Source organism: Embleya sp. NPDC056575 (assembly GCF_042793325.1).
Lineage (GTDB): Bacteria > Actinomycetota > Actinomycetes > Streptomycetales > Streptomycetaceae > Embleya.
In genome coordinates this window covers 25,211-82,881 of the sequence record NZ_JBHTVA010000044.1, presented here as the reverse complement: position 1 = coordinate 82,881, position 57,671 = coordinate 25,211, and the positions used below count along the sequence as shown (strand labels likewise).

The window sequence follows — 57,671 nt, the reverse complement described above, 5'->3', positions numbered from 1 at the left end:
CGATCGGCGGATCGATCGTTCCGTCGCCGCCGGACGGCCCGGTTCCGAGCGGTTGCCACTGGCCGAGTGGGTGCGGGTGGTGTGGCCGATTCTGGTCGGTGACGAGGCGCGGGTGCTCGACCAGGCGATCGGGCTGGCGATGTACGACCCCGACCGCTACGCCGACCTCGGCCGCGGGGCGTCCCGGCAGTATCTGCCCACGCTGCTGGCCATCTGCCCCGAACACTGGTCCGAGCAGCGCAAGTTCGAGGTCGCCGAGATGATCCTCGCGGTGCTTCGGGGGTTTTTGGTGGATGCGCGGACCAGCGGCGACACGGCGGGGGTCGCCGCCGGCTTCGATGCGCTGATTCGGGCGCTGGAGCGGGAGGAGGCCGCCGAGGAGTGATGGCACGCCGGCGCCTCGGGGCTTCCCGCGGCTTCCCGTGGACAGTTTGCGAACCGCGTGGTTCACTTTTTGGAGGTGAACGGCGCACGGCGAACGCTGTGTGATGCCGGAGGGGGAGACCATGGCCCACAAGGAAGTTCGGCTGTCGGTAGGCACGATCGGGTACGAGGACACCGGTGGCGACGGTCCCACTGTCGTGCTGCTGCACGGGTTCCTGATGGATTCGTCGTTGTGGGACGAGGTGATCGCCGCGCTGGCCGTCGACCACCGCTGCGTGGCGCCCACCCTGCCGCTCGGTGCGCACCGGCATGCGATGTCCGCCGACGCCGACCTGTCGTTGCCCGGAGTGGCCGCGCTGGTGGGCGAGTTCCTGGACACGCTCGACCTGAGCGAGGTCACCCTGGTCGGCGTCGACACCGGCGGCGCGCTCGTGCAACTGCTGATCGCCGGCGGAAACACGGCCCGGGTGGGGCGGGTCGTGCTCGCCTCGTGTGATGCCTTCGACAACTTTCCGCCCGGGCTCACGGGCCGGACCCTCGTGCGCGCCGGTAAACTCCCGCCACGCCTGTTCGGGCTGTTCATGCAGCAGATGCGGCTGCGCCCGGTACGCCGACTCCCGCTCGCCTTCGGGTGGTTGACCAAGCGCGGCGACGCCGCCACCGCCCGCTGGGCGGCGCCGATCCTGTCCCGACCCGAGATCCGCCGCGACGCGGTGCGCATGTTGCGCGCGGCCGGCGCGGACACCGACCTCCTGCTCGCGGCGGCGCGGCGCCTGCCCGACTTCGACCGCCCGGCCCTCGTGGTCTGGGCGAGCGCCGACCGGGTCATGCCCCCGGAACACGGCCGCCGCCTCGCCGAACTCCTGCCCGGGGGACGGCTGGTCGAGATAGACGACAGCTACACCCTCATCCCCCTCGACCGCCCAGCGGAACTGGCCCGAGTCGTCCGGGAGTTCACCCTCGCGACCGACCCGGCCCGGTAGCCGGAACCGGAACCGGAACCGGTCCGCGCTACCGTCGGCCCGCCGCCGAATCCCCGTCGGCCCGCCGTCGATGGAAGGTGCGGCGATACGCGTCGGGCGGTACACCCACCGTGCGGTTGAAGTGGCGGCGCAGGGTGGCCGCGGTGCCCATGCCGGTGGCCTCGGCGACGGCGTCCACACTGTCGTCCGTGGTCTCCAGCAACTCCTGGGCCCGATGGATGCGTTGGATCAGCAGCCACTGCAACGGGGTGGTGCCCGTCACCGACCGGAAGTGCCGGCCCAGGTGGCGCGAGCTCATGTTGGCCCGGCGGGCCAGGTCCTCCACGGTCAAAGGCTGGTCCAGCCGGCCGGCCGCCCAGGCGAGCAGTTCGCCGAGCGGGTGGTCGGGCTGTTCGGGTACCGGGGTGGCGACGAACTGGGCCTGGCCGCCCGGTCGGTGGGGGGCCACCACCAGCCGGCGGGCGATCGCGTTGGCGACGGTCGAGCCGTGGTCGAGGCGGATCATGTGCAGGCTCAGATCCATCGCGGCGGCCTTGCCGGCCGAGGTGAGCACGCTGCCGTTGTCCACGTACAGCACGTCCGGGTCCACCTCGACCTCGGGATAGCGTTCGGCCAGGGCCTCGGTGTGGGCCCAGTGGGTGGTGGCGCGCCGCCCGTCGAGCAGCCCCGCGGCGGCCAGGACGAAGGCGCCCGTGCAGAGCGAGGCCACCCGCGCGCCGGCCTCGTGGGCCGCGCGTACCGCGTCGACGAGGTCAGCCGGCGGGTCGGTGTCCACATCGGCCCAGCCGGGGACGATCACCGTGTCGGCGCCGGCGAGCCGGTCGAGGCCGCCGTCCGGTTCGAGCAGGAAACGCCCGTCGACCCGCACCGGGCCGGCCCCGCAGACGACGACGTCGTACCAGTGCTCGACGCGGGCCGAGGGCACGGCCGGTGCCGGTGAGCCGAAGACCTCGTGGGCCAGGGCCAGTTCGAAATGCAGGATGCCGTCGGCGACGGCTATCGCGACTGTGCTCACGTCCGGAAGTGTAGGCATCACGTCGTTCCGGACGCTCGCCCGACGGGTCGGGTTGGGTGCGACCACCGCGTGGCAGGCCCTGGCCGATGTCGGGGAACCGCGCACCGGGCAGCGGAGATGCCGGTCGAGGCCGATCACGCGGCCATGCGGGAGATCGCGGCGTTGGTCGAGGCGGGTCGCCTGCGCCCCGAACCGGACTCGGTGCGGTGGGGTTACGGTCGCGGCTCGCTGTACCAGCGCCACGAGGTGCGGCGGGGGTGGCCGGGCAGGTCGCCTCGGCCGGTGGCCCACAGGAGGGTGGGCCAGGGGTCGGTGTCCTGCGGGACGTCCGGGAAGATCCGGGCGATCACTCGTGCGCACACGTCGGCGGGCGGGGTCCAGGGCAGGCCCAGGCCCTGGGTCAGGTCGTACGTGTGCACCACGGTCTCCACGATGCCCATCGCCGCGCTGCCCTCGGGGTCCGCGTCGCCGAAGGTGTGGTGGGCGCGCACGCTCGACGGCGTGGTCCGCACCATGGACACCAGCAGGGCGCCGGTCACCTCCAGGACCTGCAACAGCCCGCCGGGGCCGGCCGTGCGGTCCGCGTGGATCGCGTTCGCCGGGCCGCCCGGGCGGCGGCTCTCCCAGACGAAGGGCACGATGGCGGTCAACGGCGGGGTGCGCAGGCCCAGTTGGGCGGCGTACGCGAAGAGGTCGTCGTTCAGGTGCTCGACCGTCTCCCAGCGGGTCCACTCCAGCGAACCGGCCCGGTCGTCCCAGGCGGCGGCCGGCGCCTCGCGGAGCGCGGCCACTGCGAGCCGGACGGCCAGATCCAGGTCGTCCGCGGTCACCGGCCCGGGCGAGGCGGCCGAGGGCGGCGACGCCGCTTCGGGCGTGGGGTCGGAGGCGGCGGCTCGCGGCGAATCGTCCATGGCAGGACCGTACCGCCCACCGCCCACCGCCCACGCGCCCCCACCGCGGATATGTCCGGCGCTGTAGTCTCCATGCAGGTGTAGTACTACAGGTGGAGTGGTTCTTATGGTGCGCAGGAATGACGAGCGAAGGGCGGCGCTGGTCGATGCCGCCATCGAGGTGCTGGCCAAGGAGGGGGCCCGGGGGCTTACCTTCCGGGCGGTCGACGTCGAGGCGGGGGTGCCCACCGGTACCGCCTCCAACTACTTCACGAGCCGCGACGACCTGCTGACCCAGGCCGGCGCCCGGGTCTACGAGCGGCTGCAGCCCGGCGAGGAGATCATCGCGCGACACCGCGCGAGCACGCCGGACCGGGAGACGTACACCGTGTTGATGCGCGAGCTCGTCGACCGCGTCAGCGCCTTCCGCACCGGCTACCTCGCCCTGCTCGAACTGCGCCTGGAGGCCACCCGGCGGCCGGAGTTGCGCACGGTGCTGACCGAGCGGGTCCGGGTCGACCTGGCGGCCAACGTGAGCTACCACGAGCAATCCGGCCTGCCCGGCGACGCCACCGCGGTTCGCCTCCTGTACCTGGCGTTCAACTGGCTCATCGTCGAACAGCTCACCCTGCCGGACGTGTTCTCCCCGGCCGAACGCGACAGCCTCGTCGCGGCGGCGGTCGAACGCATCGTGGGAGCGTGAGGGCGCCGGCGGTGGTCCGGGCGTGACGTCCGTCCCGCACCGGTCGTTGGTCCGGGCACAGGAGCGTGTCGGAGCGCGGGTCGCCCCCGCCGGTCCGCCGCGCGCCGGCGCCGTCGCGCGCCCGGGGCGATCGCCCACAGGCGCCCGGAAGCACCCGGATCGACCATGGGGAGACCGACACGTGAGCGACCACCGCCACAACGCCATCGCCTACGCCGCCATCATCCTCGAACGCGCGGACGGGGCGGTGTTGTTCATGGAGCGCAAGGACACCGGCTTCGCCGACGGCCTGCTCGCGCTCCCGGGCGGCCTGGTCGACCCCGGCGAACTCCTCATCGAGGCCTGCGCCCGCGAGACCAGGGAGGAGATCGCCACCGACGTGGCCACGGCCGACCTGCGCACGGCCTACGTTTCGCAGGTGCTCGGCGACACCGGCGCACCGGTGATCGGCTGGTACTTCCACACCGCCGCCTGGACCGGCGATCCCACCAACGCCGAACCCGACCAGTGCGCCCGCCTGGCCTGGCTCGACCCCACCGACCTCCCGCCGGACGTGGAACCCACCGACGCCACGGCGGTGACCGCCTGGCACACCAAGGCCCACCCGACCGCCTGGGCCTGAGCGCCGCCGCCTCCCGCGTGTCCACCGCTCGGCGGCGCGAACGGACGCACCGGGACCGACCGGACCGGACTCGTAGGCGACGACCGAGAGTCGGGCCCGCTCACCGGCGCCGAGTTTCATCGGCGGGCGACCCACGTCGGTCATCACCGTGGACGCGCCCACGTGCGGGTACGCGGTAGCGACTGGGGCCTCGGCGTGGCACGTTGGGTGGTTCGCGACGGCGGTGTGACGGTGGTTGTTGTGTCGTGGTCGACGAGCGTCGCGGTGATCGTCGGCGCGACCCTCGCGGGGCTGGTCGTGGCGGTGCTCTCGGCCCGGTGTGTGGCCCGCCTGGACGTTCCGGTGGCGATCGGAGGTCAACTCGGGCCCAGGCCCGCGCGGAAGGCGGTGATCACCAGTTGTACGCGGTCGCGGGCCCCGAGCTTGGTGAGCAGGTGGCCCACGTGGGTCTTGGTGGTGCCCTCGGTGATGTGCAGGCGGCGGGCGATCTCGGGGTTGGTGTGGCCTTCGGCGATCAGGACCAGGACCTCGTGTTCGCGCGCGGTGATCCCGGGCAGCGTCGTGGGCCGGGGCGGCTCGGTACTCCCGCCCGGGTCCGGGCGACCGGCGAACTCGGCGATCAGGCGCCGGGTCACACTCGGCGCGAGCAGCGCCTCGCCTGCGGCGACCACCCGGATCGCGGCCAACAGGTCCTCCGGCGCGGTGTCCTTGAGCAGGAACCCGCTCGCGCCGCCGCGCAGCGCCTCGTAGATGTGCTCGTCGAGGTCGAACATGGTCAGGATCAACACCCGTACGCCCGGCACGCCCGCCGGACCGCCCGCGCCGGTGATCAGCCGGGTGGCCTCCAGGCCGTCCATGCCCGGCATCCGGATGTCCATCAGCACCACGTCCGGCCGCTCCCGCCGGGCGAGTTCGACCGCGGCCGTCCCGGTGCCCGCCTCGCCGACCACGGTGAAGCCCGGCGCCACCTCGACGATCCCGCGAAACCCCGCGCGCACCAGCGCCTGATCGTCGGCGACCAGCACCCGGACGCTCATGCGACACGCTCGCGCAGCGGCAACACCGCGCTCACCCGGAAGCCGCGCCCGGGCAGCGGACCGGCGGTGAACTCCCCGTCGTACAGCCCGACCCGCTCGCGCATCCCGGCCAGGCCGTGTCCGTACGGGAGTTCGTCCGGCCATCCGTGCCCCGGCCCGACGCCGTCGTCGGTGACCTCGATCACCAGCGCGTCCCCGCGATAGTCCACGGTCACCGAAGCGTTCGCGGTGCGCGCGTGCCGGGCGATGTTGGTCAGCGCCTCCTGGACGATCCGGTACGCGGACAACTCCACGCCGGGCGGCAACTCGCGCGGTTCGCCGAGCACGGCAGACTCCACCCGCAGACCCGCCTCGGCGCCGCGGTCGAGCAGCGCGGGCAGATCGGCCAACCCCGGCGCGGGCAGCCGGTCGGCCGGGCCGTCCGCGCGCAACACCCCGAGCAGGCCGCGCATTTCGCGGATCGTCTCGCCGCTGATCCGCCGGATCGCCGCCAACGCCTCCCGAGCCTGCTCCGGCCGTCGGTCGAGCACGAAACCGCCGTATCCGGCCTGCACGTTGACCACCCCCAGGCTGTGCGCGATCACATCGTGCAACTCCCGGGCCAGCCGCAGTCGTTCCTCGGCGAACTCGGACCGGGCCAGTTCCGCGTGATGTTCGCGCAGCGCGACGGCGTACGCGCGCTGCCGGCCGACCGCGTAGCCCACCGCGCCCGCGATGCCGACGAACAGCGGCGTCAACCACGCGTTGCGCCGCAGGTCGTCCGAACCGAACAACCACGGCACCGCGCCCGACAGGCCGAGCCCGAGCACGCCGATCGCCGCGCGCGGCGGGTACGTCACCGCCGCGCTGTAGACCACCGCCATCGAGACCAGCACCACGAACGGCCCGCCCACGTACAGTGCGATTGTGGTCTTGCCGGCCACGGCCACCACGACCGCCCAGGTCGCGACCACCACCGCCGTCGCGAGCGCGGGCCGGAACCGGCGCAGCACCAGCGCGCCGGCCAGTACGCCGACGCCGACCAGGGCGACGCACAACCGAACCCGGTTCGGCTCCGGATAGCCGCGTCCGTGCGGGTCGTGGTGGTGGTAGGCGTCCAGCACGCGCAGCACCGCGATCGACGCCCCGACCAGGGCCACGAGCACGTCGAGCGCGACCAGGTGCGCGGTTCGCGGCCGCCCGGTGAAGAACGGACGCGACGGCGCCGATCCCATGGCTTTCACGCCCGTGATGCCGGTCATGCCTGTCATGCCTGTCATGCCGTCGAGGGTAGGCACGCCGGCCGCCGCCGCCCATCGCCCGGCAGACCTATGACCACGGTCGTAGCCGAACCCCGATCCCGGCCGCGCGCTCCGGCCACGGTTCGATGACCGCCCACCGGCGACCCGACACGGTGGAGGACGTATCGCCGGCGGCACCGGGACGGGCCGGCCGGCCGACGCGGATCCGGGAGACGAGATGATCGAAGTGCGCGGGCTCACCAAGAGATACGGCGCACGCGTGGCCGTGGACGATGTCAGCTTCACCGTCGAACCGGGCCGGGTGACCGGCTTCCTCGGGCCGAACGGGGCGGGCAAGTCCACCATCATGCGGATGATCCTGGGCCTGGCCGCGCCCACCGCGGGCCATGCCCTGGTGGACGGGCGGCCCTACCGCGCGCTCGACCGGCCGCTGTGCCGGGTCGGGGCGCTGTTGGACGCGGACGCGGTACCGGCCGGACGCGGCGCGTACCACCACCTGGCGAGCATCGCCGCGAGCAACGACATCGCGCGCGGCAGGGTGCACGAGGTGTTGGACGTGGTCGGGTTGCGCGCCGCGGCCCGGCGTCGGGTGGGCGGGTTCTCGCTGGGCATGCGGCAGCGGCTGGGCATCGCGGTGGCGCTCCTCGGCGATCCGCCGGTGTTGTTGCTGGACGAGCCGGTGAACGGGCTCGACCCGGACGGGATCCGGTGGATCCGCACGCTGATGCGGGAGTTGGCGGCCGAGGGGCGCACGGTGTTCGTGGCCGGCCACCTGATGAGCGAGATGGCGCTGACCGCCGACCACGTGATCGTGCTGGGCCGGGGGCGGGTGATCGTGGACACCGAGATGGCCGAGTTCGTGCGCGACGGGGCGCGGGGGGATGTGCTGGTGCGGTCCCCGCACGGGCCGCGGTTGGCGGCGTTGCTGACGGCGCACGGCGCGACGGTGACGGTCGAGCCGGACGGGGCGTTCGCGGTCGAGGGGTTGGCGTACTCGCGGATCGGCGAACTGGCCGCGGGGGAGAGCCTGGTGATTCACGAACTGGCGGCCCGACAGGGCTCGTTGGAGGAGGCGTACCTGCGGATCACCGAGCCGGAAGCGGTGCACCGGGCGGCCGACGGGGTGCGGAACGGGGCGGGCGCGTGAGTCGGGTGCCGGTTCCGCGCGGGGTGTTGGCGGCCGAGTGGATCAAGCTGCGCACACTGCGGTCGACGTATTTCACCGTGCTGGTGTCCGCCGTCGCGGCGCTCGGACTCGGCGCGTTCGACCTGGGCAACCTGGTCGCGGACTGGGACGGGATGTCGGCGGAGCGGCGGGCCGCGTTCGACCCGGTCCGGTTCGGATTCAGCGGCGGCTACTACGTGGTGGTGCTCGCGGTGGGCACGCTCGGGGTGTTGACGGCGAGTGCGGAGTACGGGTCGGGGCTGATCCGGACCACGTTCACCGCGGTACCGAGGCGGCGGCGGGTCTTCGCGGCCAAGGTCGTGGTCGTCGGCGCGGCCACCCTCGTCCTGGGGGAGGTGATCGCCTTCGCCACCTACTTCGTGGGGCAGGCGATCCTGGCGGACAAGGACCTGGAGGTGGGGCTCGGCGCGCCACACGTGTTGCGGGCGGTGCTCGCGACGGGCGCGTTCGTGACGGTGTCGGCGCTGATCGGGCTGGCGCTCGGGGTGGTCGTGCGGCATACGGCGGGGGCGATCGCGGCGCTGTTCGGGCTGTTCTTCGTGGCGCCGATGGTCACCGGGGCGGCGGGGGACCGGGTGCGGAACGGCACCCTGCAACCGGCGTTCCAGGCGTTGAGCGCCACGACCGGGGCGGATGCCGCCGGGCGGCCGTCCACGGTGACGGCGGTGGTGGTGTGCCTGGTGTGGGTCGGCGTCGCGGTGGCGGTCGCGGCGTGGGTGATCGAGCGGCGGGACGTGTGAGGGCGGGTTGGTCGGCCTGGGCGGGCTCGACGGCCGCGCCCACCGCGCCCACCGCGTTTGCCGCGTCGACCCGGGCGTGACATGCGCGTGGCCGTCCGACCCGGGTTCGGGGTCGGACGGCCAGGTGCGGCGGGTGGGGCTGTGGTTGCCGGGGAGCGGGCGTTGTGCGCCGGGGTTACCGTGCGGTTTGCCGGGCGAGCTGCCATGCAACTTGCCATGCGGGTCACCGTGCGGAACATCGTGTATGTTCCCATGCAGTTCACCATGCAACCTGCCATGCAGCTCGCCATGCAAGTACCAGGTCAGAAGCCCTTCTGATGCTCGGGAGCAAGGCTCTCAGCGAGCCTTGTTGAACACCCTGCGCGCCCACACGTAACCGACCAGGGTGGCGCCGAGGCACCACGCGAGGGCGATGATCGCGTTGTTGCCGATCTCGGTGCCGAGGAGCAGGCCCCGGAGGGTTTCGATGATCGGGGTGAACGGCTGGTACTCGGCGAACCAGCGCAATCCGGTGGGCATCGAGTCCGTCGGGACGATCGCGCTGCCGAGGAACGGCAGGAACGTCATCGGCATCGGGATGTTGCTGGCGGTCTCCACGTTCTTGGCGACCAGACCGATACCGGCCGAGATCCACGTCAGGGCCAGCGTCAACAGCGTGAGCAGGCCCATCGCGGCGAGCCATTCGAGCGCCGTGGCGTTCGGCCGGAAGCCGATGGCGAGTGCGGTGCCGATCACCAGGGCCAGGCTGACCAGGGTCTGGATCACGCTGCCGACGACGTGTCCGGTCAGGAACGCCGCCCGGGAGACGGACATCGTGCGGAATCGGTTGACGATGCCCTCGGTCATGTCGACGCAGACCGAGATCGCCGTGGCCAGGGCCCCGGAGGTGGCCGCCATCAGGATGATGCCGGGGGCCACGTAGTCGATGTACTTCGTGTCGCCGGTGGGGGAGTCGGCGATTCCGGCGCCGATCGCGTTGCCGAAGGCGTAGTTGAACAGCAGCAGCATGACGATCGGCATCGCGACCACGGAGACGGTCACCGAGGGATAGCGCAGTGCGTGTCGCAGGTTGCGGCGCAACATGGTCGCCGAGTCGGTGACCGCGTAGGACAGGGTGCTCATCGCGGGTTTTCCTTCCGGGAGTTCGAAACGCGGTCGTCCTGCGGCCGGCCGGTGAGGGTGAGGAAGACGTCGTCCAGGTCGGGGGTGTGCACGGTCAGTTCCTCGGCGGGGATCGACGCCGAGTCGAGCGCGTCGAGGATGGTGCGCAGGGCGGGGATGCCCGGGTCGCACGGGATGTCCAGGGTGAGCGTGTCGTCGTTGCGGCTGGTGGCCCGGAAGAGGTCGGCGGCGGCGTCGAGCCGGTGCACGTCGGCGAAGCGGAGCCGGATGTGCGCGCCGGGGATGCGCCGCTTGAGTTCGTCGGCGGTGCCCTCGGCGATCAACGTGCCGTGGTCCAGGACCGCGATCCGGTCGGCGAGTTCGTCCGCCTCGTCCAGGTATTGCGTGGTGAGCAGGATGGTGACGCCGCGGTCGGTGACCAGGTCGCGGATGATCTCCCACATGATCCGTCGGCTGCGCGGATCGAGGCCGGTGGTCGGCTCGTCGAGGAAGATCACCCGGGGGTCGCCGACCAGGGTCATCGCCAGGTCGAGCTTGCGTCGCATGCCGCCGGAGAAGGTGGTCACCGGGGTATGCGCGTCCTCGGTGAGGTCGAAGCGGGCGAGCAGTTCGTCGGCCCGACGGCGGCCCTCGCGCCGACCGAGGTGGTGCAGGTCCGCCATCAGGATCAGGTTCTCCCGGGCGGTGAGCAGGTTGTCCACCGCGGCGAACTGGCCGGTGACGCCGATGGATCGGCGTACTTCGTCGGCCGCGCCGGTCAGGTCGTGTCCGGCGATCTCGGCCCGGCCGGCGTCCGCGGTGATCAGGGTGGACAGGATCTGTACGGTCGTGGTCTTGCCCGCGCCGTTGGGTCCGAGCAGGGCGAAGACGGTGCCCTCGGGGATGTGCAGGTCGATGCCGTCCAGAACCTTCTTGTCGCCGTAGGACTTGGTCAGGCCGGTGGCGCTGATCGCGAGGGTACGGGTGCGGTTGCGGGTGATGGTGGTCGTGGTCATGGCGATCGTGTCCCTTGGGTCGTGGCTCGTCGATTCAGGCGCGGCGGATCACGATGTGGCCCATGGAGGTGCGGGCGTGCACCTCGACGGTCTGCTCGGTGGCGTCGGGCCGCTGGGCGGTGTCGAGGGAGTTGCGCACGCTGCCCATCCGGGTTTGTACGTCGAGCCAGGCCGCGGTGGACTCACGGATGCCGACCTCCAGGTCGCCGGAGCCGGACTGGAGGTGTACCCGGCCGCGGGCGACCTCGTCGAGGCGGATCGTGCCGTTGGCGCACTTGGCGTCGACGTCGGAGTGCGCGACGCCCACGCTGATCCGGCCGTTGGCCGAGCCGACCCGCAGCCGGCCGGCGACCTCGCGGATCGTGGTGTCGCCGTTGGTGTTCCTGAGCGTCGCGGTGCCGCCGACGGTACCGATCTCGATCCGGCCGGCGGCGCTCACCTCGGCGTCGCCGACGACGTGGTCCGCGTGGACGGCGCCGTGGTCGGTGTGGGCGTCCAGGGTCGCGGCCGAGTCGATCCGGAGGGTGCCGACCGAGGTCCTGAGCCGGCAGTCGCCGAGCGGCCCGGTGCAGGTGAAGTCGGCCAGCGGCGTGGTGCCGTGCAGGTCGGAGCCGGCCGGCAACTCGACGACGATGTCCACCGAGCCGGACTTGCCGAACGGCGAGCGCTTTTTGGGCCCCTTCACCAGCAGCCTGCCGTCGGTGCAGGTGACGGTGGTCTGTTCCGCCGTGCGTACGTCGAGTTCGTCCCGGTCGTTGACGGGCCGGACCTCGACGAGCGTGTCGGCGCGCTTGCTCGCGGTGATGCGGACCGTGCCGATGTCGAACTCGAGGGTGGCGGCGATGGGTTCGGGCGTGGCGAAAGTAGGCATGGCGGTGCCGTCCTCATGGCTCGATGCGAGGTGGTGCGAGTGGGGGTGGTGCGAGTCGGGGTGACTCGGTGGTGTGGTGTCGCCCGGCGGTGGAGCGGGCCCGGCTAGCGCGCCCAGCCCATGTAGCCCTGGCGGCCGCGGTGGCGGTGCGGGCCGGGGGCGGGGGCGGGGGAGCGCGGGGTGCCGGGCTCCATGGCGCCGGCGACCGCGCGGACCAGCCACGCGTTGACCGACAGGCCCGCGAGTCCGGCGGTCTCCTCGACCCTGGCCTTGAGGTGGGAGGGGAGGCGGAAGTTGATCCGGGCCATCCCGCCCTCGTCCCCGTCCGGCGCCGTGAGTGGCGCCATTGTTGCGGTCTTCGGCGCCGGCTCGTCCACTTCCGGCGCCGCGTACGCCTCGAACGCCTCCTGTGGCGGTGGCGTCGTCACCACGAACTCGGGGTCGAGGCCGCGCAGGCGGATGTCCACGGAGCCCGGTGCCAACTCGCTGGTGACCTCGGCCATGGCTGCGGACAGTGCGTTCATGAGGGTGAGTCGGGCGGCCGACTCCAGCGGAGCGGTCAGCCGTTCGGCCACGTCCCGAGCCTCGGGGCCGCCCGCGGCGGCGGCGATGGCGAGTTCCCGGCGAAGGTTGTCGACGTACGGTGTGAGGTCCATGACGTCATCATGGCACATTCATGGCGTCATGGCGAGCCAATGGCGCCATGAATGCGCCAGGCGTCATGTCATGGCCGGCGCCGTCCGCCCTGACCAGCCCAAACACGTCCGCCCGGAGCCATGGGCTCCGGGCGGGGGTCGTGCGATGTGGCGGGGCGGGTTCGCGTGGTCAGGATGTGGTGTCCGGCTCGCCCTCGTCGATGATCGAGACGGCGCGGACCGGGCACATGCTCACGGCGGTGCGGACGTGCGCTCGGAGTGCGTCCGCCGGCCGGTCCTCGTAGACGAGGAAATCTTCGTCGTCGAAGGAGAACACGTCGGGCGCGGCGAACACGCACTGGCCGTGGCTCTCGCACAGGTTCATGTCGACGGTGATGCGCATGATTCGACTCCCCGGCCGGTATGCGGGTGTGCGGGTGTGGAGTGTGCGGGGGCGCAACTGTGCCCAGGGCTTCAGGTCACGTCCCGGACGGGCGGGTTGAAGCGGGATGCCTGTGGGGCGCTCCAGCGCAGCGGGACGGCGTCGGGGATCTCCACCACGTCCGTGACGGTGAACTCGACCAGGCGCTGCGCGCCGGGGATTCGGGCGATCTCGTCGTGGTCCCACAGGGTGCGGGTCGTACCGGACAGGTGCAGGGACGTACCGCTGTCCCAGCCCGGGACCAACAGCCCGGCCACCGGGCGCAGTTCGAGATTGCCCAGGGTCAGGAACATGGCGTTGCCGACGTAGTCCGGCCAGCGCAACACGGTCGGGGACAACACCTCCACGAAGCCCGGGTTACCGCCTCGGTGCGAGGCGTCGGTGTTGCCGGACTCGTCGGCGGTGGCCACGAAGAACGTGTCGGCGGCGCGCAGGGTCTGTTGCTGGGCCGGGGTGAGCGCGGTGCTCCGGGTGACCGCGCGATCGCCCTTCCGCTGCCCGGAGTCGGGGTCTCGCAGGATGCGGTAGTCACGTTTTTGGATGTACTTCGGGCAGTTGGCGATGACCTGGTCGGGCAGTACGCGCAGGCCGCCGGGCATCGGCGTGGAGCGCCCGTTGATCCGTATCCTGCGTCGGGACGCCGGCTCGACGGCGATCATCCCGACCTGCGCCGGTTCGCCGAGGAGGTTCGCGAGCGGGTCCTCGGCGAGCGGCAGTGCGTCGACGGTGAGCGTGTGCGGATCGGGGGTGGACAGGAAGCCGGGCTCGCCGGTCAGTTGTGAGCACCAGATCCGGCCGGCCGCGTCCGCGCCGCCGACGATGATCATGGGCTGTGCGGCGAGGAACGCCGCGGCGACCGGCGGGATGGCGTCCCCGATGCCGCCGAGCGAGTGCGAGGCCTGGCGGGTGAGGTGGGCGCGGTCCTGTACCGCGCGTTCCCCGCGGTGGTAGTCGGTTGCCACGACATTGCCTCCGGATCTGCGGTGTGCGCTGTTGGGGCGTGCGGGCGGTGGGGGTGCTGCGCGGGGTTCAGAAGAAGCCGCAGGTCGGTGCGCCGGCGGTGGGGGCCTCGGCCGGGTCGGCGCCGGACGGGGCGTAGATCTCCAGGCGGATGCCGTCCGGGTCGGTGAAGAAGATCCCGCCGGAGGTGCCGTGCTCGCCGTGCGGGACGACGCCTTCGTGGTCGAAGTGCGCGTCGAGGCCGCGCAGGACCTGTTCGGCGGCCTTCACCTCGTCGATGGTCTCCACCTGGAAGGACAGGTGGTGCAACCCGGGAAGCCGGGTCGGGAACGTGCCCTCGCTCTGCTGCCACAGCGTGATCAGGAGCTTCCCGTCCCGCCCGAGGAAGGCGAAGCGGCGACCCTCCTCGTTGCCCTCGGCCACTACCTCGACCTCCAGGACCGCCCGGTAGAAGGCCACGGAGCGGTCGAGGTCGGTGACGTTCAGCCCGACGTGACCGGTCTGAAGCGTCTTGAGGTTGCCCATCGATGCTCCTTGTTTCCGGCTCGGCTCGGCGCGACGCGGCGCCGGATGCTCGGTGCTCGGGGCGAGCACCATCTATCTAATGATTACACACTTCTCTATGCATTAGAAGTTGAAGGCAAGGCAATCCCACGGTCTGCCGACCGTGGGATTGTTTGCGGGTCTGCGCGTCAGTCCATCGGGGGCTGGGGCTCGCGGCCGCCGTCGGGGTGGTTGAGCGCGGCGAACCGCACCTGACGCCCCAACGCCGCGAAGCCGTAGGTCAGTTGCTCGTAGTGCTCGTGCTGCTCCTCGAGTTGCCTGGTCACCTGCACGGTGCCCGGCCGCCTTGCCGCCCCGGCATCGGGCGTCGAGCCGGGCGCGGCGCCGGACGCGGGACCGGGCGGCGTACCGGCGGGGCCGGCTGATCCCGGTGTCGAGGCCGCTTCCGGGAAGACCATCACGGTGTACGTGGTTCCGGGCACCCGGGGGTCCGAGGCACGCGGGTAGACGATGAAGTCCCAGGACTGGGCGCCTCCGGTCGCCACCCCCGGATCACGGAGCAGCAGGGCGTACGCCGGTGGTCGCCGCCACACCTGGAGCGGGGCCAACACCGCGAGGTCGAAGCTCACCACGCGCCATCGCGACGCCGGGAGCCCGACGTGGTGCAGGTCGGAGAACAGTTGCCGGCGCAGCTCGGCGTAGCGCGGTGCGATCGCGGCCAGGCCCTCGACCGCCGCCGCCACGTCCATCCGGCTGTCGCAGTGGTCGATGCTGTTCTCCCGAGCGCCGAGTTCGCTCCGTATCGATGCGTGCAGCACCGCGTCGAGTGCGCCGAGGGGGTAGGCGTCCTCGGCGCACTCCGCGGTGAACAGTCCGGCCTCGAACAACCCCCGATACAGCGCCCGCAGTTCCATGTCGACGTTCTCCCCACACTCGGTCGCGGTTGTCCGGTCAGGATAGGACGATCGTGCCGACGGGACGCGATGCCGACGGGCGTGGGTCAGCGGCCGAGTTGCGTGTACGTCTTGAACGTGTACAACCCGTCCAGGGTGATCGAGTTGGTGCCGCCGGGCGACGGCAGGCCGTTGCGCCGGTTCAGCACCGTGCCGAGCGGACCACAACCGTCGGCGGCGGGGATGGCGACCGTGTTGTCCCACAGGGTGCCCTTGAGGATGGGCGGGTCCTTGGAGATCCACTCGTTGGGGCCCTTGCGCATCATGGTCAACCGGATCGGCTGCTCGGCGGTGCCGATCGAGCAGTCCTTCGGCAGCAGCGGGCCGCTCAGGGCCAGGGTCACGTCCAGGCCGCCGGCCGACGTGCCGTGCGAGAGGAAGTCGAACCAACCGCCGTATTTCGTCTCGACGTTCATCCCGAGCAGCGGCGCCCGCTCGGGGAGGCCGGGAACGCCGGGCAGGCCGCCGGAGGTCGGGCTCGGGGTCGCGTGCAGCGCGCCGAAGACCTGACCGGTGGTGCCGTCGGGCAGCGGGCCCTCGGCGTGCGTGATGGTCATCGGGCGAAGCGGGACGACGATCCCGCCCAGCCGCATCTCCCCGGTGGCGACGTGTACTTCGCAGCGCCACCTGTCGGGATCCGCACCGGCCGGCAGCGTCGGGCAGTCGCCGAAGTCGAAGGTGGGGAGCGCGGTGGCGGACGGGGTCGCGCGGTCCTTCGTCGGGGCCTCGGCGAGTGCCGGCGCGGTGGTCAACGCCACGGCGCCGAGGGCGAGTCCGGCACAGGCGGCAAGCCTGGTGAAGGTGCGGTTTCTCCTGCGGTCCATGGTGGTCGTTCCCCCTGGGGTGTTGCGAACGTTTCCGTTCGGCAATGGCCGAACACCCACGAAGGTAGGGAAGTTCGACCCCCGGCCGGAATCCGGCGACCCCCAGGCCGGGCACTGGGGGCAGCCCCAACACCGGGGCGGGGGTTACCGGTCCGGGGGCGGCGACCGGCGATCGGCGGCGGACTCACCGGGCGCGAACCGCTCGGGCTCAGGCGATGCGCTTGTAGTAGAAGGTGCAGTCCCGCAGCTTCCCGGCCGGGTCGCTCGCATAGTCCGGGACCAGGCCGTATCGGGTCCAGCCGGCCGTCCGGTACAGGTGGTCGGCGGTGCTCTCGGTCTCGGTGTCGAGCAGGAGCAGGCGGCTTCCTGCATCGGCGGCGCCCTGTTCGGCGGTGCGCAGCAGGGCCCGGCCGAGTCCGTGGCCCCGGGCGTCGCCGTGGACCATGAGCTTGACCACCTCGGCCCGGTGCCGGCTGTTCGGTTTCCGCTCCAGGACGAGACTGACCGTGCCGGCCACGCCGTTCGGCCCCCGGGCGGCCCACACCCGGCGGCTTCCGTCGGCCACGGCGGAGTCCAGGGAGCGCCACCAGGCCGCCGCCGCGGCATGGTCGAGCGGGGCGACGAAGCCGACGGAGGAGCCGCCGGCGACCACGTCGACGAGGAGGTCGGCCAAGTCCGCGATGCCGGCGCGGAAGTCGTCGACGGTCAGTCGGGTGATGGTGTGCAAGGCGGCTCTCCGTCAGGGCAGGACGATCAACAGGGCGTAGCGGACCGGTTCGGGCCCCGGGTTGTGAAAGCGTGTGCGGTCCCACGACCGGTAGCGCAGGCAGTCGCCGGTACGCACCTCGTGCGGCCGGCCGCCCGAGGTGACCTCCAGGACGCCGTCCAGCACCCAGATGTGGTGTTCGAGGCCGGGCAGGGACGGGCCGTCGTAGGCGATGTCCGCGCCGGGGCGCAGGGTGCCCTCGACGACCTCGCCGCGCAGGCTCGGATGCGGTGGGGACACCGATCGACGGGTGAAGCCCGAGGTCCGGTCCTGCCACACCTCCTGCCGGTCGGCGCGCACCAGTTGCGGCGGCTCCGACTCGACCTCGGCCAGCAACCGCGACATGGTCCGTTCGTACGCCGTGCACAACCGGCCGAGCAGCGCCGCCGTCGGACTGATCTCGCCGCGCTCCAGCCGGGACAGGGTGGACCGGCTCACGTCCGTCCGCCGCCCCAACTCGTCCAGCGACCAGCCGCGTTCCAACCGGAGTTCGGCGAGCCGACCGGCCAGCCGCGCCTCGACCCGTGCGGCGGCGCGGTCCGGCGCCGTCGCGTCCCCGTCCGCGGTGTCTCTCATATTCGAGACAATATCCCGAATGCGAGAGGCGGGCCAGGGTGGGGGTCCGTCACGCCGACCTGCGCGAGGCCCCACGCGCGCTCAGCGGCCCCGGTGGCGGCCCCGGGACGCGGGCGCCGGTACGGTGACGGCCGGCGCGGCGGCACCCTTCGTCGGCGGCCCGGGCGGCCCGTGATCGGCCGCGGCGAGCAGCGCGGCCAGTGCGGTGGTGACCGGGACCGAGGCGACCAGGCCGATGCTGCCGACCAGTGTGCGGGCGATCTCCTCCGCGACGATCTCGCTGGTGGCCACGTCCAGCACGTCCCGACGCGCGATCGAGAACAGCAACATCAGCGGCAACGCGGCGCCCGCGTAGGCCAGTACCAGCGTGTTGACCGTCGACGCGATGTGGTCGCGGCCGATCCGGATGCCCGCCCGGTACAGCCGACGGGCCGTCATGGTCGGGTCGGCCTGCTTGAGTTCCCACACCGCCGAGGTCTGAGTGACCGTCACATCGTCGAGTACGCCCAGCGAACCGATGATGAAGCCGGCCAACAGCAGGCCGTGCAACTCGATGTGCGGATACAGCGCGTGTACGAGACCGGTCTCGTCGGAGGTGTTGCCGGTCAGGTGCGCCCACCCGATGAACAGCTTCCCCAACACCCCGATCAGGGCCACCGACACCAGCGTGCCGACCACCGCGACCGACGTGCGCGCGGATATGCCGTGACACAGGTACAGCGCCGTGAACATGATCGCGCTGCCGCCGACGACCGCGACCAGCAGCGGATCCGACCCGTGCAGGATGGCCGGGAGGATGAAGAAGGACAACACTGCGAAGCTGATCGCGAGCGCGATCAGGGCGGTCAGCCCGCGCATCCGCCCGACCACGATCACCGCGACCGCGAACAGGCCCGCGAGCAGCAACATCGGCGGGCCGCGCCGGACGTCGATCACCGAATAGCGCAGGTCCTCGGGCGCGCCCGGGGCGTACGCGAGCACCACCCCCTGCCCGACGGAGAACCGGCGCAGCTGGTCCGGCCGGACCACCTCGGTGACCCGGCGGCCCTTGTCGGCGCCGGAGGTGATCTCGATGGTGGCGCGGTGGCAGTCGGCGGGCGGGGGTGCCGAGCCGGGCGCGGTGGTGGGTGGGGGCCAGGGGACGCCGCCGGGTGTGGCGTCCGGCGGGGGAGCGGCGGCGCCGGGGGAGCCGGCCGGGTCGCCCGAGTGGCCACTGCCGGCGGCGAAGGCGTCGGCGTCCGCCTGGGCGCAGGGCAACTCCTCGATCCTGGTGACGCGCCCGTCCCGGGTCTCCTGGTCGAAGCCCACGCCCGTACGCGGATGCGCGGGCGTACCGCTGGGCCACAACACCACGAGGCCGACCACCACGGCGGCGGCGAACGGAATGAGTACGGCGGCCACCAGACGCCGCAGCCGGGTCGAGACGGGGGAGGCGGGGCCGTGCGCGTGGGCGTGGCCGTGGCCGTGGTTCGCCCGGGGCGGCGGATCGGGCGCGTGCCGGTCGCTCCCGTGGCTGCGCCGGCCGCGACCCGGTGGGTGGGTCGGGCCGCCGACGTCCTCGGGATCCTGGTGATCCGCTTGTGTCCTGCGCATGATGGCGAAGCCCTCCCGCCGATCCGGTCGACGCGTCGTCGTCCCCGGGTTCTCGGGTCCCGGCGGGAAGCGTATCGGGCCGCGCGGCGGGAGCCGGAAGGCTCCGGGGGGATCGGCGGCGATGTGGGCCGTTCGGTCGTCGGCGCAAGCACCTTGCGGCGGATCGGGTACAGGCCGCAAGATTCTTGCCTGCCGATCGGACTCGGGTTCGATGCTTTGCGTGGGCAGCGCCGAGGACGGGAGCGTCGGGCATGGCCGAGATCGACAGCATCGACCACAACATCCTGCGCATGTTGCGGGAGGACGGGCGGCGCACCTTCTCCGAGATGGCCGGGCAGATCGGCCTGTCGGTCGCGGCGGTCAAGCGCCGGGTGGACCGGCTGCGCGAGGAGGGCGTGATCACCGGCTTCACCGTGCAGATCGACCACGCCAAGCTGGGCTGGGGCGTCGAGGCGTTCACCGAACTGCGCTACCCGGGCAGCATGCCGGTGAGCGAGATCGTGCGCACCGCCACGGACACCCCCGAGGTGCAGGCGGTGTACACGATCGCCGGCGATCCGGACGCGCTGATCCACGTCCGGGTCCGCGACATCACCCACCTGCAACAGGTGATCGACCACCTGCGCCGCAACGGAAACGTCACCGGCACCAAGACGCTGATGGTCCTGGGATCGTGGACGAAGGAGCGCTGAGCCCCCGGGGGGTCGCCGGGCTTCCGGCCGAAATTCGGTTGAGGCGCCGCCTAGGGTTCGACCATGAGCGAACGCACCTTCCGAATCACCGTCCGAGGCGCCTTCGACGCACTGAGCGAGGAGCAGCGGGCGGAACTGCTCGCCCGGGCCGCCGAGCACGACGTACTGCGGGCGGCCTTCACACCCGAGGGGCAGCTGACCTACGACCTGGCGGCGCGCCCGTTCTTCACCTTCCGCTTCGTCGACTCGGGCGAGGCGGAGGAGGACATCGTGCCGGCGACGGAGCGGGCGCTGGCCGCGGCCGAGCGGTGGCTGACCGACCGCGGCTACGGCCACAAGAACCTCCGGGCCCAGGCCGAAGACCTGTCCCAGGCCCCGCTGTCCAAGCGCCAACGCAGGGCCCGGGCAGCCGGCTAGACCGCCGCTACGGACCCCGTCGCAAGGCCGTCGGAAGGCCGTCGGAAAACCGGTGGATCGGCGGTGCCGTGCGCCGTTACCGTGCTGCCGACCTGTCCTCCAGGCAAGGAAGTGCCGTTGTACACCCTGTGAGATTCCCCGAGCGCTGTCGGTCGCGCGTCGCGCATCTGCGCCGCGCCGCTTCTTGCTGCGGTCTTCTCACTGGAACCGGTGTACACCTGTGCTCGAAACCTGGGTGGTCATGCCCACCCGCCTGCCCCTCGTGCTCCGCCGCTGCCACGGCTGCGCGGCCGAGCACCTGCGGGCGAACGGCAAATTCCGCGTCAACGCAAACCACAAGCTCATCGACGCCTGGCTCCTCGCGCTCTGTACCGCGTGTGGGCAAACGGCCAGGCTGACGGTCCTGGAGCGAGCGAACGTGCGCTCCATACGACCCGAACTGCTCGATCGGCTGCATGCCAACGACCTCGGCCTGGCGGCCGAACTGCTCCAGGATCCGCTCGTCCGGCGCCGCAATCGCATCGCCCTCGACTGGACCGACGCCTGGCGCCTGGACACCGGCGGAACGCCTCGCCCCGACCGCGAGGTGATCGAGGTCGCGGTCCGGTTCGCGGCACGGATACCCGTACGGCCGGTACGTCTGATCGCCGAAGGTCGCGGTCTGCCCCGAGCCGAGGTCGAGCGACTGATCGCGGACGGAAAGGTCGTCTCCGCGGTCCGACTGACCGGCAGACTCTCCGCCGACTTCACGTTCATGCTCAAACCCTGAACCCCCTCGGGACCCGGGGCCCGTTCGGCAACTCCCGCCGGATGGGCCCCTAACCGGGGGGCGGGGTGCTTCGGGGGGCGAAGGGGAAGGACTCGCGCAGGGACCAGTTGCCGTTCTCGTCGCCGACCACCAGGTCGAGTCCGGCGACCCGGGCGGTGAGGGGCAGGCGGGTGGTGACCTCCTCGGCCAGGGCCCGCAGTTCCTCGGTGTCCTGGCCGAGGGCGACGGTCAGGTGCGGTCCGACGTCGTCCGGATCGTCGAGGTAGGCGCCGCCGTAGGGGAGGTAGTCGGGCCAGCGGTCGGTCACCGCCTCGATCAGGCGCAGCACCGGCGCGGCCGGATCGGGGGCCAGCCACAATCCCCGATGGAACTGCCCGATTCGCTCGAACACCAGCTCCATCGCCGGCTGCGCGGCGGCGATCGTGCCCAGTGCCTCCAGGTCCTCCGCGCCGATCTCCGTGGGCGGCAACCACGGGTACAACACGGTCACATGCGCCGGAATGCCCTCGGCCACGCGCGGGTCGTACCGCTCCCGCCAGGGCTCGACGACCTGTTCCACATCGGGAACCAGCAACACAAGCGCACTGACCACAAACCGCTCGCCCATCCCCGAAGTCTACGGTCCGACATCGGCCCCGCGGCCACAGGCACGCCCGGGTTCACGGCGACACCGCGACCGCGGTGGACGCTTGTGCGTCCACCGCGGTCGCGACGTGTGCGGCGGTGTTCGTCAGCTCAGGGCGCGGGCGTCGCCGGCGATCTGTCGGGCCTTGGGGGCCGCGATGGTGCGGCCGGACTGGTTCTCCGCCCAGTTGGCCAGCTGGGGGTACTGGTCGTGGGCGAGCATGGTGGTCAAGGTGGCCACCGCGACGCGGTCGGCGCCGGAGGTCAGGATCAGGTGGGCCAGGCCGGTGCGCGTGGCGGTGATCGTGAAGGTGGATTCCGCGGTCGTGGTGCCGCCGGGACCCTTGGCTTCGGCGCGCAGGGTGTGTGTGCCGAGGGGGAGGGCGGTGGTGTCGATCGGGGTGCCGGCCGCGAACTCCGTGCCGTCCAGGGTCAGTCGCACCGACTCGGCGCCGGTGGTGTCGAGCGCCGGCACCGGGGAGGCCGCGCGCTCGACGCGGGCTCCGGCGGCCGGGGCGAGGATGCGCACCGTCGGGGCGGCCGGCGTCGGCGGTGTGCCGTTCTGGCGCCACGCCGCGTTCCAGCCCGCGAGTTCGGCCGGACGGTTCGTGATCACCGCGTCCACGCCGCCCGCCTCCAGAATCTTCCACCCGGCGGCGTCGTCGACCGTCCAGACCATCACCGCGACGCCGGCCCGATGCAGATCGGCGACCACGCCGGGGCGGGCGGCCAGGCCGCCGGCCGAGGGGTTGTAGGCCTTGAGGTCGAGGCGCTTGGCCAGGGCGACCGGGTCCGCGTCCAGGGCGCTGCGGAGCAGGCCCAGCGGCAGGTCGGGCGCCAACTCGTGGGTGAATTCCAGCGCGTCGACCTCGAAGCTCTGGACGAACACCCGGCCGCTCATCCCGGTGTCCCTGATGTCCCGGATGATGCGGGCCACCTCGTCCCTGGTGTGCTTGCCCTTGATCTCCAGGAGCAGGTTGCCGCCGCGCGTGCGCAGGTCGTCCAACTGGGCGCGCAGCGTCGGCACCCGGGCCCCGGTGTGCAGCGGCGAGAACCACGAACCGGCGTCCAGGGCCGCGAGTTGAGCAGCCGTCAGGTCGCGGATCCGGCCCTTGCCGTCGGTGGTCCGGTTCACCGTGTCGTCGTGCAGGATGTGTGGGATGCCGTCCAGGCTCGGCTGTACGTCGTTCTCGATCCAGTCGGCGCCGGCCCGGCGGGCCGTCTCGTCCGAGATCAGCGTGTTCTCCGGCGCGGCGGAGGACGCGCCCCGGTGCGCGACGACCGACATCGGCGCACCCGGTGCCCGCAGGTAGGCGTTGGCCTCCGGGGCGAGCGTGGTGACCTTGACGTCGTCGAAGGAGACCCGCGCGCCGTTGACCAGGAGCGCCTGGCCGCCGTCGGCGGAGCGCTGGACCCGGGTGGTGCGCAGCGCCTCGCGCCCGTCCACGATCAGTCGGGCCCGGCCGCCGTGCACCTCGACCGCGACCCGTACGTCGCGGCCGGTGCCGGCGGCGGTCGGCGCCGAGCCGGTGTCGGTGACGTTCCAGGCGTTGGCGGTGGTGCGCTGGGCGAATTCGAGGCCGTTGGCGGCGGTGGTGCCGGTACGCATGGTGGCGATCGACCACGGCGTGTTCCCGGTGGCCGGAACGTCCAGGCCGAACGCGGTCCAGCGGGCCGCGTCGACCGCGCTCTCGAAGCGGGCGACCGCCTCGAAGCGGAAGTCCTCCAGGTGCCGGCCGAAGGTGATCCGGCTCTGCTGACCGGAGTTGGCCGACGTACCGACCAGCCGGCCGTTCTCGACCTTCCAGTCGCCCTCGACCGCGCGCCAGCCGGCGGGCAGCGCGGGGCCGGCGAAGTCCTCCGAGACCACCACGTCGCCGACGGCGGGCGCGGCCTGTGCCGAGTCGGTCGAGGCGGCGACCGAGACGCCGGCGAGCGCGGCGGTCGCGGCCAGGCCCAGGGCGGTGCCCAGGGCGCCGGCCCGGAGCCGGGAGCGGTGCCGCCGAGGCAGCCGGAACGGTGACGCGGGTGTCTGTGCAGGCATGCCCGAAACGGTAGGGATCGCCGACGAACCGCCGACCACACGCGCCTGAAGCCCGGACCAACGATCGGGTCCGCCGGGTGTCCGGCAGCCGACAGCCGGGCGAACCGCCTATCACCTCACATACGCCCCGAGCCTGCCGAAGCCGCCCCGGGCCACCCCGAGGCCACCCGCACATCCGCGGTCGCCTTCCCCGACCCACTTCCTTTCCAGGCAGCCCCGGCCCCCCGACTCCCCGGTGTGTGCCAAGCGTTTCGCAAGCGTCGCGCGATACACCTGCTCCCGTCGAAGCCGGCCGGCACGGTCGGATTCGACCCGGTTCGCCGCCCTCCGGGCGTGACGGTGCCACGGCTGCTTTCGGCCAACCCGAAGTAGTGGGGGGAAGAAGCTAGGCACAGTCAAATCCTTCCTCCACGATCTCCCCGGGAGCACATCGCCTGCGTCGCCGACCACGAATCGGCATGAGGACCCTTCAGGAGAGTCGATGAGTTCAACCGCATTCCCCGAGCTGGATCCGGCCGCATCCCTGGCCGCTCCGGTGGACGCCCGAATCGTGCACACGCCGGCCTCGATCGCGGTGATCGCCGGCGAACACCGGGTCTCCTACCGCGAGTTGGGCGAGCAGGCCGATCTGGTCGGGGCGCGCCTCGCGGCGGCCGGGGTGACCAGGGGCACCCTGGTCGGGGTCTGCCTGCCCCGCACACCCCACCTGGTCGCCACCCTGCTCGCGATCCTCCGCGCCGGAGCCGCGTACGTACCGCTCGACCCCGAGTACCCGCGCGACCGGCTGGAGTGGGTGATCGGCGACTCGCAGGCCCCCGTCGTGGTCACCGACCACGCCCACGAACACCTCCTGGCCGAAGCCGCGACCAGGCTCGTGCACGTCGACGGCCCGCCGCCCGCCGATCCGACGCCCGCCCGCGCGGCGACCGGCCCGGACGATCTCGCCTACGTGCTCTACACCTCCGGCTCCACCGGCCGGCCCAAGGGTGTCCGGGTGACCCACCGCGGGGTCGTGGCGATGTTGCGCTGGGCGGCCGGCACCTATCGGCCCGACCAGGTTCGCGGGGTGTTGTGCTCCACCTCGGTGTGCTTCGACATCTCCGTCTACGAACTGTTCTTCCCGCTCGCCGTCGGCGGCACGGTGATCCTCGTCGAGAACGTGCTCGCGCTCGCCGACGCGCCCGCGCGGGACGAGGTCACCCTGATCAACACCGTGCCCAGCGCGATCGCCGCGCTGCTGCGCGGTCCCGGACTGCCGGCCGGGGTCCGCACGATCAACCTGGTCGGCGAGGCGCTGTCGCGGCGGGTCGCGGACCAGGTGTACGCGTGCCCGCAGGTCGAGTTGCTGTACAACCTGTACGGGCCGACCGAGGACACCGTCTACTCCACCTGGGCCGTGGTGGACCGCGCGGACCGGGCCGAACCGCTGATCGGCGTACCGATCCCCGGCACCACCGCCCACGTACACGCCGAGGACGGCGAACCGGTCGCGGACGGCGAGTCGGGCGAGCTGTACCTCGCGGGCGACGGCCTCGCGCAGGGGTATCACGGCCGCCCCGACCTGACCGCCGAGCGCTTCGTCACGGTGGCGGGGGAGCGCCGCTACCGCACCGGTGACCTGGTGCGACGCAGACCCGACGGCGCGCTAGAGTATCACGGCCGGGCCGACCAGCAGGTCAAGCTGCGCGGCTTTCGGATCGAACTCGGCGAGATCGAGGCGGTGTTGACCGGACACCCCACAGTCCAGGCCGCCGCCGTGGTGCTGCGCGAGGACGCGGCGGGACCGTTCCTGGCGGCGTTCGTGCAGCCCGCCGCCGGGACGACCGCGGCCGGGCCGGGCGCTGCGGCGACCGCCGCCGGTCCCGCCGACCTGCGCGCCCACTGCCTCACCCGGCTTCCCGCCTACATGCTCCCCGACGCCGTTTCCCTGCTCCCGGAGCTGCCGCTCACCCTCAACGGCAAGATCGACCGCAAGGCGCTGCCCGAGGCCACCCGATCCCGTTTCGTGGCCGCCGAGTTCGTCGGCCCCCGCACAGCCACCGAGACCCGCGTCGTGGCGATCTTCCAGGACGTGCTCGGCGTGCCCCGCGTCGGCGTGCACGACCCCTTCCTCGACGCCGGCGGCAACTCGCTCCTGGCCGTCGGGCTGCTGGCCCGCGTCGAGCGGGAGTTCGGGATCCGCGTCCCGCTCGACACCTTCTTCGCCCTGCCCACCCCCGCCGCCGTGGCCGAAAGGGTCGAACGGGCCGAACCGGGCTCGACCGGGCCCCGGGTCGAACCGCCGTACCGCGACCCGCACACCCCCGTCCTGGTGGGCACCGTCCAGCGCGAGTTCGCCACGCACGAACTGGTCGCCCCCGGCAGCGCGTTGTACAACGTACCGCTGCGGATCCGGGCCACCGGCGCGCTGGATCCGCTCGAACTGAGTCGAGCCTTGGGCGAAGTGGTGCGGCGGCACGAGGTGTTGCGCACCGCGCTGATGTTCCGGGCCGGCGCGCCGGTGGCCGAGATTCGACCGCCCTACCCGGTCGAGGTGCCGCTGCTCGACCTGCCGGACGCGGACCCCGCACAGGTCGAGGCGGCGCTGCGCCCGTACGCGCGCCGGCCGCTGGACCGGGTCGAGGGCCGGTTGTTGCGCGCGGTCGCCGTGCGCACCGGCGCGGACCGGTACGAACTGCTGCTGGTGATCCACCACATCGCGATGGACGGCTGGTCGATCGGGCTGCTCCTGAACGACCTGGCCCGGGCCTATCAGGGCCTGCCGCTCGCCGAACCCGCGCTCCAGTACCGCGACGTGGCCGCCTGGGAGCGCCGGTACGCCGACGCGCACGAGGACGAGGCACGCCGCTGGGCCGCCCGGCTGGCCGACCTGGGCCCGGAGCAGTACATCCCCGGCGATCGCACCCACGCCGACCCGTTCGACCCGAGCGGGGCCCGGTTCGCCCGCCGCCTCGACGCCGGCCTCGTACGCGCCGCCGAGGAGTGGGCGGCCGGTGAGGGGGCCAGCCTGTACATGGCCATGCTCGCCGCCCTCGGCATCCTGGTGAACCGCTACACCGGCCGCACCGACCAGGCCGTGCTCACCCCGTTCGCGGTCCGCCCGCTGCCGGAACTGGAGGATGTGGTCGGCCCGTTGCTGAACACGGTGCCGCTGCGCTTTGGGGTCCACGGCAGCGACTCGTTCCGCGAGCTGGTGCACCGACTGCGCCCGATCGTGCTCGACGCGCTCGACCACAGCGCGCTGCCCTACCTGGAGCAGCTGCGCTTCGCGGGCGTGGCCGGCGCCGACACCTCCACACCCGTGTCCCAACTGCTGCTCGCGGTGCAGAATCATCCGGGCGCCGCGGTCGAACTTCCGGGCCTGACCCTGGAGTTCCTGGAGGAGATGTGCAACGGCGGGGCCAAGACCGACCTGTCGATGTTCGTCGAGTTCCCGGCGAGCGGGCCGCTGCTGTCCGTGGAATACCGCACCGGACGCTACGACGCGGCCTCGATCGCGGCGATCGTCGACCACCTGATGGCGATCCTCGCCGAGGGCCTGGCCGCGCCCGACCGGCCGATCGCTGAAACGATCATGCTCGATCCGGCCGAATACACGCGGGTGGTCGAGGCCGCCAACCCCGCCCCGACCGCGCGCCCCGACGTGTCCCTGCCCGATCTGATCGCCGCGCGGATCGCCCGCACCCCGGACACGATCGCCGTCTCCGCCGCGACCGGCACCCTCACCTACAACGAACTGGACGCCCTCGCCGACCGGTTGGCCCGCACCCTGCGCTACTACGGCGCCGAGCGCGGCACCCGCGTGGCGGTCGCCATGCCCCGCAGCCACCTGCTGCCCGCCGCGCTCCTGGCCGTGTTGCGTACCGGCGCCGCCTACCTGCCGATCGACACCGACCAGCCGATCGCCCGCAACCGGGCACTGCTCGACGACGCCAAGGTCACCCTGATCGTCGGGGAGAGCGCGCACGCGGCCGGGGTGCCGCTGTTGGCGGACCCCGGCTACGACGTGGTCCTCGTGGACGGCGACGAGGTCCGCCTCGCCCCCGCCGCCACCCCGGACCCGGGCATCGAGGCCGAGGACCCGGCGTACCTCATCCACACCTCCGGCTCCACCGGCCGCCCCAAGGCGGTCGCCGTCCCGCACCGCGCCATCGTCAACTTCCTGCTCTCGATGGCCCGCGAACCCGGACTGACCGCCGCCGACACGATGGCCGCCGTCACCACGCTCACCTTCGACATCGCCGCCCTGGAACTGTGGTTGCCGCTCGTGGTCGGCGCGCGGGTGGAGATCGCCGACCGCGAGACGAGCGCCGACGGCCGCCGGCTGGCCGACTGGCTCGACCGCCGCGAGGTGACGGTGTGCCAGGCCACCCCGGCCACATGGCGCATGCTCCTGGAGGCGCACTGGCCCGGCCGCCCCGGCCTGGTCGCGCTCTGCGGCGGCGAGGCGCTGACCGGCGACCTGGCCGGCGCGCTGCTCGACCGCTGCGCGCGGGTGTGGAACATGTACGGCCCGACCGAGACCACGGTCTGGTCCACCCTGCTGCGCGTCGAGCGCACCCACGCGGCGCTGCGCGTGGTCCCGATCGGCACGCCGATCGACAACACCCGGGTGTACGTGCTGGACCCGGCCGGCCGCCCCGCACCCGTCAACGCGCCCGGCGAGTTGTGCATCGCCGGCGCCGGCGTCGCGCTGGGCTATCTCGGCAACGCCGAAACCACAGCGGAACGTTTCGTCCACGACCCCTTCGGCCCGCCCGGCGCGCTGATGTACCGCACCGGCGACATCGCCTGCCGCCGCCGCGACGGATCGCTCGAATTCCACGGCCGGGCCGACCACCAGGTCAAGCTGCGCGGCTTCCGGATCGAACTGGGCGAGGTGGAGGCGGGGTTGACCGCACTGCCCGAGGTGACCACCGCCGTCGCGAGCGTGTGGGACGCGCCCGCCGGGCCCACCCTGGTCGGCTACGTCGTCTCGCAAACCCCGTTCGACGCCGCGGAGTTGACCGCCGCGCTCGCCGAACGGCTGCCCCGACACCTGATCCCCGGCGTGCTGATCCCGCTCGACGCGCTGCCGCTGACCCCTGCCGGAAAGATCGACCGGAAGGCCCTGCCGGAGCCGCGCCCCGGCGGCAGCGGCGCGCCACCCGAGGGCGACTGCGAGGAGATCCTGGCCGAGATCTGGCACGAACTGCTCGGGCCGGCGCGGATCGGCCGCGACGACCGGTTCCTGGGCCTGGGCGGCAACTCGCTCCAGGCACTGCGGATGGCGGCCATGGTCGAGGAGCGCTTCGAGATCACCTTCCCGCTGCGCGTCGTCTTCGAGGCGCCGAGCCTGGCCGCGATGGCCCGCCGGATCGAGGACATCCTGATGGCCGAACCGCAGGACCCCGGAGAGTTCGACGACCATCCGGACGTCGTCGAGCACGCCGGCCCGACCGAATACTCCGACCCGAGTGTGCGGGACGTACGATGACCGACTCCGAGGAGATCCTGACCACGCGCCCCGACCCCGACCGGGACCCGGAGCGCGCCCGCCGCGAACACCTGCGCCGCCGACTGGCCCGGGCCCGATCGGCCACACCCCGGACCGAGTTGGTCCCCAGGCCCGCCGACGTGCCCACGCCGCTGTCCGCCGCGCAACGCCGGATGTGGTTCCTGGCCCAGTACGAACCCGACGGCGCGGCGTACAACATGCCGCTCGTGCTGCGCCTGACCGGCCGCCCCGACGAGGCCGCGCTCGGCGCCGCGCTCACCGACGTGGTGGCGCGGCACGAGGTGCTGCGCACGGTGTACCCCAGCGTGGACGGCCACGTGTTGCCCACCGTCCTGGCCGTCGACCGGTTCGCGATGCCCGTCGTCGACCTGCCGGAGTCGGACGTACCGGACCGGCTCGCCGCGGAGGCCCGGCAACCCTTCGACCTGGCCGAGGAACCGCCCATCCGGGCCGCCCTGTTACGCTCCGACGACCGCTACGTACTGAGCGTGGTGCTGCACCACATCGCGGCCGACGCCTGGTCGGTGGGCGTGCTGTTCCGCGAGCTGACCGCCGCGTACACCGCCCGCCTCGCCGGCCGCGAACCCGAACTGCCGCCCCTGCCGGTCCAGTACGCCGACGTCGCCTACCGCCAGGAGACCACCCTCGCCGCCGAACTCGACCGGCAGCGCGCCTGGTGGCTGGACCGGCTGCGCGGCGCGCCCGCCACGATCACCGTCCCCACCGACCGACCGCGTCCGGCCGTGGCCGACACCACGGGCGAGCGCATCCAGGTCACCCTCGGCGCGGACCGCTCGCGCCGCGTCCGGGCCTTGGCCGAACGCACCGGCACCACCACGTACATGGTGCTGCTGACCGCCCTCCAGGTGGTGCTCGCCCGGTACAACGGCGGCACCGACGTGACCGTCGGCAGCCCGGTGGCCGGACGCACCCACCGCAGCACCGACACGATGATCGGCTGCTTCGTCAACACCCTCGCGATGCGCACCGATCTGTCGGGCGAACCGAGCGTGCGCGAACTGCTCGACCGGGTCCGGGAGGGGACCCTCGCCGCGTTCGCCCGCCAGGAACTGCCCTTCGACCGACTCGTCGACGCGCTCGACCTCGAACGCGAACTCGCCTACACGCCGCTGTTCCAGGTACTGCTGAACGTGCACAACCAGACCTCCGTACATCCCACGCTGCCCGGCGTCGAGGTCGAGTGGCGCGACACGTACACCGGCGCCGCGAAGTTCGACCTGGCGATCGCGGTGCTGGACACCGGACCCGCCGACGAGTTGCGCGCCGACCTGGTCTGGCGCAGCGCGCTCTACGACGAGTCCACCATCCGGCGCACCTTCGGCCACCTCGCCACCGTCCTGGACGCGATGGCGGCCGACCCGGAACGGCCGGTGGCCGAACTGCCGTTGCTCACCGCCGCCGAGGAGAGCGCGCTCGCCGGATGGAACGACACCGCACGCGCGTGGGACACCGCCGGCACCCTGCACGGCCTGATCGAGGACCAGGCCCGCGCCACCCCGGACCGACCGGCGGTGCGCGGCGCCGACGAAACGCTCACCTACGCGGAACTGGACGCCCGCGCGGCGGTCTTGGCCCGGCGGCTGACCGCCCTGGGGGTCGGCCCGAACCGTGTCGTCGGGCTGTTCGTGGAGCGCTCGGCCGCGCTGATCGTCGGCATGCTCGGCATCCTCAAGGCCGGCGGCGCCTATCTGCCGCTCGACCCGCTCTACCCCGACGACCGCGTCCGCTCGCTCCTCACCGCCGCCGACGCCGTCGCCGTGGTCGCCACCGCCGATCTGCGCGCCCGCGTCGGCGACACCCTGCCGGTCGTCGCCCCCGACCCGGTCACCCCGGCCCCGGTCGCCCCCGCCGACCCGGTCCCGGACCCGGCCGTCCCGCCGACACCGGTCGCCGCCACGGATCTGTGCTACGTGCTGTTCACCTCCGGCTCCACCGGCACCCCCAAGGCGGTGGCGGTCGAGCACCGCAACTACCTCAACTACCTGTACGGGCTGCACGAGCGAACACGGCCCGGCCGGGCGGCCGACGGCCGGCCGTGGAACTGGGCACTGGTGTCCACCTTCGCCGCCGACCTCGGCACGACCAACGTGTTCGGCGCGCTCACCTCGGGCGGCTGCCTGCACCTGCTCACCCGGGACCAGGCCACCGACCCGGACGCGTTCGCCGCGTATCTGACGGCGCATCGCATCGATGCGATGAAGCTGGTACCCAGTCACCTGGAGGGACTGGCCGCGGTCGGCGCCCGGTTCGCCGACGCGCTGCCGCGCGAGCTGCTGATCTGCGCGGGCGAACCGCTCCGCGCCGAACTGCTCGACCGGATCCGGGCGGCCCGACCGGAGTTGACCGTGCACAACCACTACGGGCCGACGGAGACCACCGTCTCGATGCTCGGCGCACCCGTCACCGAGGTGCCCGCCGGCGCGGCGAGCGCGCCGCTGGGGCTGCCGTTCGGCAACGTCGGCGCGCACGTGCTCGACCCGCTGCGCCGACCGCTTCCCGTCGGCGTGCCGGGCGAGTTGTACGTGACCGGCGCGGGGGTGGCCCGGGGCTATCTCGGGCCGGCCGCGTCGACCGCGGAGCGTTTCGTCGACCTCGACGGGCGCCGTGCGTACCGCACCGGCGACCTGGTCCGGCGGCGCCCCGACGGCCTGATCGAGTTCCTGGGCCGGGCCGACCACCAGGTCAAGATCCGGGGCTTCCGGGTCGAGATCGGCGAGGTGGAGGCCGAACTCGGCGCGCTGCCGGGGGTGCGCGAGGCGGTCGTGGTGGCCCGCGGCGAGGGCGCGGCCCGCAAGCTGGTGGGCTACGTGGTCGTCGAACCCGCCGTGCAGGCGGCCCGAACCGCCCTCGACGGTCCCACGATTCGCGCCGCCGTACGTACCCGCCTGCCCGACTACATGGTCCCCTCGGCGGTCGTGGTGCTGTCCGCGCTGCCCCTGACCCCCAACGGCAAGGTGGACCGCGCGGCCCTGCCCGAACCCGACCTCGCACCCGCCCCGGACACCCGTGTCGAGCCCGCCACGGCCACCGAACAGGCCGTGGCCGCCACCTTCGCCGACGTGCTCGGCACCGGCGACATCGGCGCCGGTGACGACTTCTTCGCGCTGGGCGGGGACAGCTTCTCCGCCGTCCGCGCGGTGCGTGCGATCGGGCGGGGCCTGTCCATCATCGACCTGTTCCAGCATCCCGTGGTGGGCGAACTCGCCGCCCTGATCGACCGACGCGCCGACGGCCCCGAACCCGACGAGGGGGATCGTTCGCTGCTGCACCGGCTCACCCGGGACGCGGGGCCGACCACCTTGTCCCTGGTCTGCGTTCCGTACGGCGGCGGCAGTGCGATCACCTTCCAACCGCTCGCCGACGCGCTGCCGGCCGGACACCGGCTGTACGCGGTGGAACTGCCGGGACACGATCCGGGCCGGCCCGACGAGGATCCCGAGCAACTGGACGCGCTGGCCGACCGGTTGACCGCGCAGATCCTCGCTCGGATCCAGGGGCCGATCCTGCTCTACGGGCACTGCCTGGGCGGCGCGTTGGCCACCGCCCTGGCCGCGCGCCTGGAGGCGGCCGGCGCCGAACTGCGCGGCCTGGCGCTCGGCGGCACCTTCCCCGCCGCGCGGCTCCCGGGCCGGCTCGCGGCGTGGGTGGCCGCGCGGCTGCCCGGCGACCGCATGTTGTCCGACCGGGCCTACCTCGACTACCTGCGCGCGATGGGCGGCTTCACCGACGTTTACGACGAGGCCGAACAGCGGTTCCTGATCCGGGCGTTGCGACACGACGTGCGCCAGGCCGAGGACTTCTACACCCGCGCCTACGGCGACGATCGGCCCGTGCCGGTGGCCGCGCCGATCCTGTGCGTGGTCGGCGACAAGGACCGGGCGACCCTGCTGTACGAGGAACGCTACGCGGAATGGGAGCACTTCGGACCGCGCGTCGAACTCGCGGTGATCCCGAAGGCGGGGCACTACTTCCTCAAGCACCAGGCGGGCGAGTTGGCCCGGTTGCTCGGCCGGTGGTCGGCCGGGCCGGCGCCGACGACCGAACTCCCGTCCGCGCGACCGGCGGCGGCCCGACCGAATCTGGCCACGTTCGCCAAGGTGGCCGGCGGGCAGTTCGTGTCGATGATCGGCACCGCGCTGTCCACGTTCGCGCTCGGTGTCTGGGTCTACCTGCGGACCGGATCCGCCTTCGACTTCGCGATGATCTCGGTGGCGGCGGTGCTGCCCGCGGTGTTGCTGCTGCCGATCGCCGGGGCGGTGGCGGACCGGATGGACCGGCGGCGCATCATGATCGTCACCGATACCGCGGCCGCCGCCGCGATGCTCTCGCTCGGCGTGCTGTTGTGGACCGGATATCTCGACCTGTGGCACGTATACGTGGTCGCCTGCGTCGGGTCGGTCTGCAACGCCTTCCAACGGCCCGCCTACATCGCGGCGATCGCCCAGCTGGTGCCCAAGCGCTACCTCGGCCAGGCCAACGGGCTGGCCCAACTGGGCACCGGATCGGGCGACATGCTCGCCGCGCTGGCCGGCGGCGTGCTGGTCGCGGCGGTCGGGCTGCACGGCGTGGTGTTGTTCGACATGGCGACGTTCCTGGTCGGGGTCACCGTGCTGCTGCGGGTGCGCTTCCCGGACACGCTGTTCGAAAAGCGCGAGGAACCGCTGCTGCGCGAGGTGGTGACGGGCTGGCGCTACATCGTGCGGCGGCGCGGACTGGTCGCGATGGTGGTCTTCTTCGTGGTGTTCAACTACCTCTTCGCGGTGGCCACCGTGCTGGTGACCCCGATGGTGCTGGCCGACGGTTCGGCGGTGACGCTGGGCGTGGTCACCGCGGTCGGCGGGATCGGCGCGGTGCTCGGTGCGCTGGTGATGGCCCTGTGGGGCGGGACCGCGCGGCGGGCCACCGGGATGATCGGCTTCACCTCGGTGGTGGGCGTGGCCGCGGTGTTCGCGGGCAGTCGGCCCGAGCCGGTCTTCGTCGCGGTCGGACTGTTCGTGTTGTGGGCGGCGCTGATGATCCTCAACTCGCACTGGATGGCGCTGATCCAGACCAAGGTCGGGATGGAGTTGCAGGGCCGGGTGCTGGCCACCAATCAGATGCTGGCGATGTCCATGATGCCGCTGGGCTTCCTGACCGCCGGGCCGCTGGCGGATCGGGTGTTCGAGCCGCTGCTGCGCTCCGACGGTGCGCTCGCCGGGTCGCTGGGACCGATCCTGGGCACGGGACCGGGGCGCGGTACGGGGCTGTTGCTGGTTCTGGTCGGTCTGACCCTGGGCGTGTGGGGCCTGTTGGGGCTGGCGTACCGGCCGCTGAGTCGGATGGAGGACGTGCTGCCCGACGCGGTCCCGGACGTGGAGATCGGCGACAAGGACGCCATCCAGGCGGCGGCGGACCGGCAGTTGGCGGGATCGGGGGCGTCGCGGACGGGCTGATCGATCACAACGTGGGGCCGGGCGGGCACGATCGGGGCCGCCCGGCCCCGCGGGCCCCGGGCCGGGCGTGCGGGTCACCGGGCCCGCGGGTCACCGGTGCGGGGGCGTCGCCGCCAGGGGCAGCAGGATTTCGTCGATCAGGCGGATCAACACGGCCGCGTCGACCGGGTGTTCGGCGAAGACGGTCTGATAGAAGGCCATCGACGGCAGGACCAGGGCGAGCAGGTCCGGATCCCGGTCCGGATGCACCTCGCCGCGCTCGCGTCCGCGCGCGAGCAGCGGTTGCAGGACGACCTGCCACTGGGTGACGAAGCGTTCGCGTACGACGCGGGCCAGTTCGGGATTGCCGGGCAGGATCGGCAGCAGCGCGACCACGGCGCGCGCGTGCGCCTCGTCGATGTGGTCGGCGGTGTCGGCCAGCATCGCGATCAGGTCGCCGCGCAGCGTCCCGGTGTCCGGGACCGGCTCCTCGGCGTCCGCGCCGGCACACAGCGCGGCCTCGGCGATCAACGCCTCCTTGGAGGGCCAGCGCCGGTACAGCGTCGCCTTGCCGGCCCGGGCCCGGGTGGCCACGGCGTCCATCGTGAGCCGGTCGTAGCCCTGCTCGATCAGCACGTCCAGCGCGGCACGCATGATCTCGGCGTCGCGGTACGCGTCGCGCGGTCGCCCACCACGCCCGGCCGGAGCGACGGCGGGCCGCCGCAGCGCACCGTTGTCGAGCGGCGCGGCGGGACCGACGGGCCCGTCGACCTCGGTGTCGGGCATGGCCGCCTCCTCGTGCTGCTCGTGGTGCTCGTGGCTTTCGTCCCGCCGTCATGGGTCGTCGCGGCGGTTCTCCCAGAATCCCACCTTCGGATCGCGATCCGGCGGGCCGCCCCGCGCGGTCGGTATCGGAACTCTTGAGTTCCGGAACTCATTCGTTCTACGCTGGAGGTGGATCGACGCGCCGAGCGATCCCGGGACCGCCCCCCGCGCTTCCGCAGCCGCCCGTGAAAGGCCGTCGCCATGACCGCGCCCACCTCCGCGACCCCGACCATCCGACCGGGTCTGTGGACCGTCGATCCGCAGCGCAGCCGGGCCGCCTTCGCGGTGAAGAACTTCCTGGTTCTTTCGGTGCGCGGGGCGTTCCCGATCCATGAGGCGACGGTGTCGGTGGGTCCCGACGGCGAGCCGACCGAGGTGCGCGCCCGAATGGACGCGGCCGGGTTCACCACCGGCAATCGCAAGCGGGACGCGCATGTCCGCAACCCCGACTTCCTGGACGCCGAGAGCCACCCCGACGTGCTGTTCGCGAGCACCGAGCCGGCGCGGCCGGGCGGGGGCGGCCTGTGGGTGATCCGCGGGCTGCTCACGATTCGGGGTCGGGCCACGCCGATCACGCTGACCACGCACACGGTGCGGACGTCCGGCACGGTCGCCACGGTCCGGGCGACCGGGACGGTGGACCGCTTCGAGGCGGGCCTGACGTACGGCAACAGCTTCGGTGTGAGCCGCCTGGCCACCCTCGACCTGCACGCCGAACTCGTCTACGCGGGTTGACCGTTCGGGCCCGGCGCATAGGGGGACGCGGGCGTACAGCGCGGCCGGGTGCGGGCGGCGTACGACCGGGCGGCCACCGCGAGCGCGAAGCCCAGGCCGCCGAACGCGGCGCCGCCGAAGGCGATCAGCCACAGGGTGCCGGAGCGGGTGCCGCCGATGACCGGGTCCGGATCGGGGGTGGGGAGCAGGTCGAGCGCGGCGAGGGGGGCGTACACCGACAGCAGCACGCCGTACAGGGCGAGCCCGAACGCGGTGATCGCCGCCGGCACCAGTGGCAGGAGTCGGGGCACGCGACGGCCGCCCAGCCACGGCAGTGGACGTGGGAAGCGCTGCCCCCACGGGTACAGCAGCCCGGCGATGAGGAAGAGGGCCACGCAGGCGGCCAGTACGGTCGCGTCGACACCCACGTCGGCCAGTGCGCGCACCGCCCGGGAGTCGTCGGCGTGTGAGGCCTTCCAGCGTTCGGCGGTGATGCCGAGGGCGTCCCCGCCCAGAGTCCAGACGGTCTTCACAGCCACCCACGGCAGGAGGCCGGTGGTCAGGAGGAACGCGGTGCGCCGGGTGCGCCGGGACGCGATCGACGGTGCGGGGCGCAGCAACGGGGCATCGGCTGCTGCGGTGACGTGGGCTCGGCCGCAGTCGGGGCAGGGGCCGGTGGACCGCCGGTGGTGGGTGAGGGCGGTGAAGGCGAGTGTGGTGGTGAGGATCGTGCTGAGCAGGACGTGGGCCAGGCCGGTCGCGCTTTCCACGCCCGCGCCGGCGGTGATCGTGACCAGATAGGCGGGCAATGGGGCCATGCCGAAGCCCAGGACGGGGATGGCGCCGAGCAGGACGCCGGCGACGGCGCGGGGCGCTCGCCGCGTGCGCGGAGCGAGGCAGGCCGCGGTGCCGGCGAGCAGGGCCACCAGTGCGAGGGCGTACTGGACCGCGGCCGGGTGTGCGGAGTGGGCCTTCCACGGCACGGCCGTGCCGGTCGCGGCCCACGTCACCTGGACGACGGCGTACACCGCCGCGGCCACGGCCGCGGCCGGCGCCCATGCGGGCGGGGCCGGTTCGGCGATGGGTGTGGGGAGGGAAGGGGCCACGACGACCTCCGGACTCGGGTTCGGGCGGGGTACGCCCACCCTTGCCGCACAGCCGCGCGGGGTCGTCCCCCGCCGGACCGCCGCCGGGTCCCCCGGGCGAGGGACGTCCGGCTACCCCAAAGGTCGCCGCGCCCAACCGCCGGCGCGATCCGACCCGGCCTTCGGCCGAGTGTCCTCAAACGCCGGACGGGCTGGATTTCGCGGACCGAGTGCTTTCGGCCCGGTCCGGCGTGGCTGGGCTGGGTCCGCGGTTGCGATCGTGCGTGAGGTCGGCCACGTCGAGACGAAACCACAGCGAGGAACGTTCGTGCCGGCACGCGACGAAGACGCCGAAGGCCAGGGTCGGTCAGCCCCGACCCGTGTTGCTTCGGGCCGGCGCTGACACGGTGCTAGGCGCCGGACGCCGGTTTGATTTCCACTCGGCCGTTCGGCCCGTCGAGCCACGTCGACTGACCGTCACGGGTCACGGTGACCCCGTGCTGTTCGCGAGTGGGTTCGCCTTGGGCACACCACGCTTCGTACGCGGCTTCGATTTCCGCCCACAGATCACGGGGGCCGGACTCGTTCACCTCGAAGGAGTCCACACCGGGCTTGTAGTCGATGGCTGCCCATGACGTCCCGTCGGCGTACCAGACCGTGAACTCTTCGGCCCGGTCGCCCGACCCGAAGAATGTCCGGTGCTCTACCTCGGGCAATCGCAACCCGATCGCGAAGTCCGCGTGTTCCTCCCGGATGGGTCGCGGGTCCATTGCCGTATGTCGTACCCGAGCCGTGTCCGGGTCCGCGATGACGTCACCAACCAATCGCCGGTCCTCGAACCGGCGACGCTGCGACCGAGCGAACATGAACGCGGCATTGCCGATGAACCGGCCGCTCGCCGTGCCGTCGTCCGCGACGACCAACCGCAACAGCCCGCTGTTGTTGTACGGCGTGCCCCAAGGCGTCACGATCACCCCGCCGGGGCGTACCTGCTCTACCCACTCGTAAGGCACGCGCTGAACCGCCATGGTCGCAATGAGGCGGTCGTACGGTGCGCCTTCCTTGTGCCCCCGCAAGCCGTCGCCGACGATCAGCGTCGGTTCGAAGTCGCAGGCGAACAAGGCCGCGCGGGCTTGGTCGGCAACGAGCGGATCGATCTCGATCGACGTCACCCGGCCGCGCGTCAGCGCCGTGGCCAACAGCGCTGTCGACCAGCCGCTTCCCGTGCCGATTTCGAGCACGTTGTCATCGGCGTTCGGGTCGAGCTGTTCGAGCATGAGTCGCACGAGGAACGGCATGGACACGGACGACGTGGGGATCATGTGACCGGCGTCGGTCCCGTCGTCCACCTGAGTAACGAGCGGGATGTCCGCCGCTACGGCTTCCTCCCATGCGCTCGGGTCGGTGCCGCGGTCGATCCGTGCGTCGTCGTCGCCTGCCCACACCACTTCGGGGATGTACGGGCGACGGGGTGTGTCCGCGAACACGCGATCCCACGCGGGACGTGTGTCCGTCACTTGTTCTTGTCCTTCGGGTCGGTGGGGTCGTTCGACGGGATCGGCTTGTCCTTCGGCCATTGGCCGTCCTTGTCACGGTGGGGGGTCTTGCCGTCCCCGTCGTTGCCGGGCTTCCCGTGTTCAGCCATCGTCGTACCTCCCGAGTTGTCGAGTCGGTATCCATGCTGTGCCTGCCCGCCGGTCGCGGGACGGCGAATACCCATAAGGGGTAGAGCGGCTCCGCTCCCGCCGGCGGGTCGTCCAGGTCCCTGCGGGGTGGCGGTTGCGCGTGGACCGATCCGCTCCGGTTGGGGTGGGGCAGGCGTCGCAGTAGTGGAATGCCGGGGGCGCAGGAGCGTCACGCCATCACTCCCGCCGCGCGCGCCGCGACGGTCCAGTCATGGACGGGCCAGGTCGTGGCTTCGGCGAGTTCGGCGCGCCGTCCTTCCGCTCGTCGCTGTTCTTCGGCCGCTTTTGCTTCGGCGGATTGCCGGCGCCGTGCGGCGAGTTCTTCCGGCGTCATCAGGTAAGGCGGGACGACCGTCGCCGAATCCTGCATGGGCGGGTTGTCGTCGGCGGGGGTGGGCGGTACGAAGTCGCGCCATTGGGGCGGGGTTTGCGGCGTCGGGTTCGTGGGGCTGCCGGGGCGGGGGCGCTGCGGTTCGGCGGTCCGGGCATGCATTCCGGCCGACTTCGGCGGGGTGGGCAGTCGGCGCAGCCATCCGAAAATGGCAGCGATAAGGTGGGTCACGTCGTCGGCTCCTGTCTAGGGGTTAGCCGTCGGTCAATCCCGGGACCGTTCCAGCGGTCGCCGGGGCCTTTTCATTTGTGGGTCACGGCCGGGCCGTTACTCATCGAGCAGCGATACCCAGCGTGCGACGTGTTCGGGGCTGTCGGCGCATTCGGCGGTCGCCCCGGCCACGTAGGCGCGGATGGCCGCTCGACTCGCCATGCGCCACGCCGGGAACCGGGCCAGCCACGCTCGGGCCTGCGCCGGGTTGTGTCCGCTGAACAGCAGCCACATGTAAAGGCCGGCGTACTCCGCCCACGCGGGACCGAGCACGGCGCGGCCCCAGTCGACCAGCACGACCTGATCGCCGTACCCGGCGCGCCGGAGCATCACGTTCGACGGAACGAGGTCGTTGTGCAGCAAGTGATTGCCGGACAACAACGAGCGTTGGTCGCCGTCCAGGTACTTGGTCCACTGGTCGGCGAGCGTCGGCAGCGCCAAGCCGTGTGGCGGGCGGATCTGTTGAACTTCCCGCAACGTCGCCGACAGGTACCCGAGATCGGTGTGTCCGGGTGACAGGTCGGCTTGCCCGCCCTTGACGAAGCCGAACAGGAGCACGGTCCAGCCGTGTTCGGCGACGTGTCCGAGCAGGGGCGCGGCGAATCGATTCACGATCGGGGCGAGCAGGGTCTCCCGCCGGTAGTGTCCGGGCAGCGGGGCGACCCGATCACCGACGGCGCACCGCAACGGCAACGGGCGCTCACGCGGGAAAAGTTCGCTCGTTGTGACGATCGCGACCGCTTCTCCGTCCGCACCGGGCGGATGCTTCGACTTCGTCATGCCTCTTCCTTCCAGAGCATGCGCCCCGGCGCCGGGACCACGTGCGATCGAGACCGACGCCGGGGCAGTTCAAGGCGCGACGAACCAGCCGCTCGGCAGGGCGCGGCAAGCCCCAGGGTCACCAGTCTGTAGCGGTGACATCGCTTTACGTAGCGTGCATCAAGCGAGTGCTGAAGTGCAACAGATGTACTTGAGAACGTCCTACGTCAGTTCCGCGCTGTCTCCCGTGTCGTCGAGACGGCAGACTGACCCACATACGGGAGGTGGGTAGGTGCCGATCGAGCAGAACCCGACAGTGCGTCGGCGTCGCTTGGGGTCCGAGCTGCGCCGTCTGCGGGAGCGGGAGGCGCGCACGCTCGAGGATGCTGCGGCAGTCCTCGAGTGCCATAAAACCAAGATCAGCCGCATTGAGAACGGGCGTTCCGGGGTTCGAGCCCGTGACGTTCGGGAACTGCTCAATCTTTACGGCGTGGATGATCCCGATGTTCGAGCGACGCTCGAAGCATTGGCTCGGGAAGGTGCCAAGCGTGGCTGGTGGCAGGACTACACCGATACCCTGCCTTCGTCCTATGCGGATGTGATCGAGCTGGAAGCCGCCGCAAGCTATATCAGAGGCTTTCAAACCCTCCTGGTTCCGGGCCTCTTTCAGACCGAAGAGTATGCTCGGGCCGTTCATTCTGCCAATCCGGCCGCTATCGACCCGGCGAGAACGGAAACTCTTCTCGAAGTCCGCATGGCGCGACAGGGTGTGCTGGAGAAAGTCGATCCCGTTGTTCGCGTAAGCGCGATCATCTGCGAGCCGGCGATCATTACTCCCGTCGGCGGACCGCTCGTTATGCAAGCTCAACTCGGCAGGCTGCTCGAACTGTCGGCACGACCCAACGTCGACATTCAAATCCTGCCGATCAGCGTCGGTGCCCACGCGGGTATGAGTGGCCCATTTATTATCTTCGGATTCCCGCTCGTTGGGGACACCGACGTAGTTTTCTTGGAGAATCTGACGAGCTCTCTCTATGTGGAGAAGCAGGCGGAAACCGATTTCTACACCCTGGTGTACGACAAGCTCAGATCTTCGGCTCTGGACCCGGAGGCATCCGAAACTGCCATCCGGAAAGCAATCGCAAAACTCCAGTAGAGGTGAATGGTGTTCTCATCAAAGGTCGTAGCAGGTGAATGGCGTAAGAGTAGCCACAGCGGGGCGACAAATGAATGTGTCGAAGCGGCGGGACTCGATAAGGGGGGCGCGGCGGTGCGCGATAGCAAAGACCTAAGCATTGGCCACCTTGCTGTCAGTGCATCCTCGTGGGCGGCCCTGACGGCTTCGCTGCGCGCCTGACGGCACCTCTGACGCCCCGTCACCTAGGCATGGGTGATGGGGCGCTTTGCTGCCCGGACAACGCGGAAGTGCCAACGGATCACGCGCCACGGCCATCAGGCGGAACCTGGTCATCGTTCTCGTGCGCCGAGCCGGTTGGAGCGGGATCGCCGCAGCAGTCGATCAACACCGAAGGGCCGGGTTCCGGGTGGGTGTGAAAGTGCGTATTTCGGTGGTCTCGTCTGGAGTTGGTGTGAGGCGAGTGGGTGGAGGCGGGTACCGTCCTGGTCATGTTCGGTGATCTCCAAGGCGGTGGCCCGTGCCGTGAGGGTGCGGCGTTGGGAGAGCGATCGGCTTATTCGGGATGGCTGTCGAACACCGACTCGGGACGGATCGTGGCGGGACCGGATGCTTGAGAACTTCGAGATCTCTTTCATGGACAGCCTGTCGTGGGATGAACTGCGCACGGCGCTGTCGAAGCATTTGCGGACGCCGATCGAAAACGTGGTCATGCTTGGCGATTGGCTGGATCTACCACCGAAGAGGCAGGTGGAATCGACAAGCCTGGACATCATCCGGCAGGAAGGTGGGTACCGGACGCTCATCGACGGCACTTCCCCGCTGATTGTTCATGGCGAGAAGCTCGGCCTCCTCGCAGCAGCGCTGGCCATGGAGTTCTCGACGAGCGTTGCGGTCGGTGACTACACGCATGACTGCGGATACTCGGGTGGGCGATTCACCGTCTACCGGCCCGACGGAAGAACGTTCTTTGCGGTAGAAAAATCTGACGGCGAATTCTGGGATCTCGAGCCCTGGTAACGCAGGATCGGGAGGAAGCGAGTAGCCGACGAGCCGGGGCGTGGGTGCGAGTGTTGACGGTTGCAGGTGCCCACCGCAACGGCTCGATGAGCCATGCGCGAAGCCGCCTCCCTGCCGCCGGGAGTGCCCGTGGGCCCGCCCGGGGTGGGCCCGGCCGAGCCGCGCCGAGTCGGCCGGACTCGCACCCTGAGCGATGCTCGGGCGTTTCTCCCGCCGGCTGTCGAACTGCCGGCGCACGCACAGCGACGCAAGCGCTCGGGCGCGTCGGGTCGGTCGCGCCCTGGTCGATGAGTTGGCGCCGGCTGAGCCGGAAGTGGGCGGCGACGACGGCGGGTTGGGGGCAGCGCACACACCACGGGTTCGCGTGGATGAATGCGGCCCGAAGCCGCTTCCACCCAGTCGACGCATAGCGATCCTCCGAAGTCGGAGCACGCATCGGGTGTCTGCGGTGCGTCGGTCGCCGTCCGACCCGAGGTCGGCTCGGGACACCCGGGCCGCGCCCGGCCGGGCCTGATTTGTCCCGGCCTTCGGTTGATGTCCTCGAACGCCGGACGGGCCTGGGGTTGTGGTTTGCGTGGTTGGCCCGGCCGGCGTTTGAGGTGGGGGTGTGCTCAGTTGGATGTGGGGGTGGGGATTGTCAGGGTTGTGGTGAGGGGGAGGTTGGTGCTGGAGCTGCCTATGTGCAGGGTGTATGTGCCTGGTTCGGTTTGGGGGCCCTTGCCCGGTGCCCAGTGTTGGAAGGCTCGGGACGGGATGTGTAGGTCGACTGTGGTTTCCGTGTCGGGGTCCGCTTCGGCGTGGGTGTAGGACGCCAGCCAGGACACCGGGCGTTCGATGGTGCTGTCGGGGCGGCTCAGGTAGGCCTGGACGAGGTGGCGGCCGGGGCGGGTGCCGGTGTTGCGGACCGTTACCCGGGCCACGAAGTCCGGGCCTGATGCGCGTGTTTCGACTCCTACGTGGGTCCAGGTGGTCCAGCCGAGGCCGTGTCCGAACGGGTAGGCCGGGGTTGCGCCTGCCCGGGCCCAGCCGCGGTGGCCGATGTGGATGCCCTCGGTGTAGTCGAGGCGGCCCGCGATCGGCGTGGTGGTCAAGACCGCCGGATCGTCCTCGTACGCGGGCCAGGTCACCGGGAGTCGGCCGCCCGGTTCGACGCGACCGAGCAGGACGTCGGCCAGTGCCGCGCCGAACTCCTGGCCGGGGAACCAGCCGACCAGGATCGCCGCGACCTCCGACCGCCACGGCAGCAGTACGGGCGAGCCGCTGTTGAGCACCACGACCGTGTTCGGGTTGACCTCGGCCACCCGGCGGATCAACTCGTCCTGGCGGCCCGGCAGGGACAGGTGGATGCGGTCGCGGCCCTCGCTGTCGCTCTCCTCGGTGCTGCCCACCACCACGATCGCCACCTCGGCGTCGGCCGCGACCGCGACCGCGTGCGCCAGGTCCTCGTTCTCGTGCGCCGCCGGCGGGTCCACGCCCAGCACGAACCCGGTGCCCGGGCGTTCCAACGCGAACTCGTGGCGCAACCGCAGTTCGACCTCCTGGCCGGCCTTCAGGTCCAGTTCGGCCCACCGCTCGGGCGGGGTCAGGATGCCGCCGAGCGGATCGTCGGTGACCAGGTCCTCGTCCACCACCACGACGTCGTCCGCGGCCAGCCGGAAACGGCCCACGCCGGCCACCCCGATGCGGTGCGGTCCGTCCTCGCCGACCTCCAGGACGCCGACCGCCTCGATCGCCACGGCCCGCGCCACGATCGGATCGTCCAGCCACAACAGCCGTCCGCCGCCCCGCAGTTCCTCATGCAGCACATCGCCGTCGGGGCCGAAGAAGCGCACCCGCAGTCCACGTGCGCCCGACCCCGGGTCGCGCACCTCGGCCTCGGTGACCGCCGGCAGGCGATGCCGGATCCGCGCGCCGACGGCGTGCTCCACCCGCACCTCGGGCCCGAGCGCCGCCCGCAACCCCGCGAGCGGGCCGATCGTGTACGGCGGGATCACCGTCGCGCTGCCGCCGCCCTGGATGCGCGGCGTGTCCGCGTTGGGCCCGAGCACCGCCACCCGGCGCAGCCGGCCCGGATCCAGCGGCAGCGCCGTACCGGTGTCGCGCAGCAGTACGATGCCGGCCGCGGCGGCCTCGCGCAGCAGCGCGGCCGGCTCCGGCGCGGGGTCGGGCGCGGGCACGGGCGGGGTCGGGCGTACGCCGTCGAGCGCGCCGACCCGGGAGGCGAGGAGCAGCAGGTGCCGCACCTTGTCGTCCACCGCCCGCTCCGGCACCCGTCCGTCCCGGACCGCCGCCACCAGGGCGGCGCCCCAGGGCTGGTCCGGACCCGGGCCCGGCATCGCCAGGTCCAGGCCCGCCCGCCCGGCGCCCTCGGTCGAGCGGGTCGCGAACCAGTCCGAGACGACCAGCCCGTCGAAGCCCCACTCGGTGCGCAACGGCGTTTCCAGCAGCGGACTTTCCGTCATCGTCACGCCGTCGACGGAGTTGTACGCGGCCATCAGCGCCCAGACGCCGCCCGCGCGCACGATCTCCTCGAACGCGGCAAGGTGCACCTCGTGCAGCGCCCGCTCGGACATCCGCACGTCGACCGAGTAGCGCTCGGTCTCCGAGTCGTTGGCGGTGTAGTGCTTGACCGTGGCCGCCACGCCGCCCGACTGCACGCCGCGCACCAGTGCCGCGCCGATTCGTCCGGACAGCAGCGGGTCCTCCGAGTAGCACTCGAAGTGCCGCCCGGCGTACGGGCTGCGCTGGAGGTTGACGGTCGGGCCGAGCACGACGTCCACCCCCTTGCGACGCGCCTCGCCGGCGAGCAGCACGCCGACCCGCTCGACCAGGTCCTCGTCCCAGGAGGCGGCGAGCGCGGTCGGGCAGGGCAGCGAGGCGGAGGGCTCACGCTCGTCGAAACGTTCGCCGCGCACGCCCGCCGGGCCGTCGCACAGCACCATCTCGCGCAGTCCGATCGCCGGTTCGGCGGCGGTGCGCCAAAATCCCGAACCGGTGAGCAGTCGGACCTTGCGTTCCAGATCCAGTTCCGCGAGCGCGGCCTCGATCCGCGCGTGTGTTTGCGAATCCCGGGCACGGGCTTCCGGTGCGCGGGGCTCCGGTCCACGCTGATCCGGCACGCGCGGCGGCAGCGGTGAGTCGATTTCGGGTGACGCGGCGGCGCCGTGCGCCGTCGCGACCGGGGGCAAGGGGTGGGTGCGGTCATCATGACCGTTGGCCTGCGACACGAGGGGCACACTACATTCAATACATTCCAGCTGGAATGCTTTCATGAGGGGAGCCGGACGGATGTCGGATCGCACGGGGGCGCGGGGCCCGTACGCGCGAGGAGTCGCACGACGGCAGGAGATCGTGCACGCGGCCCTGGAGGTCTTCGCCACGCGCGGGTACGACGCGGTGTCGCTGCGCGAGATCGCCGCCCAGGTGGGCCTGTCCCATACCGGGCTGCGCCACCACTTCGCGTCCAAGGAGGACCTGCTCACGGCGGTGCTGCGGTACAAGGACGAGTTGACGCTCACCCCGGACGAGCCGGTCGACGTCTCCGGGATCGCCTGGGTGCGGGCGAGCCGGGACGTGGTCGCGCTCAACGCCCGGCAGCCGCTGCTGATCCGGCTGTTCGCCACGTTGTCGGTGCAGGCCACCGATCCGGCGCATCCGGCGCACACGTACTTCGTCGAGCGCTACCGGATCGCGCGCGAGATCGCCACGCGGCACCTGGCCCAGGCCCGGGACGACGGCGACATCGCCGCCGACGTGGACGCCGAGCACTGCGCGGAGTTGATGCTGGCCGCGATGGACGGCCTCCAGGTGCAGTGGCTGCTCGAACCCGATCGGGTGGACATGGTCGCCGCCTACGGGCAGTTCCTGGACCGTTTCCTGGCCGTGCTGGCCGTTCCGCCGCCCGAGGACGGCGGAACGGCGCAGCGGTAGCCGAGCGCTCAGCCGCCCGAACGCGCGATCGTGTGCTGGCCCGCCGGATAGGGCCGGCCCGCGTGCACGAAGGGCAGCGGGCTGTCCACGGTCAGCTCCGTCGGCGTCACGACCACGCCGATCGGGCCGGCCGGGCTCGGCACCGCACCCTCGGCCCGGGTCAGCCGCCCGAGCGCGGGTTCGATCCGGGCCACCGCGAACCCGGGCTCGGCCGGCTCGACGCCCAGCACCCGGGTCATCAGGTCGCGGGTCGGCGTCGAGGACCAGCCGTGGCTGACCGTGCCGCCGTACCAGGTCTCGCTCCACGAGGTGTCGCTGCGGTCGAGCAGGACGAGCCAGTCCAGGCACAGGTCCGCGATCAGGTCGGCCCGGCCGGCCAGGGCCAGCGCGTCGTGTACGACGTAGCGGAAGAACGGCTGGGCCCGAACCACCTGCCGATCGGTGTCCCACCACGGCGCGGGCGGCCCGGCCCGCAGGTGCGCGCCGCCGACCTCGGTGTCCGAGCCGGGCTCGGCGGGACCCTTCGCGGCGCTGAACGCGGCGTGCACGAGGGCACTCTCGTCGGTGAGCACCCGCACCAGACGATCGATCCGCGCGGCCGGGACCAGGCCGCCCACCAGTGCCGCGGCCTGCCCGTGCTGGGACGCCATCGGGCGCCGCTCACCGTCGGCGATCGAGTCGGCGTAGCGCTCGCGCTCGGGATCCCACAACCGCTCGAACCCGGCCGCCAACCGGGCGTGCGCGGCGCGCGCCCACTCGGCCCGGGACCGATCGCCGAGCCAGGACGCCAGTTCGGCGAATTCGAGCAGCGCCCGACCCCACAACCCGCACAGCGCGGCCGAGACACCCTCGGTGTGCACGGCCGACCAGTCGATGATCACCCAGCCGAACACGTCGGTGGGCACGCCGGATTCGTCCAGGAACGGGACGAACCAGCGCAGCACCCGCTCGACCACGGGCAGCAGTTCGGCGATCTCCTCGCGGTCGCCGACATAGCGGTACAGGTTCCACACCGAATGCACCCAGTGCAGCGCCCAGTCCGGGATGACGGTGAAGTCGGCCCACTCGGCGTCGCCCGCCACCGCCATCGGCAACATGCCGTCCGGGCGCGGCGACGCGGCCAGCCGGGGATGCCAACGGGCCAGCCGCCAGTCGGCGTTGGTGGTCAGGTCGACCATCTGGTGCACCACCGCGTCGCCGGTCCAGGCGCGCTGTTCGCGGGTCGGGCAGTCGAGGTAGGCGTCGGCCGAGCACAGCGTCACCGTGCGCCGGCCGATCCGCCAGATCCGCTCCAGGCGCGGGTCCGAGCAGGCGAACCACGCGTCGCCGGTGACCGGATAGGTGCGTTCGCGGACCGCCACGCCGTGTACGACGACGCCGTCGGCGGCCTCGACGAGCGCGCCGCGCAGCCCGTAGGAGTCGACGGATTCGAGGGCGCGGCGGGTGCCGTCGGCGGTCGCGGCCAGGCTCGCGTCGTGTTCGCCGGGCGCGGGCCGCCCGGTCGGGTCGACGAACTCGGCGGTATGGACCAGCACTTCGGCGCCCGCCGGGCCGGTCGCGTCGACCACGAGCGTGCCGGAGAGCACCCGGTCGGCGGTGTACGCGCCGTCCTCGCCCGGGGTCAGCGCGATCAGGCGCGGTCGCGGCCAGGCGATCGGCCGGCCGCCGAACGGGCCGCCGGGGTAGCTGGGCGGCTCGGGGCGGCCGGGCTCGCCGGTGGTCATCGCCCGCCGCACCACCGCCGCGGGCCAGCCGGGATCGCGGTCGGGACGCTGCCAGTCGGCGGGCAGCCCGCGGGCGTCGAGCAGTTCGCGCCCGCGCCCGGAGACGCTGCCGCCGCCGGGGGTGGCGGTCCAGCCGGACAGGACCCGGCCCTGCCAGCGCTCGTCGGTGTGGAACCAGGTGTCCGGGCCGAGCCGGGCCTCCAGGACGAAGGCGCCGTGCACGAGGTCGTTGGCGAACGGCGACGGCGGCAACCACCACGCCGTGGGGCCGTCGTGTACCCAGGCGAGCGCCGTGACGACGTTGGTGCCCGGGCGCAGCGCCGGGGCCAGGTCGAGGTCGTCGTACGGCCGCATGCGCGGGTTCGCGCGCACCGGCCCGCGGGCGATCTCGACCCCGTTGACGGCCAGCGCGTAACCGGACAGGGCGACCAGGCGCGTGGGCACCCGCTCGGGGACCCGGTCCAGTTCCAGGACGGCCCGCAGCGCGACGGTGTGCCGCCCGGTGGGCGGGCCGTCCGGCGACGCGGCCCAGATCCATCGGGCCCGCCAGCGTCCGGGCGGAAAGTCGTTATCGGCGATCACGCGATCGTTCCTTCGTGTCGGGGAGGTGGGTGCGGCCGGGTCGGGGAGGCGAGCAAGGCGCACCCGTACGCCCTGGGCACTCGTACGCCCGGGGCGGGCACCGGGGCCGGTCCGGCGGCGCGGGAGCCGCCTGAGGCCGCCGGAGGGCCTCAGCGGGCCAGATGCTCGCGAACCGCGGCCAGCCAATCCTGCGGCTGTTCGGTCTGTGGGCTGTGTTTGGCGCCGGCGATCACCCGCAGCCGCGCGCCCGGGATGCCCGCCGCGAACTGTTCCGCCGCGCCGCGCAGGCGCCGGTCGTGTTCGCCGACCACGACGGTGACCGGGCAGGAGACCTCGGCCAACCGGCCGACCAGCGACGGGTACGTGCCGAGCGCCCGCGCGCAGCCGACGAACGCGGCGCGGTCCATCCCGGCCAGTGCCCGGGACTGCCGCTCGCGGCGGGCCAGGTCCTCCGGCGAGGCGTCGGCGGGCGCGCGGGTGAACGGTTTGAGCAGGGTGAGCAGCGGTCCGAGGCCCCACCGGCCGACCACCGCGTTCAGGCCCCGACTCAGCACCCGCTGGACGCCGGTCGAGGTGGGTTCGGCGGCGGTGTCCATCAGCACCAGCGAGCGCACCCGGTCCGGGTGGGCCAGCGTGTAGCGCAGCGCCAGCACACCGCCCATCGAGTGGCCGAGCAGATCGAACGGCTCGGGCAACATGCGCTCGGTGAACGACTCCAGGTCGGCCGCGAGGTGGTCGAAGGTGTAGGCCGACCGCTCGCCGAATTTGGCGCTGTCGCCGTGCCCGCGGTGGTCGTACGCGAGCACCCGACGATCATGGGCGAGCAGCGGCGCCACGCCGTCCCAGTCGGCGGCGCTGCCCGCGAATCCGTGCAGCAACAGCAGCGGTGCCGCACCCGATCCGGGGTCGGCCGAGGGCAGGTCGCGATACCGCAGATCCGCCGCCGACCAGGGCGAACGGGGTGGGTCGGGGTGATGCGCTCGGGCCTCGCCGCGGGTACCGCCGGCGAGGAGTCGGGATGATGCCGTCCACGAAAGCCTTCCATCTGGCATGTATTCGATGTTAGCGTCCCGCCGTCGTGATGTGACACACAAATCCCCCGGATTCCCGACGGCCCGGACCTCGCGCCCACCGTCTCGACTCCCGATCCGCCGTCGCACGTCGGTGCTCCCCCGCATCGCCCCCACCTCCGCCCGCACCACCCGAACCCGCGATCCGAACCCGAGATCCGAAACGCGCGATCCGAACCCGCGGTCCGGACGCGCGATCGAACCACCGTTGATCCATTGCTTCCTTTGAAGGACAGGTGAGCCGTTGTGTTGCTCCGAGGAGACGGACCCGCTCCCGCGCGACGTATCGCTGTAGGCGTCCTGCTCGCCGCCTTCGGCCTGACCGCCGCGGCCGGCTGCTCGGTCGAGAAGACGTCGGACGCCAAGAAGCCCTCGGGCCCGGCCGCCGCCCCGAGCGGCCCGGCCCGAGGCGTCACCGACACCACCGTCAAGCTCGGCGTCGCCGCCACCGACCCCGCCCAGCTCAAGGCCTTCGGCGTGCCCACCGAGGGCCCGGCGAGCAAGGACCTGTACGCCGCCTGGGTCGCCGCGCAGAACAAGCGCGGCGGCGTCCAGGGCCGCACCATCGAACTCGCCTTCCGCCCGTTCCTGCCCACCGGCCCGGCCGAGGCGCAGGCCGCGTGCGTGGAACTGAGCGAGGACAAGAAGGTGTTCCTGGCCATCGGCATCCTCACCGGGGACACCCCGCTGTGCTTCACCGAGACGCACGGCACCCCCTACCTGGGCCAGTGGGGCCAGTCCGCCGAGCGCGACCGCCGCTCGAAGGCCCCGTTCGTCGCCCTGGAGATGGCCGACGACCGGCAACGCGCCGCCGCCGTCAAGGCGTTGCTCGACCAGAAGTCGTTGCAGGGCAAGAAGGTCGCGCTCTACTGGGAGGCCCAGGACGCGGCCGTCACCAAGAACACCGTGAAGCCGCTGCTGGACGCGGCCGGCGTCGACGTGGTCGTGCAGACCCCGCTCGACGACTACGGCAAGGACCAGGCCGCCGGCGACCAGGCGTTGGACACGCTGGTGCAGAAGATGCGCTCGGCGGGCGCGGACACCATCCTCAACACGTCCAACTTCTCCAACCTGATGATCGCGCTGCAACGTGCGAACTGGCTGCCCGAGCAGGTGTACTCCACCTCGGCCCAGGCGCTGAGCCCGGCCGTGGTCAAGACCACCGGGATCAAGCCCGCCACCATGGAGCGGGTGACGGTGGCCGCGCCGTACATCCCGACCAAGGCCGAACTGCTGGCCGACCCCGGGCTGACCGCGTGTGTCGAGGAGTACAACGCGGGCGGCGCCGGCGAGAAGTTCGACGCGGGTGCCGCCAGCCGCGAGGCGCTGAGCGCGGTGGCCAACTCGTGTGCCGCGTTCCGGCTGTTCGTCCAGGCGAGCGACGCCGCCGGCCGCGACCTGAACGCCGCGTCCTGGCAGCGCGGCGCGGAATCCCTGACCAAGCTCACCCTGCCGGGCATGCCGCTCGCCTCGCTCGGCGCCGGCAAGCACAGCGCGGGCGACGCGGTCGGCGTCTTCCGCTGGGACGCGGCGCAGAGCCAGATGCTCCCGGCCGGACCGCCGATCTCCGCCGTCAAGTGAGCCCGTGACGGCACGCGAAATCCCGAGAAAGGCCCAGCACATGGACGGCGGCACCGCCGCACCCCAGCGGGACGGCACCGGAGGCGAGCGCGGCGATCTGGCCGACCTCGCCGGTGCGGTCCTGGACGAATCACCCCCGACGGCCGCGCCGCGGCCGTCGGGGCGGACCCGGCGGTCCGCCGGCGGCGCCGACACCACCGTCCCCGGTGTCGACCCGGCCGGCAAACCACCCGCCGAGAGCCCGACCCTGCGGCAGGGGCTGCGTCGCGGCGGCACCTCGGTGTTCACCGTGCTGCTGATCCTGACCGCGCTCGACGAACTCGAAGGCGCCGCACTGGCGGTGCTCGCCCCCGACATCCGGGACAGCCTGGGCGTCGGCAACGGCACGATCGTCTTCCTCGGCGTCGCGGCGGGCGCGTTCACCGTGCTCGGCGCGGTGCCGATGGGCTGGATCGCGGACCGCTTCCGGCGCGGCCCGGTGATCGGCGCGTCGACCGCGTTCTTCGCGATGATGGTGTTCCTGTCGGGTTTCGCGATGAACGCGTTCATGTTCTTCTGGACCCGCTTCGGCGCGGGGGTGGCCAAGTCCAACAGCGGTCCCGTGCAGGGGTCGTTGCTCGCGGACACCTACCCGATCGGGATCCGCGGCCGGCTCGGCGCCTCGATCGGGGTCAGCGGCCGGCTCTGTGCGGTGCTCAGCCCGCTGGTGGTCGGCGGGATCGCGGCGGCCGTCGGCGGGCCCGACGGCTGGCGGTGGGCCTACTACCTGCTCGGCCTGCCGGTGGTGATCTTCGCCGCGTTCGCCTTCTTCCTGCCCGAACCCCCGCGCGGGCAGTGGGAGAAGACCGACGTGCTCGGCGAGGTGATCGAGGACGAGAACCCGCCGCCGATCTCGATCGAGGCGGCGTTCGCCCGCCTCGGCCGGATCCGCACCCTCAAGACGGTCATCCTCGCCTTCGCCGCCATGGGCTTCGGCCTGTTCACCACGCCCGTGCTCGGCAACCTGTTCCTGGAACAGGAGTACGGCCTCGGCGCGTTCGAGCGCGGCATGGTCGGCACCGCGGGCGGTGTCGCCGGGTTGCTCGTGCTGCCGTTCGTCGGCCGCTACTACGACCGGCGGTTCCAGGAGGACCCGGCTCGCGCGCTGCGCTTGATCGGACTGCTGATCGTGCCCTCGGCGCTGTTCGCGCCGCTTCAGTTCTTCGCCCCGAACCCGGTGCTGTTCGCGGTCTTCGGGGTGCCGCAGGTGGTGCTGCTGTCGTGCGCGTTCGCGCTGATGGGTCCGCTGATGCAGACGATCGTGCCGTATCGGCTGCGCGGGCTGGGTACCGCGATGGCGTCGATCTACGTGTTCTTCATCGGCGCCACCGGCGGCGGCCTGGTCTCCGCGCCGCTGATCGACGGCTTCGGTCCGCGCACCGCGGTACTGATCACCCTGGTCCCGGCCACGATCATCGGCGGACTGCTGATCATGCGCGGCGCCGAGCACGTGCACGGCGACCTCGCGTTGATCGTCGCCGAACTGCACGAGGAGCAGGCCGAACACGAGCGCCGGCAGGCCGAGCCGGACCGGCTGCCGGTGCTCCAGGTCAACCACGTGGACTTCTCCTACGGCCAGGTGCAGGTCCTGTACGACGTCGGCTTCGAGGTGCGCCGCGGCGAGGTGCTGGCCCTGCTCGGCACCAACGGCGCGGGCAAGTCGACCATCCTGCGGCTGATCGCGGGCCTGGCCACGCCCGAACGCGGGGTGATCCGGCTGAACGGACGCACCGTCACCTTCGTCGCCCCCGAACAGCGGGTGCGGATGGGCATCGTGTCGCTGGCCGGCGGGGCGGGGGTGTTCCCGGGGATGAGCGTGCGGGAGAACCTGGAGATGGGCGCGTACATCCACCGCGCCGACCCCGACCTGGTGCGAGAGCGCGTCGAGCGCTCGCTCGCGCTGTTCCCGCGCCTGGTCGAGCGGGCCGACGAGCCCGCCTCGGCGCTGTCGGGGGGCCAGCAGCAGATGCTCGCGTTGGCGATGGCGCTGCTGCACGACCCCGAGGTGTTGCTGATCGACGAACTCTCGCTCGGCCTCGCCCCCGCGATGGTCGGCGAACTCCTCGAAGTGATCGAACGACTCCGCGCGGAGGGGCTGGCGATGATCGTGGTCGAGCAGTCCCTGAACGTGGCGATGTCGATCGCCGACCGGGCGCTGTTCCTGGAGAAGGGCCGCATCCGGTTCGAGGGCGCGGCGGCCGACCTGGCCGAACGCGACTTCGTGCGGGCGGTGTTCCTGGGCGGCGACGCGGGAGCGGACACCTCGCACGAGCGCGGCGCATCCGGAAAGAGCGTCGACCATGGCTGACCTGATGACCCGCCAGATCGCCTTCGACGGTCTGGTCAACGGCCTGGCGATCGGCCTGATCGCACTCGGCGTGGTGCTGGTGTACCGATCGAGCCGGGTGATCAACTTCGCGGTCGGCAACCTCGGCGTGATCGGCGCCGCGCTGCTGCCGCTGGCCGTGATCAACTACGGCGTGCCGTTCTGGGCCGCGCTGCTCGGCGCGCTCCTGGTCGGCACGCTCGCCGGCACCATCGTCGAACTCGCGGTGATCCGCCGCCTGTTCCATTCCGCCCGGGTCACCGTGCTGATCGCCACCATCGGGGTGGCCCAGGCGTGCGTGGCCGCGGTGCGCTCGCTGCCCGACGTGGACGGCGCGGTCCGGGCGAGCTACCCGGTGGCCATCGACGCCCAGTGGCAGATCGCGGGCGTGCGGGTCACCGGCGCCCAGGTGTGCGTCCTGGTCGTGGTACCCGTCGTGGCCGGCGCGCTGACCTGGTTCCTGGGCCGCACCACCCGGGGTCGGGCGGTCACCGCCTGCGCGGAGAACCCGGACCTGGCCCGCACCGTCGGGATCAGCCCCAAGATCGTGTCCACCGTGGTGTGGACCATCGCGGGCCTGCTGTCCACGCTCGCGATGATCCTGATCGCCGGCCAGTCGGGCCGGGTCTCGGCCACCGCCGACCTGGGCCCCAACACCATGGTGCGGGCGATGGCGGCCGCGGTGATCGCCGGACTCACCTCGTTCCGCTGGTCGATGCTCGCGGGCGTGCTGATCGGCGTGCTCCAGGCGGCCGTTCGGTTCAACTTCGTCGAACAGACCGGCCTGGTCGACTTCCTGCTGCTGTGCGCCGTGGTCACCGCGGTGTGGGTGCGTGCTCGGCGCGACGCGCGCACCGACCAGCGGGCCGGTACCCGGGCGTTCGCCACCGGGCCACGACCGGCCCCGATCCCGGAGCGGTTGCGCGGGGTGTGGTGGATCCGGCACATGAACAAGCTCGCGCTGATCGTGCCGCTGCTGATCGCCGTACTGCTGCCGCTGGTGGTCACCCAGGCCTCCCGGCACCTGCTCTACGGCACGATCCTCGCGTTCGCGATCTGCGCCTGCTCGCTCACCGTGCTCACCGGCTGGGCCGGGCAACTCTCGCTCGGCCAGATGGCCTTCGCCGGACTGGGCGCGCTCACCGCCGCCGCGCTCACGCGCGGTGTGTCGATCGACATCGGCGGCGACCGCACCATCGCCTTCCAGGCCCTGCCGTTCGCGCCCTCCGTGCTGCTGGCCGCGCTGGTCACCGCCGCACTGGCCGCGATCGTCGGCGTCGGGGCGCTGCGGGTGGACGGCATGCTGCTCGCGGTCAGCACCTTCGCGCTCGGCGTCGCCGCGGCGGCCTACCTGTACCGGCGGCCGTTCCTGACCGACGGCAACGCCTCCTCCGTGCCGATGCCCAGGGGCGACCTGCTCGGTCTGGACCTGGCCGACGAACGCACCTACTACTACGTGCTGTTGGTCGTACTGATCGTGGTCCTGGCACTGCTTGCCCGACTGCGCGCCCACGGCATCGGGCGGCGCACCATCGCGGTCCGGGACAACCCGGAGGCCGCCGCGGCCTGCACCGTATCGCCGCTGCGCACCAAGGTCACCGCGTTCGCCCTGTCCGGCGCGATCGCCGGCCTCGGCGGGGCGCTGCTCGCGGGCAGCGTGCAGAGCGTGCCGCTGACCGAACGGTTCTTCCAGGTGTCGGACTCGTTGACCCTGGTGGCGATCGTGGTGATCGGCGGGCTCGGCTCCACGATCGGTCCGGTGATCGGCTCCGTGTGGGTGGTCGGCCTGCCGGCCTTCTTCCCCGGCAACGCGCTGGTGCCGCTGTTCGCGTCCAGCATCGGGCTGCTCGTCCTGCTCCTGTACTTCCCCGGCGGGCTCGCCCAGATCGGCAACGCGGCCCGCGCCGCGCTCCTCGACTGGGCGGAGCGGCGGCTCCCGGAGCCGAGCGGGGCGTCGGCGTCGGCGTCGACGCACGCGCCGAAACCGGAACGCCCCATGCGGGTTCGGGAGCGGGCCGCCGCCGAGGCGTCCGCCGCGGTCGACGGGGCAACCGCTGTCGACGGGGGCGACGCACCCGTGCTGCTCACCCGCGAGGTGTCCGTGCGCTACGGCGGCAACACCGCCGTCGACAAGGTGTCCATCGAGCTGCGCCCCGGCGAGATCCTGGGCCTGATCGGCACCAACGGCGCGGGCAAGTCCACGCTGCTCAACGCGATCGGCGGCTTCGCGCCGGCCACCGGCTCGGTCGAACTGCTCGGCCGCGACGTCTCGCGCCTGGCCCCGGCCAGACGGGCCGCGCTCGGCCTGGGCCGCACCTTCCAGGCGGCCCGGCTCTTCCCCGAACTCACGGTGCGGGAGACGGTGTTGGTCGCACTGGAGGCGCGCGGTCGATCCGGGCTCGCGGGCACCGCGCTGTTCCTGCCCGCCGCCACGCGCGCCGAACGCCGGCGGCGGGCCGAGGCCGCCGACCTGATCGACCTGGTCGGCCTGGGCCGCTACGCCGACACCCCGGTGGCCCGACTGTCCACCGGAACCCGGCGCATCGTCGAGTTGGCCAACCTGATCGCGCTCGACGCGAAGGTGTTGTGCCTGGACGAGCCGACCGCCGGTGTCGCCCAGCGCGAGACCGAGGCACTGGGCCCCCTGCTGCTGCGGCTGCGTCGGGAGTTGCACGCGGCGATGATCGTGATCGAGCACGACATGCCGTTCATGATGTCGATCAGCGACCGGCTGTACTGCCTGGGCGCGGGCCGGGTGATCAGCGAGGGCACGCCGGAGGAGGTGCGCTCCGACCCGGCGGTGATCGCCGGCTACCTCGGCACCGACACCCGCGCCATCGACCGCTCCGGAGCACTCGGCGCCGGCGCCCCCGTCGCGCCGCGACCCGTTGCCGTTTCCGCCGCGGCCCCCGTTCCCGCCCCCGCTCCTGTTTCCGTTCCCGCCCCGCCGCACTCCGCGGCCGATCCCGCGCCGGAGAGCTGACCCATGCCCCTGGACCCGCCGATCCAACGCATCATCGACCTACTCGCCGATCACCGTTCCGCCGACCCGCCCCCGGGCACGTTGGCCGAGCGGCGCGAACTCGCCAACGCCACGATGCGGCTGGCCTTCACCGGTCGCCCCGACGACGTCACCGCGACCGACCACCGGATACCGGTCCCGGGCGGCGAGATCACCGTGCGCATCCTGCGTCCGGCCGGACTGCCCGCCGTCGCACCGGCGTTCTACTTCATCCACGGCGGCGGCTGGTTCCAGGGCGACCTGGACACCGCCGAGGTGGAACTGGGACCGATCACCGCGCAGGTGGCCTGCGCGGTGGCCCTGGTCGACTACCGGCTCGCGCCCGAACACCCCTACCCGACACCGCTGGAGGACTGCGTCGCGGGCTATGCGTGGCTGCACGCCCACCACGCCGAACTGGGCCTGGACCCGAACCGGATCGCGGTCGGCGGTTGCAGTGCGGGCGGCAACCTCGCCGCGCTGCTGTGCCTGGTCGCCCGCGATCGGCGACTGCCCATGCCGGTCGCGCAACTGCTGGACGTACCCGGCGTGGACCTGACCCGGATGGAACCCGCGGCCGGCCCGGAGGCGACCGCGGACCTCGGCGGTCTGACCCCCGAGGCGTGCAACGAGTTCTTCGACCTGTACCTGCCCGAGGGCGTCGACCCGCGCGACCCGCGCGTGTCCCCGCTGTTCGAGCCGGACCTGAGCGGCCTGCCCCCGGCGGTGATCACCATCGCCGAGCACGACCCGCTGCGCGACCAGGGCGAGCGCTACCTGACCCGGTTGCACGAGGCGGGTGTACCGGCCGCCGCCTTCCGCGTCCTGGCCCACCTGCACGGCGGCTGGGTCATCCCCGGCACCGTCACCCACGCCCTCGTGGGCGACCTGCGCGCGGCGTCGGTGCGCCGCGCCCTCGGCGGCACGCTCGCCCCCTGACCCCGGCACGTGGCGTCGGTCCGCCGCCCGTCGTCCGAAACCACCCCCCCGTTGGTTCCCCCCGCGGTGGCCCCACGCTGGACCCGCGGTACACCCCCAACCACCCCCTTCCACCCTCCCCGACGAAACCCGCGCCCT

Annotated in this window: 47 protein-coding genes (1 of these 47 cut by a window edge); 20 read left to right on the top strand and 27 right to left on the bottom strand. The window is 72.2% G+C overall.

The window, feature by feature from the left end; genetic code table 11:
- Window positions 1-385 carry the 3' portion of a TetR/AcrR family transcriptional regulator gene (locus ACFRCG_RS30730; RefSeq protein WP_380037432.1) on the top strand. It extends 317 nt beyond the left edge of the window, so only the last 385 of its 702 coding nucleotides appear in the window; its start codon lies beyond the left edge, outside the window; it ends in the stop codon at window positions 383-385.
- A gap of 121 nt (window positions 386-506) precedes the next feature.
- A complete protein-coding gene (locus tag ACFRCG_RS30725; protein WP_380037430.1) occupies window positions 507-1,367 on the top strand; it encodes an alpha/beta fold hydrolase in 861 nt (286 codons plus the stop codon).
- A gap of 28 nt (window positions 1,368-1,395) precedes the next feature.
- Here the strand turns inward: ACFRCG_RS30725 and ACFRCG_RS30720 are convergent, their stop codons facing one another.
- The gene (locus ACFRCG_RS30720) at window positions 1,396-2,382 is read right to left on the bottom strand and encodes a helix-turn-helix domain-containing protein (protein ID WP_380037428.1); all 987 of its coding nucleotides are present in this window, start codon (window positions 2,380-2,382) and stop codon (window positions 1,396-1,398) included.
- Window positions 2,383-2,594: 212 nt separating this feature from the next.
- Window positions 2,595-3,293, bottom strand: a complete 699-nt coding sequence (locus ACFRCG_RS30715; protein ID WP_380037426.1) for a hypothetical protein — start codon at window positions 3,291-3,293, stop codon at window positions 2,595-2,597.
- A gap of 106 nt (window positions 3,294-3,399) precedes the next feature.
- On the opposite strand from ACFRCG_RS30715, the gene ACFRCG_RS30710 reads away from it, so the two are divergent.
- Window positions 3,400-3,975 carry a TetR/AcrR family transcriptional regulator gene (locus ACFRCG_RS30710; RefSeq protein ID WP_380037424.1) on the top strand — a complete coding sequence of 192 codons (576 nt, stop codon included), beginning with the start codon at window positions 3,400-3,402 and terminating at the stop codon, window positions 3,973-3,975.
- A 181-nt stretch (window positions 3,976-4,156) separates the two neighbouring features.
- On the top strand, window positions 4,157-4,597 hold the full coding sequence (locus ACFRCG_RS30705; protein WP_380037422.1) for an NUDIX domain-containing protein: 441 nt from the start codon (window positions 4,157-4,159) through the stop codon (window positions 4,595-4,597).
- 356 nt (window positions 4,598-4,953) lie between these two features.
- Here ACFRCG_RS30705 and ACFRCG_RS30700 read toward each other — a convergent pair whose 3' ends face one another.
- Both ACFRCG_RS30700 and ACFRCG_RS30695 read right to left on the bottom strand, forming a co-directional pair.
- The gene (locus ACFRCG_RS30700; protein WP_380037420.1) at window positions 4,954-5,634 is read right to left on the bottom strand and encodes a response regulator; all 681 of its coding nucleotides are present in this window, start codon (window positions 5,632-5,634) and stop codon (window positions 4,954-4,956) included.
- The gene (locus ACFRCG_RS30695; protein WP_380037418.1) at window positions 5,631-6,893 is read right to left on the bottom strand and encodes a sensor histidine kinase; all 1,263 of its coding nucleotides are present in this window, start codon (window positions 6,891-6,893) and stop codon (window positions 5,631-5,633) included. Before ACFRCG_RS30695 ends, ACFRCG_RS30700 begins: the two co-directional genes overlap by 4 nt.
- A gap of 199 nt (window positions 6,894-7,092) precedes the next feature.
- On the opposite strand from ACFRCG_RS30695, the gene ACFRCG_RS30690 reads away from it, so the two are divergent.
- Both ACFRCG_RS30690 and ACFRCG_RS30685 read left to right on the top strand, forming a co-directional pair.
- Window positions 7,093-8,022: an ABC transporter ATP-binding protein gene (locus tag ACFRCG_RS30690; protein ID WP_380037416.1), complete on the top strand. Its 930-nt coding sequence runs from the start codon at window positions 7,093-7,095 to the stop codon at window positions 8,020-8,022.
- The gene (locus ACFRCG_RS30685) at window positions 8,019-8,801 is read left to right on the top strand and encodes an ABC transporter permease (RefSeq protein ID WP_380037414.1); all 783 of its coding nucleotides are present in this window, start codon (window positions 8,019-8,021) and stop codon (window positions 8,799-8,801) included. Before ACFRCG_RS30690 ends, ACFRCG_RS30685 begins: the two co-directional genes overlap by 4 nt.
- 336 nt (window positions 8,802-9,137) lie before the next feature.
- Here ACFRCG_RS30685 and ACFRCG_RS30680 read toward each other — a convergent pair whose 3' ends face one another.
- The 12 genes from ACFRCG_RS30680 to ACFRCG_RS30625 form a co-directional block, all read right to left on the bottom strand.
- Complete coding sequence (locus tag ACFRCG_RS30680) at window positions 9,138-9,923, bottom strand: ABC transporter permease (RefSeq protein WP_380037412.1); 786 nt, start codon at window positions 9,921-9,923, stop codon at window positions 9,138-9,140.
- On the bottom strand, window positions 9,920-10,918 hold the full coding sequence (locus ACFRCG_RS30675) for an ATP-binding cassette domain-containing protein (RefSeq protein ID WP_380037410.1): 999 nt from the start codon (window positions 10,916-10,918) through the stop codon (window positions 9,920-9,922). Before ACFRCG_RS30675 ends, ACFRCG_RS30680 begins: the two co-directional genes overlap by 4 nt.
- A gap of 34 nt (window positions 10,919-10,952) precedes the next feature.
- Window positions 10,953-11,789, bottom strand: coding sequence for a DUF4097 domain-containing protein (locus tag ACFRCG_RS30670; protein WP_380037408.1), 837 nt, complete (start codon window positions 11,787-11,789; stop codon window positions 10,953-10,955).
- Window positions 11,790-11,893: 104 nt separating this feature from the next.
- A complete protein-coding gene (locus ACFRCG_RS30665) occupies window positions 11,894-12,445 on the bottom strand; it encodes a hypothetical protein (RefSeq protein ID WP_380037406.1) in 552 nt (183 codons plus the stop codon).
- A gap of 169 nt (window positions 12,446-12,614) precedes the next feature.
- Entirely contained in the window at window positions 12,615-12,827 is a 213-nt protein-coding gene (locus tag ACFRCG_RS30660; protein WP_380037404.1) for a ferredoxin, read from the bottom strand.
- Between the two features lie 71 nt (window positions 12,828-12,898).
- Entirely contained in the window at window positions 12,899-13,828 is a 930-nt protein-coding gene (locus tag ACFRCG_RS30655) for a pyridoxamine 5'-phosphate oxidase family protein (RefSeq protein WP_380037402.1), read from the bottom strand.
- A gap of 67 nt (window positions 13,829-13,895) precedes the next feature.
- Complete coding sequence (locus ACFRCG_RS30650; RefSeq protein WP_380037400.1) at window positions 13,896-14,351, bottom strand: VOC family protein; 456 nt, start codon at window positions 14,349-14,351, stop codon at window positions 13,896-13,898.
- Between the two features lie 167 nt (window positions 14,352-14,518).
- Window positions 14,519-15,244 carry a hypothetical protein gene (locus tag ACFRCG_RS30645; RefSeq protein ID WP_380037398.1) on the bottom strand — a complete coding sequence of 242 codons (726 nt, stop codon included), beginning with the start codon at window positions 15,242-15,244 and terminating at the stop codon, window positions 14,519-14,521.
- An 86-nt stretch (window positions 15,245-15,330) separates the two neighbouring features.
- Window positions 15,331-16,107: a hypothetical protein gene (locus ACFRCG_RS30640; protein ID WP_380037396.1), complete on the bottom strand. Its 777-nt coding sequence runs from the start codon at window positions 16,105-16,107 to the stop codon at window positions 15,331-15,333.
- A gap of 208 nt (window positions 16,108-16,315) precedes the next feature.
- A complete protein-coding gene (locus ACFRCG_RS30635) occupies window positions 16,316-16,834 on the bottom strand; it encodes a GNAT family N-acetyltransferase (protein ID WP_380037394.1) in 519 nt (172 codons plus the stop codon).
- Between the two features lie 12 nt (window positions 16,835-16,846).
- A complete protein-coding gene (locus tag ACFRCG_RS30630; RefSeq protein WP_380037391.1) occupies window positions 16,847-17,449 on the bottom strand; it encodes a helix-turn-helix domain-containing protein in 603 nt (200 codons plus the stop codon).
- A gap of 81 nt (window positions 17,450-17,530) precedes the next feature.
- A complete protein-coding gene (locus ACFRCG_RS30625) occupies window positions 17,531-19,042 on the bottom strand; it encodes a YibE/F family protein (RefSeq protein ID WP_380037389.1) in 1,512 nt (503 codons plus the stop codon).
- Between the two features lie 251 nt (window positions 19,043-19,293).
- Between ACFRCG_RS30625 and ACFRCG_RS30620 the strand changes: the two genes are divergently transcribed.
- The 3 genes from ACFRCG_RS30620 to ACFRCG_RS30610 all read left to right on the top strand — a co-directional run bounded on the left by ACFRCG_RS30620 (window position 19,294) and on the right by ACFRCG_RS30610 (window position 20,920).
- The gene (locus tag ACFRCG_RS30620; protein WP_126636947.1) at window positions 19,294-19,734 is read left to right on the top strand and encodes an Lrp/AsnC family transcriptional regulator; all 441 of its coding nucleotides are present in this window, start codon (window positions 19,294-19,296) and stop codon (window positions 19,732-19,734) included.
- A gap of 63 nt (window positions 19,735-19,797) precedes the next feature.
- Complete coding sequence (locus tag ACFRCG_RS30615; RefSeq protein ID WP_380037387.1) at window positions 19,798-20,151, top strand: DUF6204 family protein; 354 nt, start codon at window positions 19,798-19,800, stop codon at window positions 20,149-20,151.
- Window positions 20,152-20,392: 241 nt separating this feature from the next.
- Window positions 20,393-20,920 (top strand): DUF1062 domain-containing protein, encoded by a 528-nt coding sequence (locus ACFRCG_RS30610; protein WP_380037385.1) that lies wholly within the window; start codon window positions 20,393-20,395, stop codon window positions 20,918-20,920.
- Between the two features lie 49 nt (window positions 20,921-20,969).
- On the opposite strand, the gene ACFRCG_RS30605 is transcribed toward ACFRCG_RS30610, so the two are convergent.
- Both ACFRCG_RS30605 and ACFRCG_RS30600 read right to left on the bottom strand, forming a co-directional pair.
- Window positions 20,970-21,527: a 2'-5' RNA ligase family protein gene (locus ACFRCG_RS30605; protein WP_380037383.1), complete on the bottom strand. Its 558-nt coding sequence runs from the start codon at window positions 21,525-21,527 to the stop codon at window positions 20,970-20,972.
- Window positions 21,528-21,650: 123 nt separating this feature from the next.
- Window positions 21,651-23,588 (bottom strand): glycerophosphodiester phosphodiesterase family protein, encoded by a 1,938-nt coding sequence (locus ACFRCG_RS30600; RefSeq protein ID WP_380037381.1) that lies wholly within the window; start codon window positions 23,586-23,588, stop codon window positions 21,651-21,653.
- A 481-nt stretch (window positions 23,589-24,069) separates the two neighbouring features.
- Between ACFRCG_RS30600 and ACFRCG_RS30595 the strand changes: the two genes are divergently transcribed.
- Window positions 24,070-29,064: an amino acid adenylation domain-containing protein gene (locus ACFRCG_RS30595; RefSeq protein WP_380037379.1), complete on the top strand. Its 4,995-nt coding sequence runs from the start codon at window positions 24,070-24,072 to the stop codon at window positions 29,062-29,064.
- Window positions 29,061-34,538 (top strand): amino acid adenylation domain-containing protein, encoded by a 5,478-nt coding sequence (locus ACFRCG_RS30590; protein WP_380037377.1) that lies wholly within the window; start codon window positions 29,061-29,063, stop codon window positions 34,536-34,538. The genes ACFRCG_RS30595 and ACFRCG_RS30590 overlap by 4 nt, the downstream gene beginning before the upstream one ends.
- Before the next feature lie 90 nt (window positions 34,539-34,628).
- Here the strand turns inward: ACFRCG_RS30590 and ACFRCG_RS30585 are convergent, their stop codons facing one another.
- Complete coding sequence (locus ACFRCG_RS30585) at window positions 34,629-35,303, bottom strand: TetR/AcrR family transcriptional regulator (protein WP_380037375.1); 675 nt, start codon at window positions 35,301-35,303, stop codon at window positions 34,629-34,631.
- 240 nt (window positions 35,304-35,543) lie between these two features.
- On the opposite strand from ACFRCG_RS30585, the gene ACFRCG_RS30580 reads away from it, so the two are divergent.
- A complete protein-coding gene (locus tag ACFRCG_RS30580; RefSeq protein ID WP_380037373.1) occupies window positions 35,544-36,077 on the top strand; it encodes a YceI family protein in 534 nt (177 codons plus the stop codon).
- Here ACFRCG_RS30580 and ACFRCG_RS30575 read toward each other — a convergent pair.
- The 5 genes from ACFRCG_RS30575 to ACFRCG_RS30555 all read right to left on the bottom strand — a co-directional run bounded on the left by ACFRCG_RS30575 (window position 36,065) and on the right by ACFRCG_RS30555 (window position 40,207).
- A complete protein-coding gene (locus ACFRCG_RS30575) occupies window positions 36,065-37,162 on the bottom strand; it encodes a hypothetical protein (protein ID WP_380037371.1) in 1,098 nt (365 codons plus the stop codon). The two genes, ACFRCG_RS30580 and ACFRCG_RS30575, sit on opposite strands and share 13 nt — an antisense overlap.
- Before the next feature lie 389 nt (window positions 37,163-37,551).
- Window positions 37,552-38,658: a hypothetical protein gene (locus ACFRCG_RS30570; RefSeq protein ID WP_380037369.1), complete on the bottom strand. Its 1,107-nt coding sequence runs from the start codon at window positions 38,656-38,658 to the stop codon at window positions 37,552-37,554.
- Window positions 38,655-38,786, bottom strand: coding sequence for a hypothetical protein (locus ACFRCG_RS30565; protein WP_380037366.1), 132 nt, complete (start codon window positions 38,784-38,786; stop codon window positions 38,655-38,657). Before ACFRCG_RS30565 ends, ACFRCG_RS30570 begins: the two co-directional genes overlap by 4 nt.
- 209 nt (window positions 38,787-38,995) lie before the next feature.
- Entirely contained in the window at window positions 38,996-39,388 is a 393-nt protein-coding gene (locus ACFRCG_RS30560; protein WP_380037364.1) for a hypothetical protein, read from the bottom strand.
- Window positions 39,389-39,484: 96 nt separating this feature from the next.
- Complete coding sequence (locus ACFRCG_RS30555) at window positions 39,485-40,207, bottom strand: phosphotransferase family protein (protein WP_380037362.1); 723 nt, start codon at window positions 40,205-40,207, stop codon at window positions 39,485-39,487.
- Window positions 40,208-40,478: 271 nt separating this feature from the next.
- Here ACFRCG_RS30555 and ACFRCG_RS30550 point away from each other — a divergent pair, with 271 nt between their 5' ends.
- From ACFRCG_RS30550 to ACFRCG_RS30540, 3 genes are all read left to right on the top strand, one after another.
- On the top strand, window positions 40,479-41,342 hold the full coding sequence (locus ACFRCG_RS30550) for a helix-turn-helix domain-containing protein (protein ID WP_380037360.1): 864 nt from the start codon (window positions 40,479-40,481) through the stop codon (window positions 41,340-41,342).
- Between the two features lie 6 nt (window positions 41,343-41,348).
- Window positions 41,349-41,543: a DUF397 domain-containing protein gene (locus ACFRCG_RS30545; RefSeq protein WP_380037358.1), complete on the top strand. Its 195-nt coding sequence runs from the start codon at window positions 41,349-41,351 to the stop codon at window positions 41,541-41,543.
- 387 nt (window positions 41,544-41,930) lie between these two features.
- Window positions 41,931-42,341, top strand: a complete 411-nt coding sequence (locus tag ACFRCG_RS30540) for a hypothetical protein (protein ID WP_380037356.1) — start codon at window positions 41,931-41,933, stop codon at window positions 42,339-42,341.
- 611 nt (window positions 42,342-42,952) lie between these two features.
- Here ACFRCG_RS30540 and ACFRCG_RS30535 read toward each other — a convergent pair.
- The gene (locus tag ACFRCG_RS30535) at window positions 42,953-45,388 is read right to left on the bottom strand and encodes a beta-glucosidase (RefSeq protein WP_380037444.1); all 2,436 of its coding nucleotides are present in this window, start codon (window positions 45,386-45,388) and stop codon (window positions 42,953-42,955) included.
- A 241-nt stretch (window positions 45,389-45,629) separates the two neighbouring features.
- Between ACFRCG_RS30535 and ACFRCG_RS30530 the strand changes: the two genes are divergently transcribed.
- Window positions 45,630-46,271 carry a TetR family transcriptional regulator gene (locus ACFRCG_RS30530; protein ID WP_380037354.1) on the top strand — a complete coding sequence of 214 codons (642 nt, stop codon included), beginning with the start codon at window positions 45,630-45,632 and terminating at the stop codon, window positions 46,269-46,271.
- A gap of 8 nt (window positions 46,272-46,279) precedes the next feature.
- On the opposite strand, the gene ACFRCG_RS30525 is transcribed toward ACFRCG_RS30530, so the two are convergent.
- On the bottom strand, window positions 46,280-48,577 hold the full coding sequence (locus ACFRCG_RS30525) for a hypothetical protein (protein WP_380037352.1): 2,298 nt from the start codon (window positions 48,575-48,577) through the stop codon (window positions 46,280-46,282).
- Between the two features lie 149 nt (window positions 48,578-48,726).
- Window positions 48,727-49,629, bottom strand: a complete 903-nt coding sequence (locus ACFRCG_RS30520) for an alpha/beta fold hydrolase (RefSeq protein WP_380037350.1) — start codon at window positions 49,627-49,629, stop codon at window positions 48,727-48,729.
- A 264-nt stretch (window positions 49,630-49,893) separates the two neighbouring features.
- Between ACFRCG_RS30520 and ACFRCG_RS30515 the strand changes: the two genes are divergently transcribed.
- From ACFRCG_RS30515 to ACFRCG_RS30500, 4 genes are read left to right on the top strand one after another with little or no spacing between them, the layout of a single operon-like run.
- Window positions 49,894-51,228, top strand: a complete 1,335-nt coding sequence (locus ACFRCG_RS30515) for a hypothetical protein (RefSeq protein WP_380037348.1) — start codon at window positions 49,894-49,896, stop codon at window positions 51,226-51,228.
- Window positions 51,229-51,232: 4 nt separating this feature from the next.
- Window positions 51,233-53,575, top strand: a complete 2,343-nt coding sequence (locus ACFRCG_RS30510) for an ATP-binding protein (protein ID WP_380037346.1) — start codon at window positions 51,233-51,235, stop codon at window positions 53,573-53,575.
- Window positions 53,568-56,576: an ATP-binding cassette domain-containing protein gene (locus ACFRCG_RS30505; RefSeq protein WP_380037344.1), complete on the top strand. Its 3,009-nt coding sequence runs from the start codon at window positions 53,568-53,570 to the stop codon at window positions 56,574-56,576. Before ACFRCG_RS30510 ends, ACFRCG_RS30505 begins: the two co-directional genes overlap by 8 nt.
- 3 nt (window positions 56,577-56,579) lie before the next feature.
- Window positions 56,580-57,533, top strand: a complete 954-nt coding sequence (locus tag ACFRCG_RS30500; RefSeq protein ID WP_380037342.1) for an alpha/beta hydrolase — start codon at window positions 56,580-56,582, stop codon at window positions 57,531-57,533.
- Window positions 57,534-57,671: the final 138 nt, after the last annotated feature.

Excerpts from the sequence above, each read along its gene's own strand:
- ACFRCG_RS30725 (WP_380037430.1), top strand. The coding sequence starts at position 507 with ATGGCCCACAAGGAAGTTCGGCTGTCGGTAGGCACGATCGGGTACGAG.
- ACFRCG_RS30715 (WP_380037426.1), bottom strand. The coding sequence starts at position 3,293 with ATGGACGATTCGCCGCGAGCCGCCGCCTCCGACCCCACGCCCGAAGCG.
- ACFRCG_RS30710 (WP_380037424.1), top strand. The coding sequence starts at position 3,400 with ATGGTGCGCAGGAATGACGAGCGAAGGGCGGCGCTGGTCGATGCCGCC.
- ACFRCG_RS30700 (WP_380037420.1), bottom strand. The coding sequence starts at position 5,634 with ATGAGCGTCCGGGTGCTGGTCGCCGACGATCAGGCGCTGGTGCGCGCG.
- ACFRCG_RS30695 (WP_380037418.1), bottom strand. The coding sequence starts at position 6,893 with ATGACAGGCATGACAGGCATGACCGGCATCACGGGCGTGAAAGCCATG.
- ACFRCG_RS30690 (WP_380037416.1), top strand. The coding sequence starts at position 7,093 with ATGATCGAAGTGCGCGGGCTCACCAAGAGATACGGCGCACGCGTGGCC.
- ACFRCG_RS30680 (WP_380037412.1), bottom strand. The coding sequence starts at position 9,923 with ATGAGCACCCTGTCCTACGCGGTCACCGACTCGGCGACCATGTTGCGC.
- ACFRCG_RS30675 (WP_380037410.1), bottom strand. The coding sequence starts at position 10,918 with ATGACCACGACCACCATCACCCGCAACCGCACCCGTACCCTCGCGATC.
- ACFRCG_RS30670 (WP_380037408.1), bottom strand. The coding sequence starts at position 11,789 with ATGCCTACTTTCGCCACGCCCGAACCCATCGCCGCCACCCTCGAGTTC.
- ACFRCG_RS30665 (WP_380037406.1), bottom strand. The coding sequence starts at position 12,445 with ATGGACCTCACACCGTACGTCGACAACCTTCGCCGGGAACTCGCCATC.
- ACFRCG_RS30660 (WP_380037404.1), bottom strand. The coding sequence starts at position 12,827 with ATGCGCATCACCGTCGACATGAACCTGTGCGAGAGCCACGGCCAGTGC.
- ACFRCG_RS30650 (WP_380037400.1), bottom strand. The coding sequence starts at position 14,351 with ATGGGCAACCTCAAGACGCTTCAGACCGGTCACGTCGGGCTGAACGTC.
- ACFRCG_RS30645 (WP_380037398.1), bottom strand. The coding sequence starts at position 15,244 with ATGGAACTGCGGGCGCTGTATCGGGGGTTGTTCGAGGCCGGACTGTTC.
- ACFRCG_RS30640 (WP_380037396.1), bottom strand. The coding sequence starts at position 16,107 with ATGGACCGCAGGAGAAACCGCACCTTCACCAGGCTTGCCGCCTGTGCC.
- ACFRCG_RS30630 (WP_380037391.1), bottom strand. The coding sequence starts at position 17,449 with ATGAGAGACACCGCGGACGGGGACGCGACGGCGCCGGACCGCGCCGCC.
- ACFRCG_RS30625 (WP_380037389.1), bottom strand. The coding sequence starts at position 19,042 with ATGCGCAGGACACAAGCGGATCACCAGGATCCCGAGGACGTCGGCGGC.
- ACFRCG_RS30620 (WP_126636947.1), top strand. The coding sequence starts at position 19,294 with ATGGCCGAGATCGACAGCATCGACCACAACATCCTGCGCATGTTGCGG.
- ACFRCG_RS30615 (WP_380037387.1), top strand. The coding sequence starts at position 19,798 with ATGAGCGAACGCACCTTCCGAATCACCGTCCGAGGCGCCTTCGACGCA.
- ACFRCG_RS30610 (WP_380037385.1), top strand. The coding sequence starts at position 20,393 with ATGCCCACCCGCCTGCCCCTCGTGCTCCGCCGCTGCCACGGCTGCGCG.
- ACFRCG_RS30605 (WP_380037383.1), bottom strand. The coding sequence starts at position 21,527 with ATGGGCGAGCGGTTTGTGGTCAGTGCGCTTGTGTTGCTGGTTCCCGAT.
- ACFRCG_RS30600 (WP_380037381.1), bottom strand. The coding sequence starts at position 23,588 with ATGCCTGCACAGACACCCGCGTCACCGTTCCGGCTGCCTCGGCGGCAC.
- ACFRCG_RS30595 (WP_380037379.1), top strand. The coding sequence starts at position 24,070 with ATGAGTTCAACCGCATTCCCCGAGCTGGATCCGGCCGCATCCCTGGCC.
- ACFRCG_RS30590 (WP_380037377.1), top strand. The coding sequence starts at position 29,061 with ATGACCGACTCCGAGGAGATCCTGACCACGCGCCCCGACCCCGACCGG.
- ACFRCG_RS30585 (WP_380037375.1), bottom strand. The coding sequence starts at position 35,303 with ATGCCCGACACCGAGGTCGACGGGCCCGTCGGTCCCGCCGCGCCGCTC.
- ACFRCG_RS30580 (WP_380037373.1), top strand. The coding sequence starts at position 35,544 with ATGACCGCGCCCACCTCCGCGACCCCGACCATCCGACCGGGTCTGTGG.
- ACFRCG_RS30565 (WP_380037366.1), bottom strand. The coding sequence starts at position 38,786 with ATGGCTGAACACGGGAAGCCCGGCAACGACGGGGACGGCAAGACCCCC.
- ACFRCG_RS30555 (WP_380037362.1), bottom strand. The coding sequence starts at position 40,207 with ATGACGAAGTCGAAGCATCCGCCCGGTGCGGACGGAGAAGCGGTCGCG.
- ACFRCG_RS30545 (WP_380037358.1), top strand. The coding sequence starts at position 41,349 with ATGGTGTTCTCATCAAAGGTCGTAGCAGGTGAATGGCGTAAGAGTAGC.
- ACFRCG_RS30540 (WP_380037356.1), top strand. The coding sequence starts at position 41,931 with ATGCTTGAGAACTTCGAGATCTCTTTCATGGACAGCCTGTCGTGGGAT.
- ACFRCG_RS30530 (WP_380037354.1), top strand. The coding sequence starts at position 45,630 with ATGTCGGATCGCACGGGGGCGCGGGGCCCGTACGCGCGAGGAGTCGCA.
- ACFRCG_RS30520 (WP_380037350.1), bottom strand. The coding sequence starts at position 49,629 with ATGCCAGATGGAAGGCTTTCGTGGACGGCATCATCCCGACTCCTCGCC.
- ACFRCG_RS30505 (WP_380037344.1), top strand. The coding sequence starts at position 53,568 with ATGGCTGACCTGATGACCCGCCAGATCGCCTTCGACGGTCTGGTCAAC.
- ACFRCG_RS30500 (WP_380037342.1), top strand. The coding sequence starts at position 56,580 with ATGCCCCTGGACCCGCCGATCCAACGCATCATCGACCTACTCGCCGAT.